Raw genomic sequence first — 56372 nt, 5'->3', positions numbered from 1 at the left:
GCACTAACCAAATACCACTCCACAGGGCAAAGCCGCTGACAAATAGACCAGTCAGGCAGAGTCCGGCCAGGACGATCAGCAAAGCGGCGGACAGTGCACTGACAATGAGCAGTAGCGCAAGCATTAGGGCAAAAATCATAATCGCCACTGGAATCGCCATCGGTGCCGAAAGAATGGCAAGAACGATTGTCCAAATTTGCCGGGCGTTGGCCCGAGGAGATACTTTTTCACCATCCGCTGACGTGGCGGTACTGCTTTTAATGGAATAGTCGGCTAAAATTTTGAGCGCCAGTTGGCGGGGACTGCCCAGTTCAGCGGTCACAGCTGCACCATCGGCAAACTGCGCGTCCGCGACATAATCTTGAAAATACTCGATGGCTTCTGTCCGCTCGGCCGCTGTCAATGGGGCCAGCAGCCGAGTCAATTCGGCGAAATAGTCTGCAATTGTCATTCGGCATCCTCCTTTGACTCCGGTTTAGTTAAGAAATAATCAATTTGCGTTTTATGCGTCTGCCAATTTTTTTCTGTATCCCGCAGGATTTGTGCACCCAACGGAGTTAGCTGATAATACCGCCGGTTCCGGCCGCCAAACGGCTTATCATAGGTGCTCAGCGCTCCTTGGGCCTTCAAACGACGCAAAACGGGATAAAGCGTGGACGGCGAGATATCGATCGTCTCTTGAATCTGCTGGGTCAAAGCATAACCATAAGTATCAGCTTGCTGTACCACGGCGAGAACGATGCCATCTAGCAGTTCTGCACTGATCTGCATGCCCATCGGCGAAGTCTCCTTCTTTTATTGTTGAATTGACTATATTATACGACACACAATATCAATTACAAGACAATATTACAAATTCAGAACAATGCACGCCAATTTTTGCCAATGCAACTGCTAGGAAAATTATCGGCAAGCGGTTATACTGAACGTAAGAAAGAACGGAGGGATGCGTGATGGCAGAAGACAAGACCAACCAAGATCAAGAGGCCTTGGACGACAAGATTCTTACTGCCTTGGAAGACGTCATTGATCCAGAATTGGGAATCGATATCGTTAACCTAGGTCTGATCTACCACGTAGATGTGGATGAAGATGGCAACTGTGAAATTCAGATGACCTTAACGACAATGGGTTGTCCATTGTCTGACATGCTTTACGATGCAATCGTGGACACAGTTGAAAAAAAGGTCCCCGAAGTCAAGGATGTGGATGTTCAGCTTGTTTGGTATCCGCAATGGACACCGGAGCTGATGAGCCGTTATGCCCGAATCGCCCTGGGCATCAGCCAATAAATAGAGATTACTAAAAGCGCGCGTATTCAATCGTTTAAAACGACTGAATACGCGCGCTTTTGCATACTATGAATCATGAATCGTTGCTACGCTGGGTGGGCAGCCACAAACTTCGTGATGCGGGCTGCAGCCTCTTTAATATCGGCCAAACTGGCAGCATAGCTAATTCGCACGTATCCCTCACCGCCAGGACCAAAGGTGGCCCCAGGAATCACTGCCACATGCGCCTCATGGGCCAAGGCACGGGCAAAGTCCCAACTGCTTGTGCCAAATTGAGTGGGCAACTTAGCAAACACATAGAACGCGCCGTCGGGGTTGGCCACCTGGAAGCCTAGTTTTTGCAACACAGGGACCAGATAATCCCGCCGTTCAATATAGGCTTGGCGCATTGGCTCGGTGTCATTTTGGCCATTCTTGAAGGCCTCTTCCGCGGCCACTTGAGCATTGGTCGTGGCGGACGTGATCATGAACTGATGGACTTTACCAATCTCACCAACTACGTCTGCTGGTCCTGCAATCAAACCAATCCGCCAACCAGTCATGGCATGGGATTTAGAGACACCATTGAGGACGATGGTCTGTTCCGGCAAAATTCCCCCCATCGACACATGGGTGCCATGATACGTCAATTCCGAATAGATCTCATCACTGATCACAAAAATATCTTTGCCCCGCACGACATCGGCGATTTTTTCAAGATCACTGCGACTATAAGTAACTCCCGTCGGATTAGTCGGAAAGTTCAAAATAATAGCCTTCACGGTATCCGCATGGGCGTCAATGGCGGCGGCTAGCTTCTCCGGGGTCAAAATGAAGCCGTCTTCGGCTGTGTTAATGAATACAGGTTCGCCGCCGTTCAGCATTGTGATCGGAATATACAATGGGAAAATCGGTGTGGGGATAATGACACTGTCGCCGGGATTCAACATCGCCGTGAGGGTCGCAAAAACACCCTCCGTCACACCAGCAGTCATTTGCAACTGGGTGCTGGGATCATATCGTGTCCCGTATTTGTTGGCTAAAAAGTCGCTGGCTGCTTGGCGCAAACCTGGCAGTCCTGCCGATGCGGTGTAGTGACTGTCATTTTGTTGAATTGCCCCAATGGCGGCCAATTTAACATGGTCCGGTGTATTAAAATCCGGTTCTCCCAAAGTTAACTTGATGATCCCTGGAATTTGGGAAATATCGTGATTAAACGCTAGAATATCGCTGGGTTTCAACTGGCCCAGGGTTTTCTTCATATGGTCCACTAATGCCATCTCGTTCAACTCCATTACTCTGATTTACTGTTATTGTCATATTGTCAGCTTCCACTGGGCATTGGTCAAGGTCACTTTACCCAATAAATGGCCTGCCTTGCGCTAACCACAGGCCAAAAATACCAACAATTAAGCAACAACCAAATACCAGCCAAAGCATGTTAGCCGGTAATTGCTGCCGCTGTTTGCGGGCAAATGCAATTTCGATCACAGCAATCAGCACCAGTGCCAAAACAACTTTGATCGCACTGCCCACAGGATTATACGACCACACCCGTAGCAACAATATGACCCCGCTAATAATTGACACCACATATAACAAGCGAGCGGTCATCGCCCAAGGGGTTAGTTTGTCTGCTTTCCCCAAGAGACCAATCGCGACCACGACTGCTAAAATTAGCCAAGCCGCTAAATGCACCCACAACCAAATCATATCCATCAACTCCTTGACACCATCATACACCGTTAGCAGACTCACCTCTCGTCCATACGGGTATTCAGCTTAACCAGAAGCGCTGAAACGGCAACAATATTGAGCGATGACTACAGAACCGCACCCCAAGCGACTATTATTGGGAACTATCAGCGGTTTTAATACCTCCACCTTGCATTCCACTGAGCATTTTAAGTGACATTTACTGATTGGTCTGGTACACTATTGAGTTAATAACAAAAGGAAGCAGGTGGTTATTGATGACAAGAAAACTGATTGCATTGGATCTTGACGGAACGACGCTCAATTCTGCGTCGCAAATTTCCGCCCAGACCCGGCAAGTATTACAGGCCGCCAGTGCAGCGGGGCATATTGTCACGATCGCCACCGGTCGGCCGTATGGGGTCAGCGTACAATATTACGATACACTGGGCTTGACGACTCCAATGATTAACTTCAACGGTGCGCTCGTGCATATTCCCCATCAACGGTGGGCCGGTGAATATGAGCGGCGTCTGCCTATGCAGGCTGTGGACGAGATTTTGGCCATGCGCGATCGGTACCATATCCAATTAGTCGCCGCGGAAGGCAAAAACATGATGTTTGTGGACACAGACAAACCGGAATTAATGGATACCTTGCCTATGTCGGTGGCAGAAAATCGGGTTTTGACACCCGCCACCCTGCCGGCGGTGCCCACTTCATTGATGGTGGTCATTCCGACACAGGCAGGCGTTAATATGGCTCAGGAGATCATGAACGATTTTCCGAGTGTGAATGTCAATACCTGGGGTGGTCCAGAGAATTCTGATTTGAGTGTATTGGAAATCATCCACGCTGGTATTGAAAAAACGACGGGGATTGATTACCTGGCCCGGTATTATCACATTGCCAATGATGATATTATCGCGTTTGGTGATGAGTTTAATGATTTGCACATGTTGAACCATGTGGGCTGGGGTGTGGCTATGGCCAATGGTTCTGCAGCCGTTAAGGCCGTGGCGAACGATATTACCCCATTAACAAATGATCAAAATGGTGTCGCTGATTACTTAACCAGCTATCTCCATCTGGCGGCCCAAATGAATGCCTAAAAAACAGGAACCGGACAGCATTTTCTGCGTGTCCGGTTCCTGTTTTTGATCAACGATTACTTTTCTTCGTCTTTCATCACGCCGCCAACGGAATAGCGGTTGTCCGCCATCTCGTTGAGGACAATGTGGACATGTTCCGCAGGAGCGCCGGTGTTTTTCACAATGGCTGCGGTGACGTCTTTAACCAACTGATGCAACTGAGTCTCTGAACGGCCACCCAGCAAATCGATATGGACCAAGGGCATATTATTCCCTTCTTTCTGCAAGATGGGTCTATTATAATGGGAACTAATTAGAAAACACAAGGAGTAGTGAAGTTGATGACAACACGAGAAGAACAGATGATGCGGGCATGTACCAGCATCTTGATCGGTAAAGACGCCAGTGCCGATGGATCGGTCATCATTGGCCGAAATGAAGATAGCAAACCAGCCTGGCCGAAGCATTTCCAACAAATGCCCGCACCAGCACCCTACACATTCACGTCAAAAGACACCGGTTTTACCCTGGATATTCCTGAAACCGGTGTCCGCTACACGGCCACTCCGGAATGGACAGACGAGTATGGAGTCTTTGCCGAAGACGGGATCAATGGTTACGGGGTGGCGATGAGTGCCACCGAAAGTGCTTATGCCAATCCTCGGGTCCTCGCTTACGATCCTTTGAATCCCAAAGGCATCGGAGAAGAAGCGATGGTGACTGTTGTCTTACCGTACATTCACAGTGCCCGAGAAGGGGTGGCGCGGCTAGGTCAAATTGTCGCCGAGTACGGTACCAGTGAAAGCAATGGAATTCTGTTTGCGGATCAGCAGGAGGCGTGGTATATGGAAACTGGCTCTGGTCACCAGTGGGTCGCCGCCCGCATTCCAGACGATAATTATGCCGTTATTGCCAACGAGTTAACAATTGAGGAGATTGATTTCGAGGATACGGACAATTTTATGTTCAACCCGACCATTGCAGAGTTTGCGGAAAGCCATCATTTATGGACCCGGGACACCCCGTTCGTCTTCCGAGAAATCTTTGGCACGAATGATGAATCAGACGCTATCTATAATTGGCCGCGGGTCGTCGCCGGTCAGCAAATGTTTTCACCCAATACGACTTTTTACGAATTTGGCGAAACTGACCTTCCTTGGTTGCAGCATCCCGATAAGCCAATTCAAATTGATGATGCGATGCGCTTTTTGAGTAATCATTTTGAACAGACTCCCTTTGATCCGGCTGCCAACGGTCCACAGGCGCATAAGTATCGACCAATCAGTTTAGCCAATACCCAAGAGTCCCACTTGCTGCAACTTCGCCCTCAAGTGGATAACAGCATCGCCGGGATCCATTGGTTAGCAATGGGGGTGGCTGCAGAAAGTATTTATGTGCCCTTCTATGCTGGTATGACAGATTCCCCGGAGGACTACCATCACGGTGCCCTCCCCTATAGTTCAGATTCTGCTTATTGGCGCTATAAATTGCTTGGGACTTTAGCCGACCGTCATTTTGGCTTGGCCAAAAAATCCTTAAAGGTCTTACAAGACGACACGTTTGCGAAACACTTGAGATTAATTGCTCAAACTGACAAACAGTTGGCTACGGCGGCTGATCCGCGTCAGCTTGTGACTGAAGCCAGTCATCAAGCTGCCGCAATTGCCCGTGAGGCTACAGATAAACTAATCGCTCAAATGATCACCGATGCGACAAAAGAGTCCCCACTGCGTTTCCAAGTCGACCCCAATCTTTAAAACGGGCGCACAAAACGGGCATCCTACCACCACGGTAAGATGCCCGTTTTATTATGTCATTTCACGTTTGCATTAGTCGACTTGTGTTCATCGGTCTGATCCACCGGCATGTCCGCTTTAGCGGTTGCCTCTAACACAGACTGTAAACGCCGCAATTCTGCCACCTGGGATTCAATGGACCCCAGCATTTGCATCTGAATTTTAGCAATTTGCATCTGATTCGGTGTATCCTCCTGAATCATGTGATCGATTTTGGAGTGAAGCATCCGAATTTCTTCCTCTGACTTCAGATTCACATGGTAATCGTTGCGTGATTCCATGCGATCATATTCTCCTGATCGATTCTGACTCATCATAATCAATGGGGCTTGAATTGCAGCCACCATACTCAAAAAAAGATTAAGTAAAATGAATGGGAAAGAATCGAAATGGACACCAAACAAATGTAACCCATTGACCAGTATCCATACGACCATAATTGAAACAAATGTAATAATAAACGGCCAACTGCCCCCGAAGTGCGCAACAGCATCCGCAACACGCTGACCAAATGTAAGTGAGTCTTCCAATTGCTCACGGACATCCACGACTTTATAAGTGTCCCGCTGCATAACGCGGGTCAACTTCTTATTCAGCTTGTGGTTTTGCTCATAGTCCTTCGCTATCATCTGATCCATCTTCAGTAACCGATAATGAACCAAATGCTCACTACAAATAAAGTCTTGGTTTGTCGCCTTCGGAAAGTCCCGACGAATCAACGCCCTGAGAGGACCTTCCAAGTCTCCTAGGAACACACCGTCTGCCAGATCAAAAGGCTTTTGATCGACCAGACAGTGCACGGCACGTTCAACTTTTCGCTCCGTCAAAAAAACAACTCCTCAGTTGAACATAAGGTGGGCTAATGCATATCTAAACTGGCTCTTTGAGCCCTGCCTACTTGCAGGGTCATCGCCACTAGAAGAAGATCGATGTGACTCTGACATAAAACCCACCTGCCTTTCCTAAAAAACATACTTAGTAACTAACCGTATTTAATCCTAGGCTTAACACCGATTATTGTCAACGGTTTGAAACGTTAAAAATGTGACAGCCACACAACGTTTTGGTGACGTTTGTTCATTGCCGATCCGTATCGGGTCTATTGTGCCTTTTCAACGACAGCGATTTTTTCACCATTATTTTCATCAACTCGATGAGCATCGTGAAAGCCATGGCGAAAATAAAACTGTTCTGCTGGAATGTTTTCTGGTTCATAGCTAAGCACGATGGTCTTTACCGGCCACTGTTCGAAGATGAATGGAATCAAAAGTTCTACAAAAATACCGCCAATTCCCTGATGCTGATAACGCCGATCGATCATCAATCGATCCAGCCAAATATATTGTTCTTCGCGGTCCCAGGCACCCACCATGGCGAACCCGACGACTGTATCGGCCTGCATCAACGCATAAGGATGCCAGTCAAAGCGGCGATCATAAGCAGCCTCTGCTAACGACACTGAATTTGGCTCAATGAAATGGATTTGTTCTGGCGCCACCTGAAGCGCCATGACAGCCCAAAAATTTTGACTATCTACGGGGACGATCCGATACCGGTTAGGATTAGTCATGAATGGACACCTCCTCCATAATGTGTTGCAACTCTTGCACCAGTTCGCTAATTGCCCGACCAGTAGTAGGTAGGACACGATTGGCGCTGGCCGTATACCAACCGTTACGTTTTGCCATTAAACTGGGCCAGTCTTTTTTGAAGAGGGGGCGATCGGTAGTGCCGGCCAAACGCCGCTTAATTTCGGCCGGTGAAGCGGTCAACAACACCACCGGAACAGTCAAAGACTGCAACACTTGGCGATTATTGGCTTGGGTGATGATTCCCCCACCTGTGGCAATAATTGCCGGTTTGCTGGTCAACGCATGTAAAAGTGCGAGATGCTCTCGTTGGCGGAAACCCGCCTCTCCTTCTTGGGAAAAAATCTCATTAATGGGCATGTGGGCCTGTTGGGTAACTAATTCGTCGGTATCTAACACCGGCAGTCCATTCGCTCGACCCAGGGCTTGGCTCAATGTCGTTTTCCCGGCCCCCATAAAGCCAATCAACACTAATTGATAATTCATCGGAATTGCACCAACTTTTGCAGATCATAAGTTAATTCTGGATAAGAAACGGCCACGACATTCGGTACCGTGGTGGGCACTGGAGCCCCCGCCACTAAACCAGTGGCAATTTGGAGCATCGCCATCCGATGGTCCGGCATGATCAGTGGCCAGTGTTGGGGAATATTCAATGGCGTTGGCCCAGTAATCAGCCAATTTTCACCATTCTGACGAATGTGGGCCCCAGCTGCCTGCAAAATTGTCTCTGTAGCGGCAATGCGGTTTGACTCTTTTACCCGCAACTCGCCAATATGTTGAATCACTGTCTCTCCCTCGGCTTGCGTGGCAGCCAACGCTAACAACGGCAGCTCGTCAATCGCCCGGGCACTCTCTGTGGCATCCACAATCGTACTTTGTAATGACTGCTGCCGGACTTGCAATGTCCCCATGGGTTCGGCCACATCGGTGCGTGGAAAATCAACTACCTGAAAATCACCGCCCATGCGTGCCAAAATATCCAATAAGGTGGTGCGGGTGGGGTTCAAAGATAGACTAGGCAATTGCAACTGACTATCTGGCAATAGCGTGGCCAATACGATCCAGAAAGCAGCGGTGGAAAAATCACTAGCCAAATCAATCGTCAATGGTTGCAGGGGCGTCGTTTGTGGTTGTATGCGGACAGTTAATCCTTGCCGCACCACATTGGCCCCTGCCTTGGCCAACAGGCGTTCTGTATGATCTCGCGTGTGCACGGGGCCCGTCACCGTCGTTTCACTGTCGGCTTGTAAGCCCGCAAAAAGAATACCACTTTTCACCTGGGCACTCGCGACGGTGAGATGAATATGAGCACCGTGGAGATTAGCCACTGGGTGGATTTGAATTGGGAGATGCCCCTCTGTCGTGGCAATTTGCGTGCCCATTTGCCGTAAAGGACCTGCAATCCGCTCCATTGGCCGGGCACTCAAGGATTGATCACCAGTCAATAAAATTGTACTCGGCGGGCAAGCCAGCAATCCCAATAATAATCGGGTAGTGGTCCCAGAATTATTTAATGCCAGGGGTGCTGTGGGTGTCTGCCAATGAAATCCGCCTTGTCCATGGACCGTCATATGTGTTCCGGTTTGTTCAAAATTGACGCCCAAAGCGGCCAATACGTCAATCGTGGTCTGGATATCACCGCCATCAGGCAAATGATCGATGGTGGTCTCCCCAGCCGCAATCGCACCAATCATCAGTGCTCGATGCGCGATACTTTTATCTCCTGGAAAACGAATAGATCCTTGAATGGTATATGTCATCTAACTGTTCCTCCGATCCCATTGACGCGTACCAAAATCTTGATAACTGGCCTGTAAATCGGCCAATGTCGCACTACTGAATTCATCTAAAATCTCTTGGGCCAAGGTGATTTGGACCATGGCCTGAGCTACTAAACTGGCGGCCGGTACCGCGGTGACATCGGCGCGTTCATTGACCGCTTGGGTGGGCGTATGGGTATGAATGTCGATTGTCGGCAAACCTCTTGGCTGCGTCGGGATAGGCTTCATCGTGGCATGGATCAGAAGTGGTTGGCCATTCGTCATGCCGCCTTCTAAACCACCCAGGTGGTTCGTCGACCGCCCATAGCCTTGCGTAGGAGTCCACGTAATATCATCTTGAGCGATAGCGCCCGACATCTCACCCAGAGTAACTCCATCTCCGAAACTAACAGCCTTGATTGCCGGAATGCGGACTAGCGCCCCCGCTAATTTACCATCTAACCGTTGGGCCCAATTCTGCATCGAGCCAAGCCCGGGAACTAATCCCTCCACACGCACATCGATTTGGCCGCCAATGGTTGTATGCGCCGCTCGGGCGGCATCAACCACGGTGTGATACGCGGTTAGTTGACCGGGGTCAGGCAACCGCAAATCATTCTGCTCGACCTTTTCCGTTAAGTCGCTAATCGATTCTGCCGGCCAGTCTGTAAGCTGATGGCCGCCTATTCCAGTGACAAAACCCAAGGCGTGGATGTTCAATTGGGCCAGCAACTGCGCGGCAACATTCCCAATCGCCACAATCATCGCGGTACTGCGGGCACTGGCACGCTCCAAAATATTGCGAAGATCCGCCTGGTCATACTTTTTGCCACCCACCAGGTCCGCGTGACCGGGCCGTGGTCGGGTGACCACTTTTTCCTGTTTAGGATTGGTCGCTGTGGCACCCATGATTTCTTCCCAATGGCGATAATCTCGGTTTTGAATCAATAACGCCAGCGGACTGCCAGTGGTCAGCCCAGCACGCATTCCAGCCGTGATGGACACCGTATCGTGTTCAATTTTCATCCGGCCGCCCCGACCGTAACCATTCTGCCGAATCGCCAACTGGTGATTAATGGCGGCGATACTAATCGGCAGATTTGCCGGCAAGCCGCTTACAATGCCCGTCAACATCGGGCCATGGGATTCTCCCGCGGTTAAATATTCCATTTGGCGCACCTCGTCCTCTTTTTTAAGTGTCTCTAGCATACAACAAAAAAGCGCACCCAATCACAGCGACTCGGTGCGCAAATCAGTGCTTAGCCCGATTAATGGTCAGCAGCATTTAATTTGACGATTTCTACCAATACGTCAACAGCTTGAGCCATGGTCTGTTCAGACACAAACTCAAAGCGACCGTGCATATTTTCACCACCGGCAAACAGATTAGGCGTGGGCAAACCCATGAAAGAGATCTTTGAGCCATCCGTCCCGCCCCGGACAGGTGTTTCATCGGGCGTGATATCCAGATTATGCATTGCTTGTTCGGCCAGTTTAACCACATCCATATGATCCTTCATCACGTCGATCATGTTGTAATACTGATCATGCATCTCGACTGTCACCCGAGGTTCATCCAACTGACTATTCAACTGATCCGCAATGGCCTGAGCCTTTTCTTTACGAGCGGTCAAACCAGATCGTTCGAAATCACGGATGATATAGTCCAATTCGGCATGATCTGGGGTCCCGTTAAAGGACAACAAGTGGAAGAATCCTTCCCGGTCTTTGGTTTCTTCCGGCACTTCATTCTGAGGCAGCGCATTTTGATAATCAATGCCCAATTGGATGGCATTGATCATCGTGTGATACGCAGTGGAAGGATGGACATTTTTTCCCTTAATGTCCACATGCAAAGCAGCCGCTGAGAAGGTCTCATATTCAAGTTGACCCAATGGACCGCCGTCTACGGTATACGCAAAATCAGCATTAAATCGCGGCACCTTGAAATGATCCGCGCCCGTGCCAATTTCCTCGTCCGGACCGAAACCAATGCGAATGTCGCCATGCTCAATCTCTGGATGAGCCAACAAATATTCGACCAGTGAAAATATTTCGGCTACACCGGACTTATCATCTGATCCAAGTAAAGTCGATCCGTCAGTCGTGATTAGCGTATGGCCCTGATATTTTTTTAGCGCTGGAAAATCCTTCGGGTCAAGGGTGTATTCCCCCTTCTTATCCAAAGGAATCACAGAATGGCCATCATAATTTTTTACGATTTGGGGATTGACTCCCTCGGCATTGAAGTCCGCAGTATCCACATGGGCTAAGAAACCAATCGTGGGGACTGTACGGTCAATATTGCTAGGAATTGTGGCGGTGACATACCCATTATCATCGTGATACACAGCATCCGTTAGGCCGATCTCCTTGAGTTCAGTGACCAATTGTTGAAGAAACTTCACCTCCCGCTCAGAGCTGGGAATCGTTGTCGAATTTTCATCTGAACGGGTATTGATTTTGACATACCGGAGGAACCGGGGGATCAATGTGGGATATTTAGTCGTAGTCATAGTTGATTGCCTGCTTTCTTCTATAAAAATGTAAAAGGATCGGTGGACAATGGTGAAGGAATCACCGTGAGCTGCCAGTCATTTTCGGCGGACCATTGGGCTAGCATGGCACTCATCTGGGGAATCACAATACTTTCAATGTGATGGCCCGGATCAATCACGGGCAAATCAGCCGCTAACATATCGTGACCGGTGTGATAATACACATCACCGGTCACAAAAGCTTGGGCTCCGGCGGCCTGGGCTTGGTGGAAAAACTTACCGCCATCGCCGCCGACCACCGCGATTCTTTGTACAGACCGGGACAAATCATTGGCCACCACCCGCAGTCCCTGTAACGAAAAGACATCTTTGATATGCAGTGCCAACGCTTTAACAGTCAACGGAGAACTCAGTTCGCCGATCCGGCCAATCCCAGTATGGGCCGCTGGGTAGGCTTCTTGAAAAATATCGTACGCCGGTTCTTCGTATGGATGGATGGCCAACATCGCCTGCAAGACTTTATCTCGCCGCGAATGGGGGAAAATCACTTCAATACGGGTTTCCGCCACAACTGTCGGCTTTGCTAAGGTGCCAATCGCTGGATGGGCCCCCTGCTCTGGGGTAAATCGGCCTTCACCATCATGGCTGAAAGAGGCCCCACTGTAATCGCCAATTTGACCTGCACCAGCCTGGGCTAACGCTTGGCGCATGGACTCGGCATTCGTCTGAGGAGTAAAGACAACCAACTTTTCAAGGGGATCATCATTACTCTGCGCAAACGGCTGCACATCATGCAGGCCAATCGCAGCCGCCAACCAATCGTTCATGCCGCCTACGGCCTTATCAAGGTTGGTATGCGCCGCAAAAACACTAATTCCGTGAGTCAGCAACTTGGCATACATGCGATTTTGCGGATCAGCAAGATCAAGATTATGCGGTGCATGAAAAATCATGGGGTGATGGGCCCAGATCATGTCGACATGCTGGGCGATCGCGTAATCAACCACTTCCGGTCGGACATCCAGCGTCACTAATAGACGCTTAACTGGGGCAGTGCGATCGCCCAGTTGAAATCCTGTGGGATCATTACCCTCTCGCAGGAACTGGGGAGCAAACTGTTGACTGCGATCGATAATCTCTTGAACCGTCACCTGACTCATGCCTTCAAAGCCTCCTCAATCATCTGCTGTTCCCTTTGCACGGCATCCACTTTTTCTCTTTGGTCACTGTGGGCCTCCGATAATTGGCTTAGCAGTTTCTCATTCTTTTCATGCCGCTCTTGCCAAAAGGCTTGCCACACGGAATTCTTTTCACGGCGCAGTTGCGGTCCCATTAATACATCCGCCGGGTCTAAAGTCACCGTCTCCAGCACTGGATCGGCCACGATAATTTCGTAGATGTGATGGTCATCGTCAATGATCCGTTCTGCGCTGATCCCATATTGATGGGCCGCCAGCCATTCTCGTACCCGATCGCCACCCACATTGGGTTGGAGAATTAAACGTTCCTGATGCCGTAAATGGGACAGTCCGCGATCAAGTATTTCTGTGATCAAGGCACCGCCCATGCCGGCAATGACGACACAATTTACTGCATCATCCGCGGTCAAAGTTGCCAAGCCGTCGCCTTCCCGTACACTGACTTGGGCAGTCACTTGTGCTTCTCGCACATTGCGGGTGGCACTGGCCACCGGTCCGTCCCCCACATCACTGGCAACTACCTTGGGCGCAATGCCTTCATGAACCAAATAGATCGGAAGATATGCATGATCTGTGCCGATGTCCGCCACAATTGCTCCTTGCGGTACGAACCCGGCAACAATCGTGAGCCGATCAGATAACAATTTTGCAATATGCTGCGTCACAAAACATGCCCGCTTTCTATAAATTCGTATGTTGTTATCAGTATACCAAACGATGGTCGGTACACTCATCAATTGGTCAAAAAAGCCGTTCGACAAAACGTCGAACGGCAAAATGCTAACGACGCACGGCCTGTAGCTGCCGGTCGTGAGAATATGCAATCCAGTTACCCGTCGCCGCAATTGTCGCCAATACGGCTCCTGCGAGTACTGTGAAATTCAAACCTGAATGTTGGACAAGTACCAAATAGCCGACAGCGCCAAAGGCGAAAACAGCTAATGCGCTATACAGCCATCCCATCACGAGCCACGAGAGCGGCCTAGCAGGCGGTTGCTGATAATCATCATCCATTATGATCACTCCATTTTCTAAAGAAAACAGTGGTTACCAAGTTATTTACTTATATTTTATCATAAAACCAAAGAAAATGTGGCAATTCTCTGCTATGAGCGCCATTTTTCCCACCACTTAGGTTTCCGGTGGTCTTCGGCAGGCAACTGCATCTGGGCTAATGTTTTGGGTGTTGCATTATGCTCAACCGCCACATCATCCATTTTGTGGTTGAGATAAGATTGTGTCGGTGATTTCCTTGTCGCTGTATCCACATCGGCCGCAGCTACCGTCGTGGGTGCGGAATCAGTCTCTGTAATTGATGGCATCGGTGTCGTGACGTCGCGTTTATTATCGCTGTCTGACTGATCTGTCAGATGCGGATCCGCTTCATGGAGCATTGCCAAAATGCGTGTATTTTGCTGGACAACGGTGTTCACCAGTTCCCGCAACTGGGTAATTTCTGCATGCTGCGATTGGACGGTGGCCGATAACGCTGCGACCTGTAACGATGTGGATGCAGGATCGTCCCCGGACACTGCTGCCGGTAAAACCATCCGCACTGCAGCCTTCATTGGCAAACGATCAATATCCATCAGCTGCCCGATTTGTTTGATTTGCTGTTGAACGGTCACCGAATACAAACGACCGTGCCGGGCGTTACGGGGAAACACAACGCCCTGTTCTTCGAGGTAGGCGGATAGTCGACGCACACGACTTTCGGTCATCGCCAATGTCTGGGCAGTTTGCCTCACCGATTGCAAAGCCTCTTCTGCTAGCATTCACATTCCCCCGTTCTCAAATATTACCTTTCCATGACATTATACCAAATATCGGGCATTATCCCTTAAAGAAAAAGAAAAGAGTGCCGACCATCACTGGCCAGCACTCTGATCAAAAACCATTAATCCAAGAAATCCTTCAATTGTTTTGACCGAGACGGATGCCGTAATTTACGTAACGCCTTGGCTTCAATCTGTCGAATCCGTTCTCTAGTGACCCCGAACACCTTGCCAACTTCTTCCAAAGTCCGTGTACGGCCGTCATCAAGACCAAACCGCAACCGCAAAACGTTCTCCTCGCGGTCAGTCAGTGTATCCAGCACACCCTCCAATTGCTCCTTGAGCAGTTCATTAGAAGCATGCTCTTCTGGACTCGTGGCATCGTGATCTTCGATGAAGTCCCCCAGGTGAGAGTCGTCCTCTTCACCGATAGGTGTCTCCAGTGAAACTGGTTCTTGGGCAATCTTCAGAATTTCCCGGACCTTTTCAGTCGGTAAATCCATTTCTGCACCAATTTCTTCTGGTGTTGGTTCACGACCTAAATCTTGCAACAATTGCCGTTGAATCCGAATCAGTTTATTGATGGTTTCCACCATGTGTACTGGAATTCGAATCGTCCGTGCTTGGTCGGCAATGGCCCGGGTAATCGCCTGCCGAATCCACCAGGTGGCATAAGTGGAGAACTTGAACCCCTTCTTGTAGTCGAATTTCTCGACTGCTTTCATCAGGCCCATGTTCCCTTCCTGAATCAGATCCAAGAACTGCATGCCCCGACCGACATACCGCTTGGCAATGGAGACCACCAACCGTAAGTTGGCTTCAGCTAACCGTTGCTTCGCCTCTTCGTCACCCTGTTCGATCTTTAACGCCAATTCAACTTCTTCATCGGCTGTCAGCAAAGGCACCCGACCAATTTCCTTCAAATACATCCGCACTGGATCATTGATCTTCACGCCGGTGGGCGCAGATAGATCACGCAGTTCAGTCTTAGTAGGTTGTTTTTCCTTCTTCAGACTCCGTTCGGCTGGTTCGCCGTTCTCGTCCACGATACTAATGCCGTTATCTTCGACCTTTTGCATGACATCATCAATGTCGTTGGCCTCGAGTTTGAAGGGTTTCACAATTTTATCGACAAGTTCATCATTTGTGATTTGCTTTTTGGGTCGGTATTCTTTGACTAAGGCTTTAACTGCCTTGTTGAGTTCCTTTTTGGACACCGTACTTGTTTGTTTTGCCATTCAGCAATCCCCTCCATTAAAAATGGGCATAAAAAGACACATATATAATGTACACCAAAACCGCCATGAATGCAAGTCGATTAATCTCCTATAAATAACGCATTGGCAGTCACCAACTGTGTAAACGACTGGTTTTGTGGTGTATTAAAAGCACACTTACTGTTGTGGAGAACCGCCCTTCAAGCGTTGCTGGATAGCAATGATTTGCTGGGCAGCCGCAAGTTCTCCGGGGCCATCACCATTTTCATGGGCTTGGCGTAATTGTTGTTGTAACATCTGAAGCTGGGCGTGTAAAGGATGCCGTTGTAAAATGTGCAAATAATCGTCGATTTGATCTTCAGAGTAATCCGCCGGTAATTCCCGCATCTCAATTTGAGCCAACAGCGCGTTCTCTTTTTCCGGGACATAATCGTTGAATCCAGCCAAATCGTCCGCACTGTGGCCAGCACTCAAATAATCCTGCCACAACAGATACAGCGCCTGGTAATCCACATCGACAAATTCAAAATTTGCCTGGCTTTGACTCTGGACCAAATCCACCACTTCTGGATGAGCCAACATTAATCCGAGTAGATCTTGCTCAGTCCGTTCTACCAACGATAACCGTGGCCTAGTTTGAACGGGGGCACCAAATGCCGGTTCATCGGCTGGAGCGTGGCGCTGCTGGTGGGGCCGTTTTTTGGGCATTTCCGCTTGGACTTGAATCAGTGACGCCTGTAACGCCCCTAAATCGACATCCAACCGTTTGCTTAAATTTCGTAAATGCACATCGCGCTCGACTGGTGACGGATCCTGAGCAATAACGGCCAACGCCGCATCCGTGAAATCTGCCCGGCCGGCTTCCCCCGTCAGATCGCTGCGGCTGGCCAGTTCCCGCAACCCGAATCCAGTACGGGTTAGGCGTTGTTCTGCCAACTGTTGGCGAAATGCCTCTGCTCCGCGTTTTTGCACAAACTCGTCCGGGTCCATCCCCGCCGGTAATACCACCACGCTGACATTGAAGCCCTTATCGTCTGCCAACAAACTCAGGGCCCGCTTGGCTGCCGCAATTCCGGGGGCGTCACCATCGTAACAGATGACTAAACTATCCGTGATGCGCCGCAAGTCATAAATTTGCTGATCCGTCAGGCTGGTTCCCATGGAGGCAACCCCGTTTTTTACGCCCGCGCCAAAGGCCGAGATGACATCCATGAAACCTTCAAAAAGAATGGCCCGTTTGTCATCCCGAATCACACTTTTGGCCTGATCCAGGTTAAACAAAATATCTCGTTTGGCAAAGAGTTTTGTTTCTGGACTATTCAGATATTTTGGCGCATTCTCCGTCTTGGTTAATATCCGACCAGAAAATGCGACCACTTGGCCGCCTTGATCGCGCACCGGGAACATTACCCGATTATAAAACCGGTCGCGCAAGTGGCCGTCATCTGTTTCATTAAACAACCCAGACTGACGCAACAATTCATCATCATAATGTTCATGCAGATACTGCCACAATACATCACCTGTCGCTGGGGCGAAACCGATATTGAAATCGTTGATCAATTCATCCGCCATTCCCCGCTCGTGCAGATACGCTAACGCCGTTTCACCGACCTTCGTGTTAACCAAGATGTGGTGAAAAAAATCTGCCGTTTGCGTGTGAATTTTCCGCAAATTAGCCATTTCTGGATCTGCCGGAGCTGCTTGACCGACATATTCATCGGGTAATTTTTCCCCGATCATCTCTGCTACTTTGGCCACGGATTCGGGGAAAGACAAATCCTCAATATCCATGATGAACTTGAAGACATTTCCCCCCCGGCCGCAACTGAAGCAGTGAAAAATCTGTTTATCCGGCGCCACCGAAAAAGAAGGTGTTTTTTCCTCATGAAACGGACAAAGACCAAAATAATTGCGGCCTTGTTTCCGTAACTGCACATACTGACCCACAATATCCAAAATATTGGCTTTCTGCCGAATATCTTCAATCACTGGTTCCGGGATACGCTGTGCCATATATTTTCTCCTTTCTCAGAGTGGCAAAAGCGGCGGATCTGCCTCAGGCAAACCCACCGCTTCATCATCGAAAAACAAGCGTCGCTTTTATTTTACAATCAACCCATCCAAATTACCAAACAATTTGGCGATTTCCCGAATCTGGCGCAATTGTTGCAACCGGTTGTTTTGAATCTTTGGATCTTTGTCCATCACCATGTTCTCGTCAAAATACGCATCAATGATTGGCCGAAGCTCTTGCAACCGTTGATACAGATCGCCAATGGACAAATTGGGAACATCAACTTTTAACTTTTCCACCGCATCATATAACTTTTGTTCCGAGGGGTTTTGGAACAGAGCGGGGTCAACGACCGGCTCCTCGTCTTTAGCTTTACGGGCCAGATGAGATACACGCGTCAATGCTTCGATGGTCCCCTTGAAGGTATCCTTCTTGGCTTCATGGGTCAATACCTGCGCCGCCGCAAACATATCCTCCGGATCCACTTCCTGGTTCTCTGTCACAGCGTCAACAATGTCATGCCGGGCATCTTTGGTGCTGAAGAACTGTTTCACCCGATCAACGAAGAAATCGTTTAAGCCTTTGATCTTATCCAATTTCAACTGCGGGACTTGATTCTTTTTCTGGAATTGGCTGACGATTGCAGCTTGAATCCGCAGTAACGGGAAGTGCCAGCGGTGTTCCTGCAGAATACGAATAATACCATACGCTTGGCGTCGTAATGCATAGGGATCGTTCGACCCACTGGGCACCATACCGGCACCAAAGAAAGTCATAATCGTATCCATCTTATCTGCGATGGCCAGCACGCTGCCAATCTTTGATTCAGGCAGCTTGCCGTCTGCAGAAGTCGGCATATAATGCTCCCGAATAGCCTGGGCCACCGCGGGCTTCTCGCCTTGCAATTGAGCGTAAATTTCTCCCATGGTACCCTGTAATTCTGGGAACTCGCCAACCATGCTGGTTACCAAATCAAACTTGTAAATATGGGCTGCCCGATCCAAGTCGGTGAGTTCTTCATCACTCAATTCGAAGCGTTCACCAAGATAATGGGCGATGCCCGCCACCCGCTGCATCTTCTCGTACATGGTCCCAATCTTATCGTGGAACATCACGGTCTTCAACTTCTCGACGTAATCCGCAATGGTGTGCTGTTGGTCCTCTTCATAGAAGAACACCGCATCTTCCAATCGAGCGACCAGGACTTTTTCGTTACCCTTGATGACGTTTTCCAAATGATCTGTATTACCGTTACGCACGGCCACAAAGTCTGGCAGTAATTCACCATTGTGGTCCGTCACGTAGAAATAACGTTGGTTATCCCGCATTGAGGTAATCAAAACGGCATCGGGTAATTCTAGATACTTCTTGTCAAACTTACCGGCAAAGGCAGTGGGATATTCCACCAGGTTGGTGACTTCTTCAAACAAATCCCGGTTCATGACGATCCGCCAGCCATGGTCATTGGCAATCTGCGTGACTTGATCTTTGATCAGTGCACCGCGTTTATCTTCGTCGGCAATCACAAATTGTTTGGCCAGTGCAGTTTCGTAGTCTGTGGCGTTCTTTAGTGCCACTGGTTCACCTAAGAAGCGGTGGCCTTGAGTCGTGCGACCGGCTTCAATATCCAGCACTTTGAAAGGAATGACGGTATCATCCAGCAGAGACACAAACCAATGCAACGGGCGAATGTATTCAAAATCGTAACTGTTCCAGTGCATCCGGGTCGGGAAAGTCATGGCTTCAATGATTTCCGTGACCTTAGGCAAAACCTGCGCCGCCGGTTGACCGGAAATATTCTTTTGGTAAAAGACATAAGGGGTGCCCTTCACGTCGCGTACTTCCAAGTCATCCACAGAACCGCCCTGGCCCCGGGCAAACCCTTGGGCAGCTTTAGTCCATTGGCCGTCTTTATCTTGGGCAATCTTCATGGCCGGGCCACGATTCTCAGTGCTTTCGTCGGTCTGCTTATCCGCTAAACCACTGACTAATAAAGCCAGGCGACGCGGTGTGGCATATTCATGAATATCTGCAAAAGCTAACCGATTATCCTTCAGAAAAGCGGCCATGCGGTCCCGCAGCTGATGAATACTAGGCGTCACCACATGGGCCGGCATGTCTTCCAAACCAATTTCCAATAAGTAATTGTGCGTGGTCATGTTAGTCTGCCTCCTTTTGTGATGCGTTTTCCTGAGCATGCTTGAGTAACGGGAAGCCCCGCTTCTCTCGTTCGTCCACGAATGCCTGGGCAACAAGATGCGCCATACGTCGAATCCGACCCATGTATCCTGCCCGTTCAGTGACCGATACTGCACCACGCGCATCCAACAAGTTGAAGGTGTGGGAACACTTCAAGATATAATCATAAGCCGGGTGAACTAGACCCAATTTGATCAAGCGATGGGCCTCTTTTTCATAGTCATTGAAGAAATTGAACAACATTTTCTGGTCGCTTTCTTCAAAGGCATATTTTGAATGCTCATATTCCGGTTCTTTGAAAATATCACCGTACAGAACACCGTCGCCCCGTTCCAGATCATAAACAGAATTCACATCCTGAATATAGGAAGCCAATCGCTCAATCCCATAGGACAATTCACTGGTTACTGGGGATACATTCAAACCACCCACGACTTGGAAATAAGTGAACTGTGATACTTCCATTCCATCCAACCATATTTCCCAGCCCACACCGGCACAACCCATGGAGGGGTTTTCCCAATTGTCTTCAACGAAACGAATGTCATGTTCCAATGGTTCGATGCCCAGCGCCCGTAAAGAATCCAAATAATACTCTTGAATGTCTTTCGGTGAAGGCTTCATCACGACTTGGAACTGGTGGTGTTGATACAACCGGTTCGGATTCTCACCATAACGGCCGTCTGCTGGCCGCCGGGAGGGTTCCACATAAGCCGCGTTCCATGGTTCTGGACCAACTGCCCGTAAGAAGGTATAAGGACTCATCGTGCCCGCACCCTTCTCGACGTCATAGGCCTCCATTAACATACAACCCTTGCTGGCCCAGAACCGCTGCAAGGTCAAGATCATGTCTTGAATATCCAACTTTTTTGCCATTGCTTTCTCCTCTTCCGCATGGTGCAAGGGTCATTGAAGGTAAACAAAAACCGTCCCTACACTACGCCAAATGGTAGTGTAGGGACGGCTTTTAACCGCGGTTCCACCCTACTTCACAGGACTGCGCCCTGTGCGCTTCGTTCTTGATTCGCTCCCGGGTGCCGTGCGCTGGTCGTGAACGGCTTGCACCTTTCCGTTCTCGCTGAGTTGACCTTGCTTTACCCGTTCCTCACGAATGATTCACTGATATCATACGCTAAAAGATTGCGGGAGACAAGATGGTTTTCTGAAAAGGCACATAATTCGTCGTCGAAGTTAACATAATAAAAATTATCGGCATACATTTATTTGCTTTGCTCACCATTGCTCGCATTTCTCGGTTTCAGCGGCTTAAAATCTTGGTTCCACTGTCCCAGCGAGTCAATGAAGCGTTTAGAGCGGGGATACGTCCCCACAGTATCACTGTAAATACGATCAATTATCGTCCGTAATTCCGCTTTAGTTTGTACATTAACGTTGATGGACTGCACCTGGTTGATGTTGACTACAGAAAAACGCCGCAAATAATAAATTGCTTTGGCACTGGCATGAAATCGATATGGCTCTTGGGCCCAGTGCCGGTTGCAGATTAGGCCGCCTGCACCTTCCGAGTAGTCCATGGGTCGATCGTCACGCCCGCAAATCGCACATACCCGCAACTGGGGAGCCACCCCAAAAGCAGGCAACAGTTGAATCTCAACGATGTTGGCTAAAATGGCCGGATCGAGTCCCCGATCCATCCCTAATAAAACTGCTTTACCGATGTCATACCAGCGGGGAATTGCCTGACCTTCTGGGAATGCCGCCCGAATTAGATCAAAAATATAAGTGGCATAGGCATTTGTCACGATATTCTCCATGGGCTGGCGGAATAATTGAGTACCCTTGGCCGTCCGCAATTGTGAAAGTCCCGCAGCACGCACGACCCCGACATAATCGCCCAACGTAAACGGCAAAGTGACGCCGGCAAGTTTTGCTTTAGGACGTTTCAGTCCCCTTGCGATGAAAGTTTTAAACCCATATTGACTGGTCAAAAAACGGACAAGGGCGTCGTGTTCGCGAAAGTTTTGGCGGGAGACAACGATGCCCGTGAAATCAATGGCGGCTTCAGCCATTTACTCTAACTTCTTAATGTTGTAACCAGATTGGTTCAAAAACTTCGGATCATCCCGCCAATTTTTCTGTACTTTGACCCATAGTTTCAAGTTGACCTTTTCACCCAGGAGCGCTTCGATTTCCCGCCGGGCATTGATCCCCATCTGTTTCATCATCTTGCCACCAGCACCGATCACAATCCCCTTTTGAGAGTCTCGTTCTACGTAAATTGTGGCATGAATTTGCAGCTTACCCTCAATACGCGAATTCATGGAATCCACCAACACCGCTACGGAGTGAGGAATTTCCTGGCGAGTTAGTTGGAGGACTTGCTCACGAATCAATTCGGCGACCACAAAGTATTCTGGATGATCCGTGATTTGATCTTCTGGATAATATTGCGGCCCAGGATTCAGATGTTTTTCCAATCCCGCTAGCATGTCGCTGACATTGTTTCCTTGGGTAGCCGAAATTGGATATACCCCAGTGAAATGCAGTTCATCTGTATAATTTGCCACAATTTCCGGTAATGTATCGGGGTGCACCAAGTCGATCTTGTTGACGAGCAAATAAAGCGGCGTCTTGGTTTGACTCAGTAAATTCATAATATAGCGATCACCAGGGCCAATCTTGTCATCGGCTGCCACCATGAACAGAATCGCATCCACTTCGGAAAAAGTCGACAGAGCGGCGGCATCCATATAATCGTCCAATTTATTTTTCGGTTTGTGAATCCCTGGCGTATCCACAAAGACGATCTGGGAATGATCGGTGGTGTAAATCCCCTGAATCTTGTTTCTAGTGGTTTGTGCCTTATCCGACATAATCGCCACTTTCTCGCCTACGAGCCGATTCATTAAAGTCGACTTACCGACATTGGGCCGTCCCACAATGGCAACAAAACCCGAAACAAACTGTTTTTCTTTAGTGTCCATGATGCAACTGCTCCTCTGTGAACGCATATGGCAATAATTCCGCCACCGTCGTTCTCTTAATTTTTCCTTGTAAATTCGTCAACAATACCGGCATGGTTGGCTCCCCAAACTCAGCGAGCACCTGCCGACACGCCCCGCACGGGGACACTGGATCAGTCGTATCAGCCACAACCACCAACTCGCTGAAGTGCCGGTGTCCTTCACTAACCGCCTTAAATATTGCCGTTCGCTCGGCACAATTTGCCAATCCGTAACTGGAGTTCTCGATATTGCACCCCTGGTAAACATGGCCGTCTGCCGTCACCAACGCCGCTCCAACGGCGAAGTGAGAATACGGAACGTAGGCTTGTCTCCGGGCATCCACGGCGCTTTGAATCAACTCTTTTTCTGCCAGCATAGTCAATCTCCTTTTTAATGAAATGCCGCCCACAACAGCGGGATAAAGACCACAATTCCGACTAACACAGCGAAAAAAGCCGTCAGCAATACAATGCCGGCGGACAAATCTTTGATTTTTTTGGCCTGGGGCGAAAAAGCACCCCGGGTAACGAAATCCACGAGATTCTCAATCAAGGTATTACTCAATTCAGCAAAAATCACCAGCCATACCGCCGCCATCAGCCATAACCAATCGGCTAATCCGGCATGCAAAACACTAGCTGCCACTGCGACCAGAATAAAACCCGCCGCATCACGGCGCAAATTACGTTCTTCGCGTAAAGCAATCCGAACACCCGCCCAAGCATGGCTTAATGATTGCGCAAAGCTGTGATTCTTATCAGTCTGTTTAACGGGTGAGGCCATAAGCATCCAATATCTTTTCTTGTAAGGGAATCATCACGGCCTCATCTGCCTTCTTAATATGGTCGTACCCATTGAGATGCAGGAAGCCGTGGACGGTCGTATAGCCGAGTTCTCGACGGAAGGAATGCCCGAAACGTTCGGCTTGCTCCTTGGCAATTTCTGGAGAAATGAACAAATCACCAATATTCCGGGGCAAATCAGCCAACGCTTCAATGGGTTCACCAAACACACTGTCATCATCGCCATCTTCAATAGCAAAGCTGATCACATCAGTGGCCCGATCGACATGACGATACTGATTGTTGATTTCCCGGATTCTTTCCTTTGACACAAAGGTAATCGACATTTCCGTATCGTTTTTCAGCTTTAATTGGTGACCCGCAAATTGGACCAAATCCTTGACTAATGCCAGAGATTCCGGCGTCAATAGGTGATCGTCGTCATAGACATCTAAATTCACTGAGCAGTTCCTCCGTTGTTATTTTCTTGCGGCATATCATGTGCGGCATAAGCGTCAATAATGGCGGCCACGACAGGATGCCGCACGACGTCAGCCGACGAAAAGTGAACAAAACCAATATGGGGAATATCGTGCAAAATTGATTCTGCACTCAGCAAGCCGCTGGCCGAATTCCGGGGCAGATCAATCTGGGTGACATCCCCATCCACTACCATTTTGGAATCAAAACCAAGCCGCGTCAGCAGCATCTTCATCTGGGCTTTCGTCGCATTTTGCGCCTCATCCATGATGATGAATGCCTGATCCAGGGTACGGCCCCGCATGTAGGCCAATGGGGCAATTTCAATGACCCCACGATCCAGCATTCGGTTCGTCTGATCGGTGCCCATAATTTGATACAGAGCATCGTATATCGGCCGTAAATAGGGATCCACTTTTTCTTTTAAGTCACCGGGCAAAAAACCCAGTGATTCACCGGCTTCAACGGCTGGCCGGGTTAAAATGATCCGCTCCACACTGCCGTTTTTCAACGCCGCTACTGCCAGAGCAACAGCCAGATAGGTCTTCCCGGTACCGGCGGGACCGATGCCGAAGGTGATATCGTTATGCCGAATGGTTTGAACATATTGACGCTGACCAAATGTCTTGACCCGAATTTCCCGACCCTTGGCATCGCGAATCAATGTTTCCTTATAGAGATCACCAAAATATTCCAGCGTACCGCGTTGTGCCATCTTAATGGCACTCATGACATCAGTGGCCCCGATGCGCACATCCCCGCCAATGACACCCGTGAGTGCATCCAAAACCTGCATTGCTAAGTGTACATCGTCCGCATGACCAGAAATATGAATCGTGGTATCTCGGGCAGTCACGGTCACATTCAAACTCTCTGACAGTAACTGAAGATATTCATCATTAACCCCCATCAAGGTGACGGCCATGTTTGGATCACTGAGACGATAAGTCTCTTCAATAGGTGCGGCTTCTGCCAAGTTCTCCCTACTTTCTAAAAGGTTATTTACTGTTTATTTTAGCACAATATTGCAAGAGGGTGGAGCCGACCGCTTAGAAGCGTAAGGACAAGAGTGGCGGACCAGAAAACCCGCACTTAGGTTTTATGGTCCGCCACTCTTGTCCTCTAGCTTCTGGTCGGCTCCGCCCGCTTACGTAAACCATGGTGCAGCACTACTGACGGTGCACAACTCTACCGCACCGCCACCGCCTCCGGCACCTGGAGATTTCCCCGAAAGTCGCTTAACCGCCGATACCCCTTCTCGTCCATTAAATCATTCAGTTCCTGCGTTAACCGGGCAAACACCTTCGGCCCTTCTTTACCCAATTGAGTTGCGACACCGACCATATCCGCGCCGCACAGAATCAATTCAAAAACATCGCGGCCATTTTGCACACCGCCAGTCCCAATAATCCGGATGCTGGGATTCAATAACTGTCGCAATGTCCGCACATTAGCCAACGCCATCGGCTTAATATAGCCGCCGCCAATACCGCCCAGGCCACCCTTCGGCGCGATGGCAGCTGTTTCATCCTTAATGACCAGTCCGTTACCAACACTATTAATGGTGTTGACGAAAACCAGCGGAAATTTATTCAAGACAGCCGCAATTTCTTGGAAGTGAACCAAGTCAAAGTATGGCGGTAGCTTGACTCCCAAGGCGCCGTGGTAAATACCGGTAACCTGCGTCAAGATACGCTCAACAGCACCAAAATCATATGCAATTTGCGGTTTGCCCACAACATTCGGGCAAGAAAGATTAAGTTCCACGAGACCATGAAAATTGCTTTGTGCGATCTTCGTAAATAATCGGCCGAAGTCATCCGGGTCCGTTCCTGTGGTAGATAGAAAATAGGGTTTGTCGGGATGGGTATTTTCAAACTCCGCCAACACACCCAGATAATAATCCAGTCCCTTATTGGGTAATCCCATAGAGTTGATGCTGCCCAGAGAAGTAGCCGCCATACGTGGTTCTGGATTACCCTGTCGCGCTTGTAAGGTAGCTGTTTTAGTGACAAAAGTAGCGGCTGCCGAAGAATCCACCGCGCTCAATTCATCGCGATCGAAACACCAAACACCCGCACCGTTCATTACCGTATTATCGAAATGGAAATCACCAATTGTTGTGGTTAAGTCTGCCATGAGATATTTCCTCCAGAAATCGGGAGGCAAAGATTCAGCCGTGCACTGTTAAGATTTTGCCATTAACAGCCGCGTCAGCAAAATGGATGCTCTCTGTCACCCGTTATTTTGTTGCATTGCAAGCATTGTGCCACAAAAAGAGAACAAGCGCAATACAAAAAGGACCTGCAAATGCAGATCCTTCCAAGAATATTAAGCCACATCAATCAACTTCGCAAAGAAGCGACTAACCCAGCAATTCTTTGACATAAGCGTTGACTTTGGCGCCATCCGCTTTGCCTTTAACCTTGGGCATGAGTGCCTTCATTACTTTGCCAAAATCGGCCTTGCCGGTCGCCCCAACCTCGGTAATTGTATCTTGAACGGTCTGCTTAATGGCAGCATCGTCCATTTGCTTCGGCATATATTTCTCAACGACAGCAATTTCGGCTTTGACGCCAGTAACCAAGTCTTCTCGATTCGCTTTTTCAAACTCTTCAAGAGATTCTTTCCGCTGCTTCATCTCTCGGGTAATAACCCCAAGCTCTTCAGCATCGGTCAAATCACGACCCACCTCATTTTTTTCATTCTGTAAGGCAGCCTTGATCATCCGAATCACACTCAGCGTGGTCTTATCTTTCGCTTTCATCGCGGTAATCATATCGGTGTTTAGCGAATCTAACAAGCTCATTTTCGGACTCCTATCGCGACTAGTACTTCTTACGCTTTCTCGCTTCTTCGGATTTAAGCTTCCGCTTCACACTTGGTTTTTCGTAGAATTCGCGTTTACGGTACTCACGCAACGTCCCACTCTTGGATACGGAACGCTTGAAACGCCGCAGTGCATCGTCGAGAGATTCGTTTTTGCGAACGACTGTCTTTGCCATTTGACATCCCTCCCTCCGCGATAAGTGTAACTGTCGCCAGATGTACACATGACAAACAATTCCTTTTCATTATACAGAACATTATTTTAGAGCGCAATTAATCTTGCGAATTAATTGGAAAAAGTTTTCTTCCATCGATACCACCGGGATTCCAGGAATGTCGTTTTTCTAGAAAGTCCAAAATTATGGTAGAATTAAGAAAAATGAGAGAAGCGGAGAAATCGTAATGACCGAAACAAAGAAGCTTAACCTGTACGTGTTGTCCGACTCCATTGGGGAGACCTCTTTTAAGCTGGCCCAAGCGGTAATGGCCCAATTTCCCAATGTGGAAACTACCTACAATCGTTACCCCTTTATCCGTAACGAAAAACAAATCAACGAAGTCGTCCAACGGGCCCATGATGAAGGCGGACTGGTAATTCATACATTGGCCACCAAGGGGTTAGCCGCTCTGGTGCACCAAGCCTGTGTGATCGCTCATGTCCCCGATTTTGACCTCATGACTCCGGTGATTCAGGAAGTCACGAAGCAAACCGGCGAGATGCCGACATACGAAGCCGGTGCTATTCATCACTTGAATGAGAAATATTTCGACCGAATTTCAGCTATGGAATTCGCCGTATTGTATGACGATGGGAAAGATCCCAAGGGCTTTTTAGAAGCCGACGTGGTCCTGTTAGGCCCCTCCCGGACTTCAAAAACACCGTTATCACTGTTTCTCGCTGGTCGTAACTTAAAAGTAGCTAATTTACCACTGGTGCCGCAGGCTCATATTCCCGAAGAATTATGGAAAGTTGATCGCAAGAAGATCATCGGTTTGACCAACGATGTTGAAGTCTTGAACAACATTCGGCGAGAAAGAATGATCGCTTACGGCTTAAACCCAGATACGACTTATTCGAATGTCGATGAGATTCGCAATGAGCTGAAATTTGCTCATGATCTGTACGAGAAACTCGGCTGCATGGTCATCAACGTCGCCCAGCGTTCTATTGAAGAAACAGCGACTCTAATTTTGGAGCATTTAGGCTTGGATGATTATCGTCCGAATGCGATGAAGTAAACAGAAAAGGCTGGAAGTAATTCAACGCCTGACGAGTACACTGCCACCGGAAATTGCGCAGTTTTGGCACAGCTCATCAGGCAGAATTATGTCCGGCCTTTTTTATACTCTCAAAACATCTACTTAGGCAATCTACCTTCCGTCGCTTCAATCTTCTTTAACAAATCTGGATCGAACTGACCACTGCGCAGCATCTGAATTTCATAGGCATACGGTGGATACTGATGCTTCTTGTCCGGCCCGACGAATGGTGTCTCCATGATTTTGGGGACATTTTTCAGTTGTGGGTGGGAATATACGTGGTACAGTGCATCAAACCCAATGGTGCCAAAACCGATGTTAGCGTGGCGGTCTTTATGACTGCCTTGGGGATTCTTGGAGTCATTCAAATGAATCATTTGCAAACGATCCAGCCCAATAATGTGATCAAACTGGTTCAACACACCATCAAAATCGTGGCTGATATCATAACCGGCATCGCTGGTATGACAGGTGTCAAACGTGACACTCACTTTGTCGTTGTTTTGAATCCCATCAATAATCGTCGCCAATTGCTCGAAGGTGATACCGACCTCAGTGCCCTTGCCCGCCATGGTTTCAATAGCAATGTGGGCATGTTGGGTTGGACTGATGACTTCATTGAGTCCCTTAATAATCTGCTGCAGCGCAGCGGCAGGGGTATCTTTCAAGTGTGCTCCGGGATGCAGTGCAATCTGGGTTGCCCCCAACGCATCGGCGCGGGCCACTTCTTCTTTTAAGAATTGCACCCCAAACGTGTAGTTCTCCGGTTTAGCAGTATTACCCAAATTGACAATATACGGCGCATGCACCACCACATCGTCGATCCCGCTTTGGTCCAACAATTGCTGAGCCGCCGGAATCTCAAATTCAGAAATAGGTTTGCGGCGAGTGTTTTGTGGCGCACCCGTGAATACCATCAACGCATCCGCAGCATAATCCACCGCTGTCTGGACGGAACCGGCGAACATTTCTTTACCGCGTAAAGGCACATGCGCGCCTAAATGATCATGTTTCATAATTAATTTACTCCCTCTTCGGTTCATAATAATGGCCCAAAATCCGGACGGTCGGTGTGACAGACACAAAGGCATGGGGATCACTCTCGTACATCACTTGGGTTAAATCATGCAGTTCGTACTGAGAAATAACAGTTAACAAAACCGTCTTTTCTTCGTGCCGATATGCCCCTTCTGCGTCGTGCATGATCGTAATTCCGCGCCGCATTTGTTCTTGAATACCGGCAATGACAGTCCGTGGGTGGTTGGTCACAATAATGACCTGCAACCGTTGGTCCTGTGTATAAATCATATCAATGACCCGGCCGTTAATAAAGATCCCCAAGGCACTGTAGAGGGCATGGGGCCAGCTGTATACAAACCCAGACAGCAAAATAATAATGGCGTTGAACGCAATGTTAATCGACCCCACCGATTTGCCGGTTTTTTTCCGCAGCACGATCCCTAAAATATCCAATCCACCGGTGGAAATACCGCTGCGCAATGCAAAGCCGGTACCAGCCCCGTTAAATAATGCCCCGAAAATGGCACATAAAATTGGGTCGACGGTGAGTTTCCGGATCGGCGAAAAATGTAATAACAAAGAGGACAATACGACCGCCAAAATAGTAAACATGGTGAATCGATGTCCAATCTTACGCCAAGCCAAAACAAATAACGGGACGTTGAGGGCCACTAACCAAAAAGGGGTCCCCAAATAACTAATCCCCAAACGGGTCACAATGGTATTCATCAGCTGGGCAAAGCCGGTGATTCCAGAAGCGTAAATACCACCGGGCTCCCAGAAGAAATTCAAGGCCATCGAGACGGCGACCGCGTATAACAGTGCTGCTGAAACACGCGTTAAACTGCGGTACCGCCGAGCAACTTTTTCTAGATTATCCATGCGTGAATTATTCGTCCCTTTTCCCATTTTCTGTCGAATACGTGCATTCATTTTAACATATTCGCCCACTTCTGCACGATAGAAACACTGCGCCCGCTGGCAGGACGATTATTCGCGAAAAAAATAACAAGGGCAAGAATTCAGTAACGAGTTCTTGCCCTTGTTATCAGTTTAGATCAGAGGTTCCTAACGACCCCAAAACTTCTTTTGGTAATCGGCGCGGCCGCCTTCCTCTTCCATCGCATACCGTTCTGGATTCTTTTTGTAGAAATCCTGATGGTAGTCTTCTGCAGCATAAAAGGGTTGGGCTGATTCAATCTGGGTCACGATGGGTTTGGTGAATTTACCACTGGCTGCCAATTGTGCCTTTGACTTTTCAGCAATTTGCCGCTGTTTTTCAGAATTGACGAAAATCACTGGCCGGTAATTGTCCCCGCGATCTTGGAACTGCCCCATTGCATCAGTGGGATCAGCAACTTGCCAGTAAATGTCAACCAACTGAGCATAACTCAACTGGTCCGGATCAAAAGTAATCTTAACGGCCTCGGTATGTCCGGTAGTACCGCTGGACACTTGTGCATACGTGGGATTGGCCACGTGCCCGCCAGTATACCCTGAGACGACAGATTTAACCCCTGGATATTGATCAAACGGTTGGACCATACACCAGAAACAACCGCCTGCGAATATTGCTGTCTGTTCTGCCATTACCGTCATCCCTTCTGAGAAAATAATTCTTGATACTGTCCATATCCTTCTTTGGCCAGATCGGCTACTGGAATAAACCGTAAAGCCGCAGAATTGATGCAATAGCGCAGACCACCTTGCGCAGCCGGACCATCCGTAAACACGTGACCAAGATGCGAGCCAGCGTCATTGCTGCGTACCTCGGTCCGCATCATCCCGTGACTGGTATCCAAATGAGTATGCAGCTTCTGAATCGGCTTGGTAAAAGAAGGCCAACCGCAACCTGCATCATATTTATCTAAAGAAGAAAACAATGGTTCACCACTCACTACATCCACATAAATCCCGGCCTGATAAAAGTCGTCGTATTGACCACTGAAGGGCCGCTCTGTGGCTGCGTGCTGTGTTACCTCAAAGGCGAGAGGCGAAAGTTTTGCCCGCAAGTCATTATCATCCCGTGCTGTCATGAGACGCCACCTTTCAAAAAGCTCAAAATCCAATAAAGCAAAGTGGAAAACGAAACAGTCAGTTCCCACTGCGTAGTATACGCATTTTGACGAGTGATGTCATTGGTTTTGCACAATTAGTTTGTGCCCTACTTCTTCTTTTCGACCTCAATACCGAGTTCATCCAGTTGTTCCCCAGTTACAGGTTGCGGTGCGCTGGTCATTGGATCGGTAGACTTAGAATTCTTCGGGAAGGCAATCACGTCACGAATATTATTGCGGTGTGAAAGCAGCATGGCAAAGCGATCCAACCCGATGGCCAAGCCGCCCATTGGCGGGAAGCCGTATTCCATGGCATCCAGCAAGAAGCCAAATTGGGCATAAGCTCGTTCCTTAGTGAAGTTCAATGCTTTCAGCATCTTCCATTGAATATCCTTATCGTGGATACGAATCGAGCCGCCGCCCAACTCATACCCATTTAACACAATGTCGTAACTTTGCGCATGCGCCTTGTATGGATCGGTATCGAGCAATGGAATATCCTCCTCATTGGGCATGGTGAACGGGTGGTGCGCCGGAACCCAACGTTTGTCGCCCTCATCGTATTCAAATAACGGCCAATCAACAATCCACAAAAACGCATATTCGTCTTCTGGAATGATACCCATATCCTTAGCAAAGAATGTCCGCAGGTAACCTAATGAATCAGCAACTACTTTCCGTGATGCTGCGACAAACAGAATTAAATCGCCTGCTTTAGCGGCCATTCTTTGTGCCAGTGCATCTGCCTGGTCACCTAAGAACTTGGCCACCGGACCGGTAAAACCGTCCGCAGTGACTTTAACCCAGGCTAGACCCTTGGCGCCAAAACGCTTGATGTATTCTTGCTGTTCGTCAATGTGCTTACGGGAATATTTATCCGCACCGCCAGACACATTGATGGCCTTGACCTGGCCGCCGTTAGCAATGGTGCCGGAAAAGACTTTGAATGCTGAATCTTTAAACAGGTCAGATAAATCTGTCAATTCCATGCCATAGCGAATATCTGGCTTGTCTGAGCCAAAGCGATCTTGGGCCTCTTGCCAAGTCATTCGTTGAAATGGCAGCTTGACGTCAATGCCCTTCTCATCGTGCATCACTTCGGCAATGACTCCCTCTGTGAGGGTCTGAATCTGAGTTTGATCCAGGAAGCTGGTTTCGATATCGATCTGCGTGAATTCCGGCTGACGATCGCCCCGCAAATCCTCATCCCGGAAGCACCGAGCCAACTGATAATAACGGTCAAAGCCGGCCCCCATCAGCAATTGTTTAAATAATTGGGGAGACTGTGGCAAAGCATAGAAGCTGCCTGGGTATACCCGCGACGGCACAATATAGTCACGGGCGCCTTCTGGTGTCGACTTAGTTAAATCGGGTGTTTCCATTTCGATAAAGTCGTGATCATCCAAGTAGTGATGCACTGATTTGACGATCTGAGCTCGGGTACGCAAACCCCTTTGCATTTCTGGACGCCGCAAATCCAAATAACGGTACTTCAGTTTGGTATCCTCGGTCGCATCGACACCATCAACAATATCAAAAGGCGGGGTCTTTGATTTGTTCAAAATCTCCGCTTCTGTGACTTCCACTTCGACCATGCCCGTGCGCATCTTTTTGTTGATCGCAGAATCAGCCCGTTTAGCCACCTTCCCATGAATGCGAATCACGTATTCAGACCGCATTTGTTCAGCAATAGCCAAAGCATCTGGATTAATGGCCTGACTAAAGACCAGCTGTAAAATTCCCTCGCGATCCCGTAAATCGACGAAGACCAAATTGCCTAAGTCTCGGCGTTTAGCGACCCAGCCAGCTAAATCCACTTCCTGCCCCACATATTTTTCATCAATCAGTCCTGCATAATTCGTGCGTTTCATTCCTGTTCTCCCTCTTCCACCAAATGTTGATAAATACTTTGAAAATTATTTTCTACTGTGTTGAACGGTACTTGTTGCTGTTTACCTGTGGCCATTTGTTTAATACTGGCCACTTGGTTAGCTAATTCATCTTCACCTAATGTGATCACCAATTGGGCATTTTCACGGTTGGCGGTTTTGAATTGGCCCTTGGCCTTACGCGCCATGAAGTCCATATCCACCGTAAACCCAGCGTTCCGAATGGCATGGGCCAAGCGCAACGCCTCTTCCCCGGCTTGGTCATTCAAAGACACGATATAGACATTCAAATCAGGTGCCGGTGGTAATTGCTGGGCTTGTTGAACCAAGAGAATCAGCCGTTCCAGGCCAATCCCGAAACCCACACCCGGAGTGGCAGGGCCACCGAATTGTTCCACCAAACCGTCATACCGGCCCCCGGCCAAAACGGTCAATTCTTTATTACCAAATGCTGGCGAACTGGTCATGATTTCAAAAATTGTGTGGTTATAATAATCCAGCCCGCGCACCATCGTCGGGTCCACGGTGTAGTCAATATTGAGACCGTCCAGGGCAGTCTTGACAGCCGCAAAGTGGTTTTGCGCCGCTGGCGTTAAGTAGTCAAGAATCGAAGGCGCATCTTTGACAAACACTTTATCTCGCGGATCCTTACTATCTAAGATACGCAGTGGATTCTTTTCCAAGCGAATCTGGGAATCTTCACTCAATTCGGCCCGATGCGGGGCAAAATAGTCCACCAAAGCTTGGTGATACGCATCTCTGGTTGCTGGATCACCCAATGTGTTAATCGCCAGACGTAGATCATGCACCCCGACAGCATGCAACAAATCTACCCCTAATTGGATCACTTCTGTATCCAGTAATGGCGATTCACTGCCAAATGCCTCCACCCCAATTTGGTGGAATTCTCGTTGGCGACCAGATTGGGGCCGTTCATAACGGAACATCGGGCCCATGTAATAGACACGGTACGGCTTGGGATATTCCGGACCATACAGTTTATTTTCCACGAATGCGCGGACCACACCGGCTGTACCCTCCGGCCGTAATGCCATGTGTCGATCACCCTTATCGTGAAAGTCGTACATTTCCTTGGTGACAATATCGCTTGTATCACCGGAAGAGCGGGCATATAAGTCATAACTCTCAAACATTGGAACGCGGATCTCGCCAAAACGATATCGGTCAAAAATTTGCCGGCTCTTGGTTTCCACATAATCCCACAAGCGGGATGTATCAGGCAAAACGTCTGCAGTGCCTTTCGGTTTTTGGTACTTCAAGCGGATCTTCCTTTCTGTATAAAAAGGCACACAAAACGCCCTCGTCTAAGACAAGGGCGCTTTGTGCGCGGTACCACCTTTATTTTTGTCTATGGGTAACGTTCATGCGAACGGGGTGAAAAATCACCCAGCAACGAAAACTGTCTTTTCAGTCAGTGAATTCTTTCAGCAAATGAACTCTCTCTGTGGTACCGACCTATCCTTTGTTTCCGTGTGTGCTTTTATTAATATCAAGACAAGCGTAAGGAACGGCGGGACAATTGTCAATATGGCCGACGAATTGTAAACGATATTATTTTCTGATTCAAGTTTTTCGTCAAGAACAAAGCGGGTTTGCTATAATAGGAACAGCACAGAAACAAGAATTCGGCACGAATGATTGAAAGCAGGCGGGAATATTGGCCACGTTTTGGCAAAAATGTCAGCACTTTATCAAAAAATATCCACTGATCGTCCTCTTGGTGATCGTTGTCGGCGCTGCCACTGGTGTGACGACCGCCTTAGCCAACTACCAAATGATTACCGTGCGGGCCAGTGTGTTGAACGTCCGTCAGGGGCCGGGCTTGTCATATAACGTCATGGCCCAGGTACAATCAGGACAAAAATACACGATTCTTTCCAGTCGCAATGATTGGTATCAAATTCGCCTGGACAATAATCGGATTGGTTGGGTGGCCAGCTGGCTGGTGGATAATACAGAAGTATCTCAAGCCACCAATAAAGTGGGTATCGTCACCAGCGAAGAGGCTAATATTCGCCAAACAGCGGCTACCGACGCGGGTATCGTCGCGACAGCCAAGGCTGGTGAAAAAGTAACGATCCTGTATCAAGCAGGTGGCTGGAGTCAGGTGCTGGTGAATGACTCAGTAGGATGGATGCGTAATGACACGTTGCGGACCACCAATGAAACAGCGACCACTGTCCAATCAAATGGCGGCGATGCTTCGCAAGTATCGCAAGCCTCCATTAAGACGGTCACCACAAAGCAAACGGCGTACCTGCGCAATGCCACAGACGATAATGCAGCGATTGTCGCCTCCCTTTCCGCCAACACCACCCTGACTTATCTCGATACGAGCGGCCAATGGTACCATGTGCAAACCAAAGATGGTAAAAAGGGTTATGTGCCAAGCTGGTTAGTCAGTCTATCGGCGAATGATCAACCTGCTAAAACTGCACCGACCAAGTTGTCTGAAGCGACAATTATGCTGGATCCTGGCCACGGTGGTTCCGACTCCGGGGCAATCGCCAATGATGGCAAGAGCTATGAGAAGACTTATACGTTGGCTACGGCCAAATTAGTGGCCGCACAACTGCGGGCGGCGGGAGCTAAAGTAATTATGACGCGGACTAGCGATTCCTTTGTCGATCTCAGTCCACGGGCAAAGCTGTCTAATGCGGATGGTGTGGATGCCTACATCAGTTTCCACTTTGACTCGTCCCCTTCACCCAATCAAGCCAGCGGCTTTACCGCTTACTATTACAGTACCAGCAAGGACATCCGGCTCGCCAAAACTCTCTCGGCCAGTCTCGGTAACGTGCTGCCATTGACCAATAAGGGCGTTGAGTTCGGCAATTTCCAAGTGTTGCGAGATAATACCCAACCGTCGATCTTGCTTGAATTAGGCTATATCAACAACGACAAAGATTTCTCAGATATTCGTTCCACCGCGTATCAACAGAAAATCGCCAATGGGGTCACCCAGGGACTGCTCAACTATTTCCAATAAACGCTAGCTAAAAATACAAAACACAAAGTGCCTGCCGACAGCAATCTATCGGCAGGCACTTTGTGTTTTAGGCAGACTTACATCAAATCAATCAATAGGTGCCCTCATCGGTTTCACCCTTGCCCTGATCCAGGAAATAGTTTTGAATTTGACCAAGATCGGACACCACGGCATCAGCATTGCTGCTGTCACCAAAGCCATCCACATCAAAGAAAATTGTATGCACACCGGCATTCTTACCGGCTTCCACATCGATGGGCCGATCTCCGATCATTACCGTCACCGCCGGATCTAAACCATAATGGGCAATAAAAGCATTGATCGCCTTAGGATCCGGCTTACGGGGAAAGCGATCACTAGCCGTGACGATTCCGGTGAACAATTCAGACATCCCCTCCGTGGTTAAAAATGACAGAGCAGACCGGTCGCGATGAGTCCACAGGAAGTTCGCACCATGATCACTCACCAATTGCAAAATTTCTCGAGCATGGGGATACGCAGTAGGCGTCTCTGGCTGATACTTTTTCTCCAGAACATCCATCCGTTCATGCAATGCCTGCAAATCAATATTATGCTGCTCCGCATAAGACTTCAGCACATCACCAATCGAAGTCGTCTTGATTTCTTTGTAGAGCGCGTCACTATCAGTTTTGTCACCAAATTCTTGAAGGGTTTCCTGAAGTGCCCGCAACATTGCCGGATACGTATCAAACAAAGTGCCATCAAAATCCCAAATTGCGTTGATAAAATGAAAGTCTGCCATCATTACCGTCCTTCTTCTTCTGTGTCATAAAGTATCGTCACGGGTCCATCGTTGATGAGGGAAACAGCCATATCCGCCCCAAACTCACCGGTGGCGACCGTAATGCCGGCCTGTCGCAGGCCGTCGTTGAATGATTCATAAAGCCGTTGGCCCAATTCAGGGGAAGCCGCTTGGGAAAAGCCCGGTCGATTACCATGCGCAGTATCGGCATACAGCGTGAATTGAGAGATGGAAAGAACCTGACCATTGACTGCCGCCAGATCTAAATTCATTTTACCCTGATCATCGCTAAAAACACGTAGTTTAGCCACTTTGCGTACTAAATAATCCACATCCCGTTGGGTATCAGTGGGACCGACACCCACTAAAATCATGAACCCGCGACCAATGGTGCCCACTGTCTTGTCAGCAATCGCCACGGCTGCCTCAGAGACCCGTTGCACTACAATTCTCATGCTTTCCTCCTAGCCTTGTGCCCGCTTCACTTCATAGACATCGGGCACATTCTTAATACTGCTAATCATTCGCTCCAGGTGGGCCGCATTGCTGACGCCCACTGTCACATGAATATCAGCCATCTTATTATGGTCCACGCGACCATTGATGTTATTCAAGTTCTTGGTTTGAGAATTAAGTACCTGTAACACATCGTTTAATAGTCCATTCCGATTATACCCATAAATCTCCAGATCGGCGTTATAAGACATGGACGCGTCCGACATGTCTTCCCATTCCACATCAATCAGACGTCCTGGAATGCTCCGTGCAGATTGCACGTTGGGGCAATCCGCACGGTGAATCGTCACCCCACGCCCCTTCGTGACGTAACCCACAATTTCATCACCAGGAACTGGATTACAGCATTTTGCCAAATGAATCAGCATGTTATCGACACCCTGAATCACCACGCCGTTCTCGTGCTTGATCTTCATCCGCGGCGCGTTGTCCTTGGTAGTCATGGTGGTGACTTTCTGATTGGCATCTAGAATTGCTTTTTCCCGTTCCTTCTGGGCCGCCTCTTCCTTCTCCCGCCGTGTCTTTTCAGTCAGTCGGTTGGTCACGATCAGTGCAGAGAGCTCACCGTAGCCCACCGCTGCAAACAGTTCATCTTCGGTACCAAAATTGAATTTATCCAATATGGTGCTCATCAGACTCTTATTGGCTAAGAAATCCTTCGGCACATAACCATTGTCCAACAACTGGTGTTCCAGCAGGTCATGCCCCTTTTCAATGTTATCTTCTTTGTCTTGCTGCTTGAAGAACCGGCGAATTTTGTTCCGTGCTCGGGATGTTTGCACCATGTTGACCCAGTCTTGACTGGGCTTTGCATTGGTGGCCGTCAGCATTTCGACAATGTCGCCGTTTTTGAGCTGATAATTCAACGGAACAATTTTGCCGTTGACCTTGGCCCCGATAGAATGGTTACCGACCTCAGTGTGCACCAAGTATGCAAAGTCCAGCGGCACACTGCCCTTAGGTAATTCGTACACATCTCCACGGGGTGTAAAGACGTACACCCGATCAGTGAAGATATCCCCCTTCACACTTTCCATAAACCCTTCTGCGTCATGACTCTCATCTTGGATTTCCAAGATTTCGCGGAAAATATCGAGCTTTTGGCCATTGCGATCAAGGTGCACAGGACTCTTGTCGCCCTCCTTGTATGCCCAATGGGCCGCGACCCCGAATTCAGCGACATGGTGCATCTCTTCTGTACGAATCTGCACTTCCAAAGGCTTGCCTTGGGGACCAATCACAGTCGTATGCAAAGATTGATAACCGTTGGCCTTGGGCAGTGCAATATAGTCTTTGAACCGGCCAGGCATGGGCTTCCACTTAGAGTGAATGGCCCCGAGGACAGCGTAACAATCTTTAATGGACGGGACGATCACCCGAATGGCTAGTAAATCATACAGCTCGTCAAATTGTTTGTGCTGATCCCGCATCTTTTTATAAATCGAATAAATATGCTTGGGCCGGCCGTAGATTTCATAATGTAGATTCAAATCTGCGATGGTTTTCTTAATTTCCACAATCGCATTTTGAATATACTTCTCCCGTTCCCCCCGCTTTGAGTTCATCAGGTGAACAATGCGGTAATACTGCTGGGGATTGAGATAGTGCAGTGAACTGTCTTCTAGTTCCCATTTCACCCGAGAAATACCTAGTCGATCAGCTAATGGTGCATAAATTTCCAATGTTTCATTAGCGATTCGCCGTTGCTTATCTGGGCGTAAATGTTTCAATGTGCGCATATTATGCAACCGGTCAGCCAGCTTAACCATGATCACCCGAAGATCCTTGGCCATTGCCAAAAGCATCTTGCGGTGATTTTCTGCTAACTGTTCTTGATGAGAAAGATATTTGATTTTGCCTAACTTGGTGACGCCATCCACAATGATGGCGACATCGTGACCAAACAGCTCTTCCACATCACCGAGGGTCACATTAGTGTCTTCAACGACATCATGCAAAAAACCCGACGCGACGGTTTCGGGATCCATCTTTAACTCTGCCAGAATACCCGCGACTTGAATGGGATGGATAATGTACGGTTCACCTGATTGGCGCTTTTGCTCTTTATGGACATAAGCCGCAAATTCATAAGCTTTTTTAACCATCGCCAAATGGTCATCATTCATATATTCATGACAAATTGCAAAGACATCATCAGCGGTAAATTCACGCTCTTTGGGCATGTGTCAAAACCCCTTTCTGAATCGGCCGGCCATCTGGCAGCAGCCAATTCAACACCTCAATGTGAAGAAAAGCACCCATCCGGAGACGCGTGCCATCCATTCCCTATATTTTGCCAGAAAAATGATAAAACTACAAGAATTTAACAGAACGGAAATTGTTAAGAGACTTGTTTACTGGTTTGCCCCCAGCCTAAGCCCCAAAATCCGAGACAAAGGTAGATCGCACAAAACCAATAGTTGTAATCGGCATACCGCCATAATACTAACAGTGCGAAAATCGCCGCCGGGACGAGGATCCACCAGCCGCTCGCCCGGGTGTGTTGAAGATAAATGCCGCCCAAGAAAGCAAAAAGACTGTTGAGCAGTATAAAGAGCCACCAGATGCGTTGCACCGTGGCAATGTGTAAAACCGAAAAGAGCAGTGGTAATAAACCGACGATGACGATCGCGGCAAGTACAAAACGGCACCAGGGACGGGCCCATAACTTTTTCAAAAATCCCAATATTCACGCATCCATCCATTTACATTTAACATGGCAATATCATAGCATAATCAGTTCCACTGGAAAAGCTTGCACAGAGGGCGGAGCGCCCCGGCTAGGCCCCGACCGCTAAGAACAGCCTGGGCATAAATCCCCCGGTCTTGGGGATTTTGACCAGGATGGGCTTAGCGCGAGGGGCCTGGGGCGCGCAGCCCGTTTAATAAAACTAAAAGCGGAGCCCCTGGTCGGCGCAGCCCGTTTATCAGAGGACGTTACTGCAGCTCGCTTTCCCGCTTGGCGACGACGCCAAACCACTCCTGATCAGTTAACACCTGAGTCACCGCAAAACCAGACGCTTTCAAAGATTGCGCGATGACATCCATTTTATCTTTGTAAATACCGGCCAGAATCACTGCGCCATTGGCCGCTAAATGTGCGTCTAGCTGGGGAATTAAGGGGACAAGCACTTCTGTCAAGATATTAGCCAATATGATATCAGCTCGACCGGCAAAATCAGCCAATAAGTTGGCCGTCTGCAGCTGAACTTTTGCCGCAGCTGGATTGAGCTGAATATTTTTTCTCGCCACGGCTAGAGCACGTTCATCCACATCCGTGCCGGTGATTTTGACCGCACCCATTTCGGCGGCGGCAATACTCAAGATGCCTGATCCAGTGCCCACGTCGATGACTGTCTCGCCACCACGCAATGTTTGTTCCAATAACGCTAAGGCGATCTGAGTGGTCGGATGCGTGCCGGTACCGAATGCTTCTCCGGGATTCATACGAATAATATGTTCATCTTGACCGGGTTTATACTGTGTCCATTCAGGCACCACGGTCAAAAACCGGGTGACCCGAACCGGATGATAATATTGCCGCCAATTCACCGACCAATCTTCATCCGCTATGACGGCTGTGTCCACGATCCCCGCAGCATCCGGTGAAAATCCGGCAGCGGGTAATTGCGTGACTTGTTGGCGAATTTTAGCGACCAGTGCCACGTTGTTTGAATTCACCGGATAATAAGCTGTGACTGCCGCACCAGTATGCCGGTGGGGAATGTCTTGCCAATCATATATTTGGTCTTTGAACCGGGCTTTGATATGCGTGGTATCGGCCGCGTCAGCCACTTCCACGCCGTTCGCGCCATTTGCCAGCAAAATCTCGCTCACGGCGGCCACCGCCTCTGTTGTTGTTTCCACTGTCACTTTAAACCAGTTCATCGTTCTTTTATCCCTTTCTCTGTGCCACCGCAGCATCGTAGGTCAACCCCAGCGTGATATCAAACACGTGCTCTGGGTATGTGTGGATCTCGATTCCTAATTGCTGTACCGGCGCGATCATAATCGGCGCCATCTTTACCAACTCTAATTTGTCGCCAACCATGATTAAAGCGTAAATCGTCCGAGCAAGTTGCTGAACTTGGCCAGGAATCAATGGCGCTGGCGGTGTGAAACAAATCGTCGCACTCACCATATCCGCTGTATCCCCATCAATATGCAACCGCTGTACCGGCATCCCCAAAAGTGTGCGGTGCGAATGGACCTGCGTTAAAAAATGTGCGATACGTCGTGGTGGAAATGACGCTTTGATAATAAATAAATGCCAAGTCACCATCCCTGCTCGCCTCCCATCCTGACATTTCTCCTGCCTCTATTATGGCACAGCCCCTCCCTGCGATGCAGGTAAAATCCGTTTGGATCACTTTTTACAACAGGTCAACATAATAAAAAAACGACTGTTCTTCTAAAATAAGTAAAAACTTATGTTGACCATTAGTACATCCAATGGTACGATGTTTTTGAGAAATATTTTTCCTTGTTGCCTGTCACTCTGGACGAAAAGAAATAGGTGAATAGTCATGAGAGAAAAGATGAAGGAAACCCGTTTTGAGAAAGAATACGCCCTGACCCTCAACAAGATTCTGGCCCGCTTCACGATGTTCGATGATGTCTTTGGAGAATATAAACGGACAGTCCAAAAAATAACCCGCGGTCGTTGCTTGGCCTCTGAGAACTTGAAAGACCTCGCTGGCTATTGGCATCAGAACTGCGAACAGTTCCACCTTTTCTTGGAGCGAATCGGCACAACTCCTGCCCCAGCCGAATTTATGAAACTGCACCGCACCTTGCTGGCCGAAATGCGTAACTACTATAACGAGGTATGCACTGCCCAACAAGCCATTAACTGGATGCAAAATTCGTGTTGCCAAACCACTCTGCAATCAGCATTCTCAGAACTCACAGAAGTTAAAGAACGGATTGATGAAACTTTAGAAGGAATTAACGGTGTCGCGATGTAGTCTCGATCCTCATGAAGTCATTATTCCATTACAACACGGGACCTCAGTGGCCACTCAAAAACCGCAGAAGCACTCTATTTTTTAGGGTGTTTCTGCGGTTTTGCATAACAGTTGACACTGAATGAACAACGGTGTTATTATTCATTTGAACAAAGGAGGTGATGTCTTTTGACTAACGGAAGTAGTCTTAAGACATCAGCTCTGGAGTTAAATGCCTAATCGCATTTAGACTTCAGGTCTGATGTCGCAAAAATGGAGCTGCCAAAACTAAGGCAGCTCCTTATTTTTTGTCTGGCGATATTTTATTGTCTTTCTTTTTACCGTTATAATGTCGTTGGAGACGTGCAAAAGCTTTTTGTACTTCTTGCATGTGCTCCGGATCTTCCCGCACCTGATGCATGAGACTGCTAAAATCATGGGAAGCGACGCCGTCTTCGTTATCTTTTTTACGAAAATTAAACCACCGCATGTTCCTCACCCGTTTCGTGCACCATTATATCAGCATTGCCATGCATGTGAAATATGCAGGTCGAGCAATTACCAAAAAGAAAGGAAGACACTCTTGAGCAAAAAAAAACACGGCGAGAATAAAACACTTGTTGAAAAAATGTTGGATAAGGCCCACATCAGTTATGTGCCTTATACCTTCCCGACCCATCAAGAAGGTGATGTCCAACAAATTACCACGAGCGCTGTCTCTATTGACCCCCATTTAGTTTATAAAACCATTGCACTGGCGGGTAATAAAACTGGTCCCGTGATCGGCGTGGTCCCGGTGGATGAACGAATCAATTTGAAAAAAATCGCGAAGGCCTCGGGCAACAAGAAAGTAGAATTACTACCTTTGAAAGACTTGGAAAAAACGACCGGTTATGAGCACGGTGCCAATACCCCCATCGGTATTCATGAAACTCATCCCTACCCGATTTACATTGATACCAAAGCCCAAAACTTCGATCAAATTATCGTAAGCGCCGGTAAAGTGGGCCGCTCGGTGGGGATTAAGCCGGATATATTAGCCGCGTTCGTGAATGGCACCTTCGCCGATATCGGCGAAGCAGACGACTGACCAGTGATCATTGATATTGACCAAAACAGTCAGGAAAATTGCATTTTTGACCTGTCTAGTCCAAAATAAAAATATACAACATCGTTGATGGAAAGAGATGGTGACCATGTTTAACACAAATCGTGGACGTTACGCCACTTTTGGTGTGGTGTCTGCCGTTCCAGGAACAATCATTGATGAAATCTGGCGGATCATTGATCGGAATTTGCAGGGTGTGCTGCCGTTAACCAATGTGTTGAATTTTGCCTTCAGTAATCGTGCCGGCAAACTGACGATCACATTTTCCGAAGACGACACTGATGTGACGATTGGATTTGATACGCCTTACGCGTTTTCCAGTCAATTGCCTAAAACAGTCGTGGCTTATGACGATGGACGCAGTCAAACGATTATTTTACCGTCAGAGATTGAACAATAAGCCATTGGCCTACTCGTAACCCTTATAAAAACTTGAGAATTGTGTTATAATGTCATCATCGGGGTGATATTATGTATACAGTAGTGATTTCGACGGATAAGGGCGAGCATCGGGTCAAGGATGTCACCCAGGTCGTTGTAACGACCACCACAGTCACAGAAAAGAAGCCGGTACCTGATTTTCAAAGCGTTGAACACGCTAAGCGTTTTATCTTCTTCGAAGATACGTCGTTATTGTACGGTATCGATGCCCACAAAGTAAACGACATTCAATATTTTAAGCAGGAAGCTGCCGCTGAATAAAATCGTGCATCATGACGCGCTGAACGCCTTCGGGCTTCAGCGCGTTTTTCTATCTTCCCGTCTTTGACGGGTTTTTTTGTCTTCTTTTTGCAGGAATCCTTTAATCCCCCTTTTCACCCATGCCGCGCCCGGCCGCTTATTCAATTTGAGTGGTCTAGCCTTGGATTCGTACAATAGAGTTAGGGAAAATGGCACAATCAAACAATATTTTGGTCACATTTTTACGATAATGTACATATTGGAGTTGATAAATGGATGGAAGTTAACGAACAAATTACTCATCAACAAACACCGGTCGGCTCTGTCCGACCCTCTAAAAAACGGATTGCGTGGGTCGATATTGCGAAGGCCATCGGTATTTTAGCCGTCGTGGCTGGTCACGCCTATCCCCATAAAGATGCCCTTTATGAAGTGATCTACTGGTGGCATATGCCGCTATTTTATTTCATCGGCGGATTCTTTATTAAACCATTGGGTCACTCCTGGACGGCCACCAGAAAATTCTTAAAACGCAAAATTTGGCCGCTATATCGGGACTACTTAATTGCGGGCAGTGCGATTATCTTCATCAACTATTTTACTGAACACCGGTCACTGGACTATTCTATCAATTACTTTGGTCGTCTGCTCTATGGCGGCACTGTGCTGAATGGTTATACCAGTGCCTTCTGGTTTGTCACCGTCTACATCATTGCTCATATGGCGGTGGTCGCTTTGATTACATACATCCAACCCCAGTGGCTGCAATGGTTAACGGTGATTGGTCTCTTCGCTCTGGGAACAGGTTATGACAATGCCAAGCAATTGTTTGGTTTTCCACTACCGGGTAACGCCGACGTAGCCTTGATGGCAATGTTTTACATGTATGCGGGATATCGCCTTTTTCCACTTCTTAAACGTGTTATTTCTTCGCGGATTCTATTCGGTGCTTCCGTTCTTGGTGCCTTTGGCTTTGCTTGGGCTCAGTACGCCGATAAAATTGATCAAGTGCTTTACATGAAGTCGCACAACGTGACCAACGGAATCTTTGCGGCCACTGTGCCGATTCTATTTGTGTTAGTGGTGATCGGGATTGCCAATCGGCTGGCCAAAACTAACTTTGCATATCAGCTGCAATGGCTCGGTAAGCAGTCAATGATCATTATGTTCAGCCACAAGGCCATCTTTTACATCCTGGAGAAATTGTCCATCACCAACTGGGGCATTCTCGCAATGTTTGGGGTGCTGATCCCGATCATAGGCGTATTGTTGTATCATTCCACGCGCTCCATGGTAAAATCCATCGTAGAAACACCAGTGTGATTATTAACTGGTTGGAGGCGACTGTGACGTGCGAAAGAATAAATGGCTTTGGTTGGTGATCGGCATCGTCCTGGTGCTGATTGGCGGAATTTGGTTCACCACCACCCGCGTGACAAATACTCCCCAGGCCAATCCGAAAAACGTCGGTGATTACCACACCCCGACTTTATTCGTCCATGGTTTCGGCGGCGGGTACGGCTCTGAGAAGGATATGATCGACGATTTGAGCAAACATGCCGGTTTTCGCCAAGTATTGCGCTTTGACGTTGATAACAATGATCATGCCCAAGTGAGCGGTAATTGGCCAGTCAATGTTCGCTATCCGTTGATTGCGATCGTGTTCAAAAGCGGTCGACCAGATTCTACTGCTTTGGTGAAAATCTTAGAAAATCTAAAAAAAGAATATGGCATCAAGAATTTTAACGCGGTCGGCCATTCAGCCGGTTCAATGGCGTGGGCAAACTGGGCAGTGACCGATGCCGCGAACACCAAAGAACCCACATTGCGCAAATTGATTACCATCGCTGGTCCGTTTAACGGCTTCCCCGGAATGGACAAGGCGGCCGCGCAAGCCACCCTTGATAAGGACGGCAAGCCAAGTTATATTTCTTCCCGCTACGAACCATTATTGGAGAACCGTCAACATTTTCCCACGACTGCGGCCGTTCTTAATTTATACGGCGATATGGGCGATGGCTCAGACAGTCGAGTACCGGTGGTTTCGGCCCGAGCATTGCGATACATTGTGGAGCCCCGGGCAAAAAGCTATACGGAACGCGTGATCAAAAACAATCTGTCTCAGCACAGTAAACTGCATGAGCATAATCCCTTGGTCAATCGATATCTTTATGAGTTTCTCACCGTCGGAAAGATCACCAATTAATTAGACAAAGAAAAAAACGCCGTTTGGCGTTTTTTCTTTGTCCTACTTTTTCTTGTCTCGGGTAACCCACCAGGCTACAATCGGTCCGGCCACGAGTACCGCCACAGCGGCAATGAGGATTGCGATGGCAAGATTACGCATTGCCTTCATGCCTCATCGTATTGTCCTGCTGATGGGAGGCAAACCGGGGACTATTATGCATCACCAAACGGATACTGATGATCAAGAAGATGAGGCCGATCCAGAACAGATTCGGTAAAATAAACAGTAAGATATAACCAACAATGCCGCATAAATTACCGACCAGGACGCCCGGATAGCGCAGTGAAATTAAGTACGACCAAACGTGCAATAGGCCGCCGACCACTCCGATGAAATAGGTCTTGCTGGCCAACGTCCAATATGTAGCGACGAAAATCTGCCAGTTAAAAAAACCAATATTCACCACAAAAATTAGAACTGATTCCACGCAAAACGCGCAGAGAAAAACAAGTCCATATAAAGCTGGTGCCTTACGCCATGAAAATCGCATACCACTCACTCCCAAAAACTAGTATAACTGATTGCCCCGGGGCGATGCACCCAAAAATACCAAATAAAAACGGTTACGCTTGCGATTTTTCGCCAGTGATTTGCGCAAGCTCCGTGTCACTCATTTGTTCCATCTTACCAGACGCCATCCGGGCCACCCAGATGTGACTGTCCTCTGACGATTGTTCGATGGTTTCAATTAAAGCCGGATTGATCCAGGTTGGTTCAAGAACGTACTTTTGTAATAAAACCATGGGTATGATCCCCTTTCTATCTTCATTATACCGGTTATTAGGGACAACCGGGGCTTCTTGGGAAAAAGCTTTCAAGCCGTGCCAAAGCTGCGCAATCTCCGGCTGAATGGCGCTGGAACGTAGTGACGGTACTGAGCGCCATTCAGCATACGATTACTCCGCATTAGCACTATCACCATCATGATTCTTCTGTTTTACCCGCTTAATGAAGCTATCGACGACTATTAAAAAATCCCATCACATCAGCAACACGCTAACGAGATGGGATTAAAATATAAGGAGAGTACAGGCCAATGTCCACCCAGTCGTACCAAGGCTTTTCTGGCCCTTGTGCACAATGTGTGCACTGACATTTTGTGCACATGCATGTGCTAATCTTAGGCCGAAAATTTCCCACTTAAAAAACTTGAATGGACGATAAAACAAAAAACCTGCTAACAGCGCTTATCACATTAGCAGGCGCGGTGCTCAACCTCTTAGCTTCCCTGAACCGGAACAACAAGCTTAAGAAGCATAAGAAATAGATGAGTTGGAAAAACTTATTGAAGAACGACAAAACCAAGCCTGAGATGCAGCTCACCAGTTGGTGGGCTATTTTTGTGCAAAAAAATAGACCCCAGGGCAAATCGCCCCAGGGTCTGTTGCTACCTATTAAATCACCTGCACGTCTTTGGTGCTCACCCAGCCGCCGATGTTGATGTGGCCGTCTTTGTACTCGCCCACCAACCATTGGCTGCCCTTGGGTAAAGGCTTGCTGCCCAGCCCCACATGCGACTGCGGTGTGGGTGTCGGGTATAGATCACGCGTCAGCACCACCGTGGCGCCAGTCCAATTGTCGGCGTAAATCCGGGCCACAATGTCGGAAGCCGCCAGCCACTGGTTAGTGGCAATCTGGTAGTAGTTGCCCTCGACCCGTGTCACTAGCCAGCCGCTCGCCTGCTGTTTGTAATCCTTGGTCTTGTTGCCGGTCCCCGGCTTGCTGTACACCACCGCACCGCCGGGCTTGGTCACCCAGAGGATGCCAATTGAGCCATCTAAAGGACGACTGCCATTAAATGCGTTGAAATCTACTTGCTTAGCACCTCCTGTGTTGTCTACGGGTTTGTTGCTTGCGCCGATCCCATTAGCCAGGTCAGCCGCAAACTGGGCCTTGCTGATGCCAATGCGGGACAGATACCCGTATGGATCCTGATGATCACCCCACAAGTTGTCTGATACCCACTTGTGGGACTTGATGCCATTGTCCGGTCCGTCCAGCACCAGCGGGATACCGTACTTAGCCGCATAATCCCGAATTGAGTTGACGTAGTTAACGTAAGCAGAGCGCGCCAGCGCCGGGTCCGCGTAGTGGGCCAGCTCAATCTGATATGGGCTGCGCTCATTGGCGGGTGAGCCTGCACCATAGGCGACGTAACCCGGACTGCCCACGATGTACACCCGATCATGTCCGGCAATGGCCTGCGTGTAAGCAACTGTCCAGTTGTTACGCATGTAGGCCGCCTCGTTTTGGGCGCTATCGGGGCCTTGGTTGTTATCGTTGCCGGTATCGTGGGCAATAATATACTGGTTACTGGCTACCCGGCTGTCACCCTGATTATCGGCCAGCTGGTAGGAGTAGTCATACTTGACCATTGGCACCGTCTCCCTTATCGGTTGGCTTGACCAGATTGTACACACCTACCGCAGACAGGCCGGACAGCACACCAGAGAGCGCATACTGACCGATTAAATCCGTGTGACCAAAGGCCAGCGCCCAGATGATTGACAGCACGATGGCCGTGCCAATTGCTAAGACCGGCAAGAGCTTGCCCTCGGCGGGCGTGTAACGCTTATAAATCTCGGTAAAGCCGGTGGTCATGGGGGCGATGACTACGGCCACCGCCAAGAGTTGAATCAGTTCGTTTTGCATTAATTATCCTTCTTTCCATTCAATTCCTTGCGTAATTCATCGACCAACTTTTCGGAGCTTAGCCACTTTTGATAGATGGCGTCCCGTTCCGCCCGCAGAGACTCGATGAGTTTGTCGCGGCTGTCGATGTCGTCGTTGTGTTCTTCACGATGATTCTTTTTGTTAAACTCCAAGTACGCCAACAGCCCCAACAGTACAGGGCTTAACACATTTAAGAGCGGCGCCAATTGCTTAATGATCTCCTCCATCGGCATCGCTCCCCCTTGCCAGCAAGATAATAAATGCAGTCACCGCAGCATTGCTCATCCACGGCATGATGTCTGTCCCTAGCGCTACCCAGTGGAGCAGCTGATAGGTCGCCAGTGCGCCCATGGTCATGGTGGAGATAACCAGGATGGCCCGATTCCACCGTACGTGATTCGCGCCAAGTATTACCCAAATGAGATAGGCCAGACCAACCAGGACAAACCAAAAGCCCACCGAATCATCATTGACGAGACTTAAAAAGGCCCCAGGGGGCCAGCGGAAATAACTGTCGTGATTAATCAAAAATACGCCGGTCCCGATATGCAGCAAGCCCAGCACCACATGTGATGGGTTGTTTTTAATCCGTTGCCACATCACCTCACCTCCTCAATGGCAAAACCAGCCGATACAAAAACTGACAAGCGCGATCAGGATTAGACCTGCGGCTTGCCAGCGTCGGCGTTTTTTGCTGTGTTAAGAATCGCCTCCACCTGTGGGCGGATCACTTCAGGTACTTCGTCGATGGTGCGGCCGCCATCCAGAACATTAGCGGCATAGAGCGCAGCGAGCGCGGGAAATTTAAAATTTAACATTGGTTATTCCTCCTTGTTTTTTGGTTCGGTGTCAATCAGTGTTTGGACATCCGTGCGCAAGATTTCGGGCACAGAGTCAATCGTGCGGTCGCCATTAATGACGGCCTGGGCATAGAGTCGTTTCAGCGCTTCAAACTTCATTTCGCACCTCCTGTGGTGTCTTTACTCAGCACCAGGTCAGACAGCTCCAGTAGTGCTTGCTGAGCACTGAGGGCCTGCGTGGTCGCATCGTCCGCTTTGGCCCCAGCGGTCACCGCCTTGCCATCCGCAGCCACTGCTTTGCCGTCGGTGGTGTTGAGCTTGGTGATTAAGTTGGTGATTTGAGATTGGATTGGATCCACTTGCGTGTCCACCCATTGGAGCTGGTCCCAGTCATATTTGACCACCTTACCTTTGAGTTCGGCCGGGATGGGTACTGCCGTGTAAGGCCAGTCGAGCTTTAAACCCTCCGGGAAAAATGTAACGGCGTAGAAAGTGCCGTCTGTCTGCTGCGCATCAAAGGTCCGAAAGACCTGGATGTACTTTGTTTCTGCCATATTTCTTACCTCCTAATATTCTTCGACACGCGTGATTGCTGGCATCGAAAAGAAATTTGTAGCAAATGTGATCAATGTCTTTGAGCTGACAGCAATCCTGAAAGATTCCTTGGTATGATAATTATTCGCCAAAGTAGAATCTAGCCAAACACGTCCTTGATCAAGTTGTGTCGCAAAATATTTTCTTGGAACCGAAATAGACCACGTAAATTGATCAAGTTGAATACCATCAATTGATGGAGAACTGTCGTTCGGTGCAAGCCATAGTTGTTTAACAGTCACAGTGTGATCTGTAATACTGATGGTGAGTTTCAAACCGTTAGCTGATTCGTGCATATAACGGAAAAAGGTTAGAGTTCCCCCTGTTCCGTTCCCCCCCATTGGAATTATCCACGAGCCAGCCCAAACAGGATCGTCTAATTGCCAGATCGCCCGCCCCTGATTGTCGTATAGCTTGCTGTACTCACCTTTGGCGCCATACAGTTTGGCAACGCTCGTCCAATCCATAAACTCGGTCATGACTTAACCACCCCCAGAGCAATGTATTGTGCCTTCTGCTCTGCGGTCAGCGCGTCGTACTCAGCCTGCGTGCCTGACCAGATGAGCGTGCTCTTAAACTCGGTTAATGCTGAGTTGATTGCGGCCGTAACTTGGTCTGCCGTGTAGTATTTGCGGCCGTCCAGGTCCGTTTGGGTGACAAAACCAGACAAGTCGGGGGTGGTGCCGTCTTTACCATCAGTACCGTCCTTGCCAGCTGGACCAGCTGGACCAGTTGCACCCTTGATGTTAATTATTGCATCGCCAAAAGATGCTGTGCCTCCACCAGTTAATGCATCACCTGTGCTAGTGGATTGGGTGATTTGATAAACATTTCCGGCCTTGTCAATTACGGCGTCACCAACTTGGGGAACATGATCTGTTTTTGTTTCTGGTGATAAATCTGACCAGTAAAAATTTATTTGGTTGGGACCACGGTCAAAATTGTACAGCCATACATTCAAACCATTTTTGCCGGCAGGCCCTTGCAATTCACCAACATCGGTCCAAGCGTCGTTTTCCCAGATATACAGGTGGCCAGCTACTAGATAGGTATCGCCGGCTGTGTTGCCAGTGGCCGGCAGCTTATCGACAGAATCAGCTGAACCCTTGAGCTGAATACCATCACCGGTATCACCTTTGTCGCCCTTTGGACCAACAGGACCTTGAATGCCTTGTGGACCTGTGTCACCTTTTTCGCCTTGTGGTCCAACCGGCCCCACTGGTCCAGTGGCACCTGTTTGGCCTTTATATTTAGGATTGTTGGGGATGTCCGCAGCAAGTGCATTAGCTGCTTGAGCGGCTGCGTTGGCTGCCTGAGTAGCTGCGTCAGCGTTGCCCGCAGCGGTATTTGCTTTAGCCAAGGCGTCCGCCAGTGCCGCCTGCTTGTCGGCGAGGGCCTTGGTCAGGTCCGCCAGGGTCCTGGTGGTCCAGTCGTTGACCGATTGGGTCAGCTCAGCGATCTTGGCATCAATGATCCCTTGGCCGGAGCTGGCGAGTTGGTCCAGAGTATCCCGAGAGGCCAGGGCCGCAGTCAATGCCTCCGTCAGCTGCTTATAGATTTTGTCCCAGGCTTGGACGTAACTGTTGGACTTGGTATCGTCCGCAAAGACCGGAGCTACCGTCAGGACAAACTTTTGCGTGGAGGCAATGAGCTTGTCTCCATCAGTCACGTAAAAGAACCCCGTCAACAGTCCCGGCGCTTGGGCAGCCTCATCGGGATAGGGATAGGCAAACTGCCCATCCGCATAAGTCGCCGCACCCTTAATGTCGATATATTGGTGATCGGGTTTGAGCATTTTGAGGCCTACGTTGACCGGGTCCACATCCTTGTCGGTCAGCACTTTACCGCCGCTGGACAGCTCAAAGGGCTGGATATAGCCTTTGTCCCCTTGCGTCATCGCCAGTGGTTTGTCTGCATAACTGTTAGATTTCGCCAGGTCCAATCGGAGCATCGGTAATTTTGGTGACTGCATCTTTAAAATCATCTCCCTCTACTGGGGTGTGTCGCGTCAGGGGCAAATCAGCATCGTCAGTCACCTTGATCACACCATTTTTACTAATGGTCATCGCCGTGATCCGAGGCGCTGTTTTGAGACTGCCGCTGGTAATCGTTCCAGCCTTAATTCGGTCTGTACGCTTAAAATAGCCAAGCCCGTTATCATTCATCAGAAAGTAACTGCCATCTGGGTTGTTTTGCTTAATTACGTTTGGTTCCTTTGTCATCTTTCTCAACCTCCTCCTTCGGCAGAATATCGGGATGCTTTTCGGCCAACATGCGGATAAAACCCTCTAACCGCTCGATCTTGGCGGCCTGTACCGCAATCGTTTGGGCACGCTGCCCCACGTCTTGGCCCATGTGCGCCAGAGCCTGATCGCCTGACACTTGACCGATGCTGCTTAAAAACTTATCCATGTCCATTTATAATCCTCCATTAAGTCCAGGCCGGACCACCTAAAATATAGTCCTTGCCACCGCCGTTGGCGATGAGCCGCTCACCTACGATGTGGATCCACCAGCTGCCGATACGCAAGCCGTTTGAGTCCCAAAATCCCCAGGTGGTGCCGGATAAATTAGCTAGCACAAATTTGGGTGCTTGGATAAAATTATTCGTGGTCACGCCAATACCAGACACGTGGGTCTCGTTACCGGATGTGTCCACGGTCCGAAAGTCACCGTTGACGATATTCGCAGCGGTGATCGTGCCGCCAATGATGTTAGGCGACTCAATTTTTGTGCTTGCCGCAATTACACTGGCGACCACGTTGCCGCGGTTGTCGATGGCGACCTTTGCACCGTTGGCATCAAAATATCCCAGTCCATCATCGTTGAGCAAAAAATATCCACCAGAGTTAGAGTTAATCCGCATACTGGTGGGATTTTCGCGGTTAGGCAAAAACTGGATAATCCCTTGACCACCAGACTTGATGTAATTGGTCACGTCGCGGTTGAGGTCGCGGACATCCGTCTTAATCTCATCAACTGACTCCCATTTTTTATCCCACTCATTTGTCACGTCCTCAATCTTATCGTCGGTGTCCTTGCTAATCTGGTCGTCAGCATCCTTACGGTCATCGGTTTCCTGATCCACCGCGTCAGAAGTCTCTTTAATCCGCGACTCCAAATTGTGGAACAGCGAGGATTCTTGAGTGCCAGCCTTGACCGTCGTATTAATCTCATTGACAAAGCTGTAGTCCGTCTCATAAATCGGGACAGTGGCGTCAATGCCGTACAGCTCATCATGCACCGTCGCTTGGTCGGCAAAGGTGATCGCCTGCATACGCTTGGAGCGATACTCTACCGTGTCAACTTGCAGATCATACGCGGGAATGTCTACACCCGGATTTTCGGAAAAATACCGACTGGCGAGTGCCGTCATATCAATGGTGCTATCCGCTCGGCTGGAGTAGTCCACATTCAGCGAGTAAATTTCGCCATACTCATTGATATGTGACGACTTGACCGGTGGCCCGTAGACCGGCGGCGGATTCTTATCGGTGTCGGTGCTTTTTGGCGTGTAGTAAGGCACAATTTGCGTGAGCAGCCCCTCAATAGAGCGGTTAAGCGTCAGGCCCTGGACATTCTTGCCCCGACGGAGAGAGACACTTTTGCCGGTACTCTTGGTCAAGATGATCGACATGCCCCGACGAATCACGGTCCCACCGGTAATCTTAGCCAGCGAATTGCTGGCGCCGAGAATTAGCTCGTTGGGATTAATGTTGTTGTACACCACGGCGCTCCCTGTAATGAGGGTAGTGATATCCGACGAAAAGGTAAATGGAGATGGCCGGTCTAGATGGCTGTTGATGCTTGCCATAATGGCGGCGGGACTGTTGCCGTCAACCGTGATTGAGGAGACCAGGTTGTAATTGTTGGCCATCATCGTGTAGTGCACACCCTCGACTGTCTTGATACCCGTCAAGGTATCCAGTGACGGCTTTTGGATAATGTACGGCTCGTCAGGGCTGGCGGCGTCCGCCTGTACTCGCAAAATCATGCCCGGTTGAATCTGGTCAAACAGCGGATCAGATGCTGCAACTTGTAAAGTCACCTCATCAGTACCATTGCGGACACGCTTAACTGAGTCACTGCCCCGAATGATTTGCGAGATAACCTGTCCACGTTGGGCAAAAGACTTCGTGCCTGCTGGATATAATTGTGGTCTCATAACAATCGCCACCTCGGTTCCACTATGACTTTACTCACATTACCGACCCACGAAATAGGCGTGTGCTGATAGGCCGCCAGCACCGGAAATTCGCTCAGGGTCGCCCGCTCAGCACACAAAGTCTGTGTGCCATCAGCAGCGGTCGTATAGATATCCTGCTGAAACTCATCGGAGTCGACGGACACATTGCCAGTGACCCCAGTCAGCTTGATGGCTTGGTCACCCCAGTTGAGAGTGATATCGCCCTGGCCGTACACAGTGATTAGCGGTTTGGCCATGGACAAAAATGGGTTGTCTACCTTACCCGCTGCGTCAAGCTCAATGATCTTGTCCCGCTCAAAATACTTATAAGCATCAGCCTCCGCCTTAATTGTCCACACCCGTGTTTGTGACATTCGGGCGGGTCGATCCTGCTCCGCTACGTCTGCCGACACAATGTAATACGTGTACGCTGGCTCAGCGTAATACCGAAATGGCACTGGCCCCGGCTGATTAAAAGCATTGAACAGCCAACCCTCGCGCATCAGGCGATCCTCTTCCGACTCAGAAACTAGCGCGATACTCAGCTCAAACTCGCGGGGTTCCCACGAATCCTCGTCGATGTATGCACTCCGAGAGGCCCCTGCAATGTCAAAACTGAGCCGTTTGCGTTTGGGCTTAGGTATCTTGGGGAGAGTCGTCAGCACTGCGTGCAGGTCCCCGATACCGCTTAAACCGTTGATAAAAAAGTCGCCCGCTCTCAATATACTTGACCCCCTCCATTGGCTAGATTGGTATTGCCTTGTTGATGCTTAATCTTCCGGATGACGGCATCCGCAATCTTCTGGGCGTTGCTTGGATCGACATCTGCTGGCACCGTGAGATTAATTGAGTAATTGTTGTTGATTGTTGGTGTGGTCGTCGTCACCGTCGTCGTGGAGCTGGACGATGGCGCAAACCGCATGTTATTAATCTCCTCCACTGTCTGCGGATACCCCTCCGTGCCACTAGCGTACTGCTTGATGTTAAACATCTTGGCAGTTTGAGCAGCGGGAATCACTGAGGCGTGGCGCGGTAATGGCAGCATGACATTTCGGCCCTGCGGAATCATGACACGACCCCGAGGAGACACAATGGCCTCCCGAAACGTCGAGCCGCGTTGATCGTTGACCATCGCCAGAGTATTCTGACGCAGGTCAGTCACCCCGCCCTCAAACCCTAAGATTTGAGCGACTTTAGACCCAATATCGGCCACCACTTTAAGTGTCTTGGTGATGACGCTGGGACCGGAGTTAAAATCACTCACCGCTCGTTTGGCCGAGGCTGCTGGTCCGCTAGCATTGTCGCTTGCTTTTAGATTCTTGTTCTTGGGATTGTTGCTTGCATACTTATTCAGATTTGATTTGGCAGCGTTGGTCTTGCTCATTACGCTGCTGTTATTCGCAGGAAATGTCTTATTGTTAGGGTTGGTTGTACGATACTTTCCACTGATCAAA

General features: G+C 48.9%; 68 protein-coding genes (2 of these 68 running past the window's edge). 11 read left to right on the top strand and 57 right to left on the bottom strand.

Annotated elements, in window-relative coordinates; all coding sequences use genetic code 11:
- Together FD09_RS08145 and FD09_RS08140 are read right to left on the bottom strand one after the other, a co-directional pair.
- Positions 1-451, bottom strand: the 5' portion of a protein-coding gene (locus FD09_RS08145) for a DUF1700 domain-containing protein (protein ID WP_057820182.1). The gene continues 203 nt to the left of window position 1, outside the view; only the first 451 of its 654 coding nucleotides appear in the window; its start codon is at positions 449-451; its stop codon lies beyond the left edge, outside the window.
- Positions 448-777, bottom strand: a complete 330-nt coding sequence (locus tag FD09_RS08140) for a PadR family transcriptional regulator (RefSeq protein ID WP_057820180.1) — start codon at positions 775-777, stop codon at positions 448-450. Before FD09_RS08140 ends, FD09_RS08145 begins: the two co-directional genes overlap by 4 nt.
- A gap of 176 nt (positions 778-953) precedes the next feature.
- On the opposite strand from FD09_RS08140, the gene FD09_RS08135 reads away from it, so the two are divergent.
- A complete protein-coding gene (locus FD09_RS08135) occupies positions 954-1292 on the top strand; it encodes a metal-sulfur cluster assembly factor (RefSeq protein ID WP_057820178.1) in 339 nt (112 codons plus the stop codon).
- 86 nt (positions 1293-1378) lie between these two features.
- On the opposite strand, the gene FD09_RS08130 is transcribed toward FD09_RS08135, so the two are convergent.
- Together FD09_RS08130 and FD09_RS08125 are read right to left on the bottom strand one after the other, a co-directional pair.
- On the bottom strand, positions 1379-2551 hold the full coding sequence (locus FD09_RS08130) for an aminotransferase class I/II-fold pyridoxal phosphate-dependent enzyme (protein WP_057820176.1): 1173 nt from the start codon (positions 2549-2551) through the stop codon (positions 1379-1381).
- A 76-nt stretch (positions 2552-2627) separates the two neighbouring features.
- On the bottom strand, positions 2628-2984 hold the full coding sequence (locus FD09_RS08125; protein WP_057820229.1) for a DUF1516 family protein: 357 nt from the start codon (positions 2982-2984) through the stop codon (positions 2628-2630).
- A gap of 260 nt (positions 2985-3244) precedes the next feature.
- On the opposite strand from FD09_RS08125, the gene FD09_RS08120 reads away from it, so the two are divergent.
- Positions 3245-4078 (top strand): Cof-type HAD-IIB family hydrolase, encoded by an 834-nt coding sequence (locus tag FD09_RS08120; RefSeq protein ID WP_057820173.1) that lies wholly within the window; start codon positions 3245-3247, stop codon positions 4076-4078.
- A 56-nt stretch (positions 4079-4134) separates the two neighbouring features.
- On the opposite strand, the gene FD09_RS08115 is transcribed toward FD09_RS08120, so the two are convergent.
- Positions 4135-4323 (bottom strand): 2-hydroxymuconate tautomerase, encoded by a 189-nt coding sequence (locus tag FD09_RS08115; RefSeq protein ID WP_057820171.1) that lies wholly within the window; start codon positions 4321-4323, stop codon positions 4135-4137.
- A gap of 75 nt (positions 4324-4398) precedes the next feature.
- On the opposite strand from FD09_RS08115, the gene FD09_RS08110 reads away from it, so the two are divergent.
- Positions 4399-5814 (top strand): C69 family dipeptidase, encoded by a 1416-nt coding sequence (locus tag FD09_RS08110; protein WP_057820169.1) that lies wholly within the window; start codon positions 4399-4401, stop codon positions 5812-5814.
- Positions 5815-5870: 56 nt separating this feature from the next.
- Here the strand turns inward: FD09_RS08110 and FD09_RS08105 are convergent, their stop codons facing one another.
- The 23 genes from FD09_RS08105 to rpsU all read right to left on the bottom strand — a co-directional run bounded on the left by FD09_RS08105 (position 5871) and on the right by rpsU (position 27343).
- Positions 5871-6680 (bottom strand): DUF1003 domain-containing protein, encoded by an 810-nt coding sequence (locus FD09_RS08105; protein WP_057820167.1) that lies wholly within the window; start codon positions 6678-6680, stop codon positions 5871-5873.
- 272 nt (positions 6681-6952) lie between these two features.
- On the bottom strand, positions 6953-7423 hold the full coding sequence (locus tag FD09_RS08100; protein ID WP_057820165.1) for a GNAT family N-acetyltransferase: 471 nt from the start codon (positions 7421-7423) through the stop codon (positions 6953-6955).
- Positions 7416-7928 carry a shikimate kinase gene (locus tag FD09_RS08095; RefSeq protein WP_057820162.1) on the bottom strand — a complete coding sequence of 171 codons (513 nt, stop codon included), beginning with the start codon at positions 7926-7928 and terminating at the stop codon, positions 7416-7418. The genes FD09_RS08100 and FD09_RS08095 overlap by 8 nt, the downstream gene beginning before the upstream one ends.
- Positions 7925-9205: a 3-phosphoshikimate 1-carboxyvinyltransferase gene (aroA, locus tag FD09_RS08090; RefSeq protein ID WP_057820160.1), complete on the bottom strand. Its 1281-nt coding sequence runs from the start codon at positions 9203-9205 to the stop codon at positions 7925-7927. The genes FD09_RS08095 and aroA overlap by 4 nt, the downstream gene beginning before the upstream one ends.
- Positions 9206-10375, bottom strand: coding sequence for a chorismate synthase (gene aroC, locus FD09_RS08085; protein ID WP_057820158.1), 1170 nt, complete (start codon positions 10373-10375; stop codon positions 9206-9208).
- A gap of 98 nt (positions 10376-10473) precedes the next feature.
- Positions 10474-11721 carry a peptidase T gene (pepT, locus tag FD09_RS08080; protein WP_057820156.1) on the bottom strand — a complete coding sequence of 416 codons (1248 nt, stop codon included), beginning with the start codon at positions 11719-11721 and terminating at the stop codon, positions 10474-10476.
- Between the two features lie 20 nt (positions 11722-11741).
- Entirely contained in the window at positions 11742-12863 is a 1122-nt protein-coding gene (locus tag FD09_RS08075; RefSeq protein WP_057820154.1) for a Nif3-like dinuclear metal center hexameric protein, read from the bottom strand.
- The gene (locus tag FD09_RS08070) at positions 12860-13567 is read right to left on the bottom strand and encodes a tRNA (adenine(22)-N(1))-methyltransferase (RefSeq protein ID WP_057820152.1); all 708 of its coding nucleotides are present in this window, start codon (positions 13565-13567) and stop codon (positions 12860-12862) included. The genes FD09_RS08075 and FD09_RS08070 overlap by 4 nt, the downstream gene beginning before the upstream one ends.
- A gap of 115 nt (positions 13568-13682) precedes the next feature.
- Positions 13683-13916 (bottom strand): hypothetical protein, encoded by a 234-nt coding sequence (locus tag FD09_RS08065; protein ID WP_057820150.1) that lies wholly within the window; start codon positions 13914-13916, stop codon positions 13683-13685.
- Between the two features lie 92 nt (positions 13917-14008).
- Positions 14009-14677: a hypothetical protein gene (locus FD09_RS08060; protein ID WP_057820148.1), complete on the bottom strand. Its 669-nt coding sequence runs from the start codon at positions 14675-14677 to the stop codon at positions 14009-14011.
- Between the two features lie 122 nt (positions 14678-14799).
- A complete protein-coding gene (gene rpoD, locus FD09_RS08055) occupies positions 14800-15915 on the bottom strand; it encodes an RNA polymerase sigma factor RpoD (protein ID WP_057820146.1) in 1116 nt (371 codons plus the stop codon).
- A 156-nt stretch (positions 15916-16071) separates the two neighbouring features.
- Entirely contained in the window at positions 16072-17910 is a 1839-nt protein-coding gene (gene dnaG, locus FD09_RS08050) for a DNA primase (protein WP_057820144.1), read from the bottom strand.
- Between the two features lie 87 nt (positions 17911-17997).
- Positions 17998-20070 carry a glycine--tRNA ligase subunit beta gene (gene glyS / locus FD09_RS08045; RefSeq protein ID WP_057820142.1) on the bottom strand — a complete coding sequence of 691 codons (2073 nt, stop codon included), beginning with the start codon at positions 20068-20070 and terminating at the stop codon, positions 17998-18000.
- 1 nt (position 20071) lies between these two features.
- Positions 20072-20986: a glycine--tRNA ligase subunit alpha gene (glyQ, locus tag FD09_RS08040; protein WP_057820140.1), complete on the bottom strand. Its 915-nt coding sequence runs from the start codon at positions 20984-20986 to the stop codon at positions 20072-20074.
- A 344-nt stretch (positions 20987-21330) separates the two neighbouring features.
- Positions 21331-22140: a DNA repair protein RecO gene (gene recO / locus FD09_RS08035; protein ID WP_057820139.1), complete on the bottom strand. Its 810-nt coding sequence runs from the start codon at positions 22138-22140 to the stop codon at positions 21331-21333.
- Entirely contained in the window at positions 22141-23055 is a 915-nt protein-coding gene (gene era / locus FD09_RS08030) for a GTPase Era (protein ID WP_057820137.1), read from the bottom strand.
- Positions 23045-23449 carry a cytidine deaminase gene (locus FD09_RS08025; protein WP_162261494.1) on the bottom strand — a complete coding sequence of 135 codons (405 nt, stop codon included), beginning with the start codon at positions 23447-23449 and terminating at the stop codon, positions 23045-23047. Before FD09_RS08025 ends, era begins: the two co-directional genes overlap by 11 nt.
- Positions 23450-23466: 17 nt before the next feature.
- A complete protein-coding gene (locus FD09_RS08020) occupies positions 23467-23859 on the bottom strand; it encodes a diacylglycerol kinase family protein (protein WP_162261492.1) in 393 nt (130 codons plus the stop codon).
- The gene (ybeY, locus tag FD09_RS08015) at positions 23843-24319 is read right to left on the bottom strand and encodes an rRNA maturation RNase YbeY (RefSeq protein WP_057820131.1); all 477 of its coding nucleotides are present in this window, start codon (positions 24317-24319) and stop codon (positions 23843-23845) included. The genes FD09_RS08020 and ybeY overlap by 17 nt, the downstream gene beginning before the upstream one ends.
- The gene (locus FD09_RS08010; RefSeq protein WP_157053729.1) at positions 24316-25263 is read right to left on the bottom strand and encodes a PhoH family protein; all 948 of its coding nucleotides are present in this window, start codon (positions 25261-25263) and stop codon (positions 24316-24318) included. Before FD09_RS08010 ends, ybeY begins: the two co-directional genes overlap by 4 nt.
- A gap of 263 nt (positions 25264-25526) precedes the next feature.
- Complete coding sequence (locus FD09_RS08005; protein ID WP_057820127.1) at positions 25527-26477, bottom strand: dihydroorotate oxidase; 951 nt, start codon at positions 26475-26477, stop codon at positions 25527-25529.
- Positions 26478-26703: 226 nt separating this feature from the next.
- Positions 26704-27147, bottom strand: coding sequence for a GatB/YqeY domain-containing protein (locus FD09_RS08000; protein ID WP_057820125.1), 444 nt, complete (start codon positions 27145-27147; stop codon positions 26704-26706).
- 19 nt (positions 27148-27166) lie between these two features.
- A complete protein-coding gene (rpsU, locus tag FD09_RS07995; protein ID WP_057820123.1) occupies positions 27167-27343 on the bottom strand; it encodes a 30S ribosomal protein S21 in 177 nt (58 codons plus the stop codon).
- Positions 27344-27569: 226 nt separating this feature from the next.
- Here rpsU and FD09_RS07990 point away from each other — a divergent pair, with 226 nt between their 5' ends.
- Positions 27570-28406: a pyruvate, water dikinase regulatory protein gene (locus FD09_RS07990; RefSeq protein ID WP_057820122.1), complete on the top strand. Its 837-nt coding sequence runs from the start codon at positions 27570-27572 to the stop codon at positions 28404-28406.
- A gap of 119 nt (positions 28407-28525) precedes the next feature.
- Here FD09_RS07990 and FD09_RS07985 read toward each other — a convergent pair whose 3' ends face one another.
- From FD09_RS07985 to hisS, 6 genes are all read right to left on the bottom strand, one after another.
- A complete protein-coding gene (locus tag FD09_RS07985; RefSeq protein ID WP_057820120.1) occupies positions 28526-29443 on the bottom strand; it encodes a deoxyribonuclease IV in 918 nt (305 codons plus the stop codon).
- Positions 29444-29450: 7 nt separating this feature from the next.
- Complete coding sequence (locus FD09_RS07980) at positions 29451-30329, bottom strand: YitT family protein (RefSeq protein ID WP_057820118.1); 879 nt, start codon at positions 30327-30329, stop codon at positions 29451-29453.
- A gap of 186 nt (positions 30330-30515) precedes the next feature.
- On the bottom strand, positions 30516-31037 hold the full coding sequence (msrA, locus tag FD09_RS07975; RefSeq protein ID WP_057820116.1) for a peptide-methionine (S)-S-oxide reductase MsrA: 522 nt from the start codon (positions 31035-31037) through the stop codon (positions 30516-30518).
- A gap of 5 nt (positions 31038-31042) precedes the next feature.
- On the bottom strand, positions 31043-31483 hold the full coding sequence (msrB, locus tag FD09_RS07970; RefSeq protein WP_057820114.1) for a peptide-methionine (R)-S-oxide reductase MsrB: 441 nt from the start codon (positions 31481-31483) through the stop codon (positions 31043-31045).
- A 128-nt stretch (positions 31484-31611) separates the two neighbouring features.
- Positions 31612-33375, bottom strand: a complete 1764-nt coding sequence (gene aspS / locus FD09_RS07965; RefSeq protein WP_057820112.1) for an aspartate--tRNA ligase — start codon at positions 33373-33375, stop codon at positions 31612-31614.
- A complete protein-coding gene (hisS, locus tag FD09_RS07960; RefSeq protein ID WP_057820110.1) occupies positions 33372-34673 on the bottom strand; it encodes a histidine--tRNA ligase in 1302 nt (433 codons plus the stop codon). Before hisS ends, aspS begins: the two co-directional genes overlap by 4 nt.
- A gap of 398 nt (positions 34674-35071) precedes the next feature.
- Here hisS and FD09_RS07955 point away from each other — a divergent pair, with 398 nt between their 5' ends.
- A complete protein-coding gene (locus FD09_RS07955) occupies positions 35072-36403 on the top strand; it encodes an N-acetylmuramoyl-L-alanine amidase family protein (RefSeq protein ID WP_057820108.1) in 1332 nt (443 codons plus the stop codon).
- 91 nt (positions 36404-36494) lie between these two features.
- Here the strand turns inward: FD09_RS07955 and FD09_RS07950 are convergent, their stop codons facing one another.
- The 6 genes from FD09_RS07950 to FD09_RS07925 all read right to left on the bottom strand — a co-directional run bounded on the left by FD09_RS07950 (position 36495) and on the right by FD09_RS07925 (position 41964).
- Positions 36495-37166 (bottom strand): HAD-IA family hydrolase, encoded by a 672-nt coding sequence (locus tag FD09_RS07950; protein ID WP_235812238.1) that lies wholly within the window; start codon positions 37164-37166, stop codon positions 36495-36497.
- 2 nt (positions 37167-37168) lie between these two features.
- Positions 37169-37621, bottom strand: coding sequence for a D-aminoacyl-tRNA deacylase (gene dtd / locus FD09_RS07945; RefSeq protein ID WP_057820105.1), 453 nt, complete (start codon positions 37619-37621; stop codon positions 37169-37171).
- 9 nt (positions 37622-37630) lie between these two features.
- On the bottom strand, positions 37631-39865 hold the full coding sequence (locus tag FD09_RS07940) for a RelA/SpoT family protein (protein WP_057820103.1): 2235 nt from the start codon (positions 39863-39865) through the stop codon (positions 37631-37633).
- Positions 39866-40023: 158 nt separating this feature from the next.
- A complete protein-coding gene (locus FD09_RS07935; protein WP_157053721.1) occupies positions 40024-40359 on the bottom strand; it encodes a hypothetical protein in 336 nt (111 codons plus the stop codon).
- Between the two features lie 260 nt (positions 40360-40619).
- Positions 40620-41570: a 50S ribosomal protein L11 methyltransferase gene (gene prmA / locus FD09_RS07930; RefSeq protein WP_057820099.1), complete on the bottom strand. Its 951-nt coding sequence runs from the start codon at positions 41568-41570 to the stop codon at positions 40620-40622.
- Positions 41571-41577: 7 nt separating this feature from the next.
- On the bottom strand, positions 41578-41964 hold the full coding sequence (locus FD09_RS07925; protein ID WP_057820097.1) for a hypothetical protein: 387 nt from the start codon (positions 41962-41964) through the stop codon (positions 41578-41580).
- A gap of 244 nt (positions 41965-42208) precedes the next feature.
- Between FD09_RS07925 and FD09_RS07920 the strand changes: the two genes are divergently transcribed.
- A complete protein-coding gene (locus FD09_RS07920; protein WP_057820095.1) occupies positions 42209-42649 on the top strand; it encodes a hypothetical protein in 441 nt (146 codons plus the stop codon).
- Positions 42650-42929: 280 nt separating this feature from the next.
- Here FD09_RS07920 and FD09_RS07915 read toward each other — a convergent pair whose 3' ends face one another.
- Positions 42930-43118 carry a hypothetical protein gene (locus tag FD09_RS07915; RefSeq protein WP_057820093.1) on the bottom strand — a complete coding sequence of 63 codons (189 nt, stop codon included), beginning with the start codon at positions 43116-43118 and terminating at the stop codon, positions 42930-42932.
- A gap of 93 nt (positions 43119-43211) precedes the next feature.
- Here FD09_RS07915 and ybaK point away from each other — a divergent pair, with 93 nt between their 5' ends.
- From ybaK to FD09_RS07890, 5 genes are all read left to right on the top strand, one after another.
- Positions 43212-43718 carry a Cys-tRNA(Pro) deacylase gene (gene ybaK / locus FD09_RS07910; RefSeq protein ID WP_415649330.1) on the top strand — a complete coding sequence of 169 codons (507 nt, stop codon included), beginning with the start codon at positions 43212-43214 and terminating at the stop codon, positions 43716-43718.
- Between the two features lie 106 nt (positions 43719-43824).
- Complete coding sequence (locus tag FD09_RS07905; RefSeq protein ID WP_057820091.1) at positions 43825-44136, top strand: DUF960 domain-containing protein; 312 nt, start codon at positions 43825-43827, stop codon at positions 44134-44136.
- 71 nt (positions 44137-44207) lie between these two features.
- Positions 44208-44438 (top strand): hypothetical protein, encoded by a 231-nt coding sequence (locus FD09_RS07900; RefSeq protein WP_057820089.1) that lies wholly within the window; start codon positions 44208-44210, stop codon positions 44436-44438.
- A gap of 255 nt (positions 44439-44693) precedes the next feature.
- The gene (locus FD09_RS07895) at positions 44694-45740 is read left to right on the top strand and encodes an acyltransferase family protein (RefSeq protein WP_057820087.1); all 1047 of its coding nucleotides are present in this window, start codon (positions 44694-44696) and stop codon (positions 45738-45740) included.
- Between the two features lie 28 nt (positions 45741-45768).
- Complete coding sequence (locus tag FD09_RS07890; protein ID WP_057820085.1) at positions 45769-46623, top strand: alpha/beta fold hydrolase; 855 nt, start codon at positions 45769-45771, stop codon at positions 46621-46623.
- A 133-nt stretch (positions 46624-46756) separates the two neighbouring features.
- Here the strand turns inward: FD09_RS07890 and FD09_RS07885 are convergent, their stop codons facing one another.
- The 16 genes from FD09_RS07885 to FD09_RS07820 all read right to left on the bottom strand — a co-directional run.
- The gene (locus tag FD09_RS07885) at positions 46757-47092 is read right to left on the bottom strand and encodes a hypothetical protein (RefSeq protein ID WP_162261491.1); all 336 of its coding nucleotides are present in this window, start codon (positions 47090-47092) and stop codon (positions 46757-46759) included.
- 136 nt (positions 47093-47228) lie between these two features.
- Complete coding sequence (locus FD09_RS07880) at positions 47229-47408, bottom strand: bacteriocin (protein ID WP_057820081.1); 180 nt, start codon at positions 47406-47408, stop codon at positions 47229-47231.
- Positions 47409-48059: 651 nt separating this feature from the next.
- The gene (locus FD09_RS16695) at positions 48060-49040 is read right to left on the bottom strand and encodes an N-acetylmuramoyl-L-alanine amidase (RefSeq protein ID WP_235812237.1); all 981 of its coding nucleotides are present in this window, start codon (positions 49038-49040) and stop codon (positions 48060-48062) included.
- Positions 49027-49317: a hypothetical protein gene (locus FD09_RS07870; RefSeq protein ID WP_057820079.1), complete on the bottom strand. Its 291-nt coding sequence runs from the start codon at positions 49315-49317 to the stop codon at positions 49027-49029. Before FD09_RS07870 ends, FD09_RS16695 begins: the two co-directional genes overlap by 14 nt.
- Positions 49317-49565 carry a hypothetical protein gene (locus FD09_RS07865; RefSeq protein WP_057820078.1) on the bottom strand — a complete coding sequence of 83 codons (249 nt, stop codon included), beginning with the start codon at positions 49563-49565 and terminating at the stop codon, positions 49317-49319. Before FD09_RS07865 ends, FD09_RS07870 begins: the two co-directional genes overlap by 1 nt.
- A complete protein-coding gene (locus FD09_RS07860; RefSeq protein WP_057820076.1) occupies positions 49549-49938 on the bottom strand; it encodes a hypothetical protein in 390 nt (129 codons plus the stop codon). The genes FD09_RS07865 and FD09_RS07860 overlap by 17 nt, the downstream gene beginning before the upstream one ends.
- 59 nt (positions 49939-49997) lie before the next feature.
- Positions 49998-50156, bottom strand: coding sequence for a CD1375 family protein (locus tag FD09_RS16550; protein WP_164480542.1), 159 nt, complete (start codon positions 50154-50156; stop codon positions 49998-50000).
- A 3-nt stretch (positions 50157-50159) separates the two neighbouring features.
- Positions 50160-50297, bottom strand: coding sequence for a CD1375 family protein (locus FD09_RS16545; RefSeq protein ID WP_164480541.1), 138 nt, complete (start codon positions 50295-50297; stop codon positions 50160-50162).
- On the bottom strand, positions 50294-50692 hold the full coding sequence (locus FD09_RS07855; protein ID WP_057820074.1) for a hypothetical protein: 399 nt from the start codon (positions 50690-50692) through the stop codon (positions 50294-50296). The genes FD09_RS16545 and FD09_RS07855 overlap by 4 nt, the downstream gene beginning before the upstream one ends.
- A gap of 12 nt (positions 50693-50704) precedes the next feature.
- The gene (locus tag FD09_RS07850; RefSeq protein WP_057820072.1) at positions 50705-51211 is read right to left on the bottom strand and encodes a hypothetical protein; all 507 of its coding nucleotides are present in this window, start codon (positions 51209-51211) and stop codon (positions 50705-50707) included.
- Positions 51208-52683, bottom strand: coding sequence for a BppU family phage baseplate upper protein (locus FD09_RS16910; protein WP_057820070.1), 1476 nt, complete (start codon positions 52681-52683; stop codon positions 51208-51210). The genes FD09_RS07850 and FD09_RS16910 overlap by 4 nt, the downstream gene beginning before the upstream one ends.
- On the bottom strand, positions 52655-52954 hold the full coding sequence (locus FD09_RS07840) for a hypothetical protein (RefSeq protein ID WP_057820068.1): 300 nt from the start codon (positions 52952-52954) through the stop codon (positions 52655-52657). The genes FD09_RS16910 and FD09_RS07840 overlap by 29 nt, the downstream gene beginning before the upstream one ends.
- Positions 52929-53150 (bottom strand): hypothetical protein, encoded by a 222-nt coding sequence (locus tag FD09_RS07835; RefSeq protein WP_057820066.1) that lies wholly within the window; start codon positions 53148-53150, stop codon positions 52929-52931. Before FD09_RS07835 ends, FD09_RS07840 begins: the two co-directional genes overlap by 26 nt.
- 13 nt (positions 53151-53163) lie before the next feature.
- The gene (locus FD09_RS07830; RefSeq protein ID WP_057820064.1) at positions 53164-54897 is read right to left on the bottom strand and encodes a phage tail spike protein; all 1734 of its coding nucleotides are present in this window, start codon (positions 54895-54897) and stop codon (positions 53164-53166) included.
- Positions 54894-55640, bottom strand: coding sequence for a hypothetical protein (locus tag FD09_RS07825; RefSeq protein ID WP_057820062.1), 747 nt, complete (start codon positions 55638-55640; stop codon positions 54894-54896). The genes FD09_RS07830 and FD09_RS07825 overlap by 4 nt, the downstream gene beginning before the upstream one ends.
- Positions 55637-56372, bottom strand: partial view of a phage tail tape measure protein gene (locus FD09_RS07820; RefSeq protein WP_057820044.1) — the final stretch only. The gene runs 3809 nt beyond the window's last position; 736 of the gene's 4545 nt are visible here — the last part of the coding sequence; its start codon lies off the right edge, out of view — the gene reads right to left on this strand; it ends in the stop codon at positions 55637-55639. The genes FD09_RS07825 and FD09_RS07820 overlap by 4 nt, the downstream gene beginning before the upstream one ends.

This window comes from Schleiferilactobacillus perolens DSM 12744, from assembly GCF_001435585.1.
GTDB lineage: Bacteria > Bacillota > Bacilli > Lactobacillales > Lactobacillaceae > Schleiferilactobacillus > Schleiferilactobacillus perolens.
This window is presented reverse-complemented; position numbering and strand designations above follow the sequence as displayed.

Excerpts from the sequence above, each read along its gene's own strand:
- FD09_RS07840 (WP_057820068.1), bottom strand. The coding sequence starts at position 52,954 with ATGACAAAGGAACCAAACGTAATTAAGCAAAACAACCCAGATGGCAGT.
- FD09_RS08115 (WP_057820171.1), bottom strand. The coding sequence starts at position 4,323 with ATGCCCTTGGTCCATATCGATTTGCTGGGTGGCCGTTCAGAGACTCAG.
- FD09_RS08005 (WP_057820127.1), bottom strand. The coding sequence starts at position 26,477 with ATGGCAGACTTAACCACAACAATTGGTGATTTCCATTTCGATAATACG.
- msrA (WP_057820116.1), bottom strand. The coding sequence starts at position 31,037 with ATGGCAGAACAGACAGCAATATTCGCAGGCGGTTGTTTCTGGTGTATG.
- FD09_RS08140 (WP_057820180.1), bottom strand. The coding sequence starts at position 777 with ATGGGCATGCAGATCAGTGCAGAACTGCTAGATGGCATCGTTCTCGCC.
- glyS (WP_057820142.1), bottom strand. The coding sequence starts at position 20,070 with ATGACCACGCACAATTACTTATTGGAAATTGGTTTGGAAGACATGCCG.
- FD09_RS08020 (WP_162261492.1), bottom strand. The coding sequence starts at position 23,859 with ATGGCCTCACCCGTTAAACAGACTGATAAGAATCACAGCTTTGCGCAA.
- dtd (WP_057820105.1), bottom strand. The coding sequence starts at position 37,621 with ATGAGAATTGTAGTGCAACGGGTCTCTGAGGCAGCCGTGGCGATTGCT.
- FD09_RS07915 (WP_057820093.1), bottom strand. The coding sequence starts at position 43,118 with ATGCGGTGGTTTAATTTTCGTAAAAAAGATAACGAAGACGGCGTCGCT.
- pepT (WP_057820156.1), bottom strand. The coding sequence starts at position 11,721 with ATGACTACGACTAAATATCCCACATTGATCCCCCGGTTCCTCCGGTAT.
- FD09_RS08120 (WP_057820173.1), top strand. The coding sequence starts at position 3,245 with ATGACAAGAAAACTGATTGCATTGGATCTTGACGGAACGACGCTCAAT.
- FD09_RS08060 (WP_057820148.1), bottom strand. The coding sequence starts at position 14,677 with ATGCTAGCAGAAGAGGCTTTGCAATCGGTGAGGCAAACTGCCCAGACA.
- FD09_RS07850 (WP_057820072.1), bottom strand. The coding sequence starts at position 51,211 with ATGACCGAGTTTATGGATTGGACGAGCGTTGCCAAACTGTATGGCGCC.
- recO (WP_057820139.1), bottom strand. The coding sequence starts at position 22,140 with ATGGCTGAAGCCGCCATTGATTTCACGGGCATCGTTGTCTCCCGCCAA.
- aroC (WP_057820158.1), bottom strand. The coding sequence starts at position 10,375 with ATGGAATATTTAACCGCGGGAGAATCCCATGGCCCGATGTTGACGGGC.
- FD09_RS08100 (WP_057820165.1), bottom strand. The coding sequence starts at position 7,423 with ATGACTAATCCTAACCGGTATCGGATCGTCCCCGTAGATAGTCAAAAT.
- FD09_RS08130 (WP_057820176.1), bottom strand. The coding sequence starts at position 2,551 with ATGGCATTAGTGGACCATATGAAGAAAACCCTGGGCCAGTTGAAACCC.
- FD09_RS07925 (WP_057820097.1), bottom strand. The coding sequence starts at position 41,964 with ATGGTGACTTGGCATTTATTTATTATCAAAGCGTCATTTCCACCACGA.
- aspS (WP_057820112.1), bottom strand. The coding sequence starts at position 33,375 with ATGAAACGCACGAATTATGCAGGACTGATTGATGAAAAATATGTGGGG.
- FD09_RS08065 (WP_057820150.1), bottom strand. The coding sequence starts at position 13,916 with ATGGATGATGATTATCAGCAACCGCCTGCTAGGCCGCTCTCGTGGCTC.
- glyQ (WP_057820140.1), bottom strand. The coding sequence starts at position 20,986 with ATGGCAAAAAAGTTGGATATTCAAGACATGATCTTGACCTTGCAGCGG.
- FD09_RS07950 (WP_235812238.1), bottom strand. The coding sequence starts at position 37,166 with ATGGCAGACTTTCATTTTATCAACGCAATTTGGGATTTTGATGGCACT.
- FD09_RS08010 (WP_157053729.1), bottom strand. The coding sequence starts at position 25,263 with ATGGCCGTCACCTTGATGGGGGTTAATGATGAATATCTTCAGTTACTG.
- FD09_RS16545 (WP_164480541.1), bottom strand. The coding sequence starts at position 50,297 with ATGAAGTTTGAAGCGCTGAAACGACTCTATGCCCAGGCCGTCATTAAT.
- FD09_RS07980 (WP_057820118.1), bottom strand. The coding sequence starts at position 30,329 with ATGGATAATCTAGAAAAAGTTGCTCGGCGGTACCGCAGTTTAACGCGT.
- FD09_RS07830 (WP_057820064.1), bottom strand. The coding sequence starts at position 54,897 with ATGAGACCACAATTATATCCAGCAGGCACGAAGTCTTTTGCCCAACGT.
- FD09_RS07985 (WP_057820120.1), bottom strand. The coding sequence starts at position 29,443 with ATGAAACATGATCATTTAGGCGCGCATGTGCCTTTACGCGGTAAAGAA.
- msrB (WP_057820114.1), bottom strand. The coding sequence starts at position 31,483 with ATGACAGCACGGGATGATAATGACTTGCGGGCAAAACTTTCGCCTCTC.
- aroA (WP_057820160.1), bottom strand. The coding sequence starts at position 9,205 with ATGACATATACCATTCAAGGATCTATTCGTTTTCCAGGAGATAAAAGT.
- FD09_RS08135 (WP_057820178.1), top strand. The coding sequence starts at position 954 with ATGGCAGAAGACAAGACCAACCAAGATCAAGAGGCCTTGGACGACAAG.
- FD09_RS16910 (WP_057820070.1), bottom strand. The coding sequence starts at position 52,683 with ATGCTCCGATTGGACCTGGCGAAATCTAACAGTTATGCAGACAAACCA.
- FD09_RS08075 (WP_057820154.1), bottom strand. The coding sequence starts at position 12,863 with ATGAGTCAGGTGACGGTTCAAGAGATTATCGATCGCAGTCAACAGTTT.
- FD09_RS07860 (WP_057820076.1), bottom strand. The coding sequence starts at position 49,938 with ATGTGGCAACGGATTAAAAACAACCCATCACATGTGGTGCTGGGCTTG.
- FD09_RS07880 (WP_057820081.1), bottom strand. The coding sequence starts at position 47,408 with ATGGTTTTATTACAAAAGTACGTTCTTGAACCAACCTGGATCAATCCG.
- FD09_RS16695 (WP_235812237.1), bottom strand. The coding sequence starts at position 49,040 with ATGGTCAAGTATGACTACTCCTACCAGCTGGCCGATAATCAGGGTGAC.
- dnaG (WP_057820144.1), bottom strand. The coding sequence starts at position 17,910 with ATGGCACAGCGTATCCCGGAACCAGTGATTGAAGATATTCGGCAGAAA.
- prmA (WP_057820099.1), bottom strand. The coding sequence starts at position 41,570 with ATGAACTGGTTTAAAGTGACAGTGGAAACAACAACAGAGGCGGTGGCC.
- FD09_RS08095 (WP_057820162.1), bottom strand. The coding sequence starts at position 7,928 with ATGAATTATCAATTAGTGTTGATTGGCTTTATGGGGGCCGGGAAAACG.
- rpsU (WP_057820123.1), bottom strand. The coding sequence starts at position 27,343 with ATGGCAAAGACAGTCGTTCGCAAAAACGAATCTCTCGACGATGCACTG.
- FD09_RS07920 (WP_057820095.1), top strand. The coding sequence starts at position 42,209 with ATGAGAGAAAAGATGAAGGAAACCCGTTTTGAGAAAGAATACGCCCTG.
- rpoD (WP_057820146.1), bottom strand. The coding sequence starts at position 15,915 with ATGGCAAAACAAACAAGTACGGTGTCCAAAAAGGAACTCAACAAGGCA.
- era (WP_057820137.1), bottom strand. The coding sequence starts at position 23,055 with ATGGACACTAAAGAAAAACAGTTTGTTTCGGGTTTTGTTGCCATTGTG.
- FD09_RS07940 (WP_057820103.1), bottom strand. The coding sequence starts at position 39,865 with ATGCCCAAAGAGCGTGAATTTACCGCTGATGATGTCTTTGCAATTTGT.
- FD09_RS07895 (WP_057820087.1), top strand. The coding sequence starts at position 44,694 with ATGGAAGTTAACGAACAAATTACTCATCAACAAACACCGGTCGGCTCT.
- FD09_RS07835 (WP_057820066.1), bottom strand. The coding sequence starts at position 53,150 with ATGGACATGGATAAGTTTTTAAGCAGCATCGGTCAAGTGTCAGGCGAT.
- FD09_RS16550 (WP_164480542.1), bottom strand. The coding sequence starts at position 50,156 with ATGTTAAATTTTAAATTTCCCGCGCTCGCTGCGCTCTATGCCGCTAAT.
- FD09_RS07900 (WP_057820089.1), top strand. The coding sequence starts at position 44,208 with ATGTATACAGTAGTGATTTCGACGGATAAGGGCGAGCATCGGGTCAAG.
- FD09_RS07870 (WP_057820079.1), bottom strand. The coding sequence starts at position 49,317 with ATGCAAAACGAACTGATTCAACTCTTGGCGGTGGCCGTAGTCATCGCC.
- FD09_RS07905 (WP_057820091.1), top strand. The coding sequence starts at position 43,825 with ATGTTTAACACAAATCGTGGACGTTACGCCACTTTTGGTGTGGTGTCT.
- FD09_RS08110 (WP_057820169.1), top strand. The coding sequence starts at position 4,399 with ATGACAACACGAGAAGAACAGATGATGCGGGCATGTACCAGCATCTTG.
- FD09_RS07990 (WP_057820122.1), top strand. The coding sequence starts at position 27,570 with ATGACCGAAACAAAGAAGCTTAACCTGTACGTGTTGTCCGACTCCATT.
- FD09_RS07865 (WP_057820078.1), bottom strand. The coding sequence starts at position 49,565 with ATGGAGGAGATCATTAAGCAATTGGCGCCGCTCTTAAATGTGTTAAGC.
- FD09_RS08000 (WP_057820125.1), bottom strand. The coding sequence starts at position 27,147 with ATGAGCTTGTTAGATTCGCTAAACACCGATATGATTACCGCGATGAAA.
- FD09_RS08125 (WP_057820229.1), bottom strand. The coding sequence starts at position 2,984 with ATGATTTGGTTGTGGGTGCATTTAGCGGCTTGGCTAATTTTAGCAGTC.
- FD09_RS07855 (WP_057820074.1), bottom strand. The coding sequence starts at position 50,692 with ATGGCAGAAACAAAGTACATCCAGGTCTTTCGGACCTTTGATGCGCAG.